38 protein-coding genes and 3 pseudogenes are annotated in these 45,815 nt (G+C 39.8%); 29 read left to right on the top strand and 12 right to left on the bottom strand.

Annotated features, from left to right (window positions below):
• The coding region (locus tag ACFO6W_RS05030) for a helix-turn-helix domain-containing protein (protein ID WP_379994276.1) at positions 1–674 on the bottom strand (674 nt) is incomplete at its 3' end.
• 371 nt (positions 675–1,045) lie between these two features.
• Here ACFO6W_RS05030 and ACFO6W_RS05025 point away from each other — a divergent pair.
• Positions 1,046–1,417: a 2-amino-4-hydroxy-6-hydroxymethyldihydropteridine diphosphokinase gene (locus ACFO6W_RS05025; RefSeq protein ID WP_379994275.1), complete on the top strand. Its 372-nt coding sequence runs from the start codon at positions 1,046–1,048 to the stop codon at positions 1,415–1,417.
• Here ACFO6W_RS05025 and ACFO6W_RS05020 read toward each other — a convergent pair whose 3' ends face one another.
• From ACFO6W_RS05020 to ACFO6W_RS05010, 3 genes are all read right to left on the bottom strand, one after another.
• On the bottom strand, positions 1,418–2,275 hold the full coding sequence (locus ACFO6W_RS05020; RefSeq protein WP_379994274.1) for a beta-1,6-N-acetylglucosaminyltransferase: 858 nt from the start codon (positions 2,273–2,275) through the stop codon (positions 1,418–1,420).
• 76 nt (positions 2,276–2,351) lie between these two features.
• A complete protein-coding gene (yidC, locus tag ACFO6W_RS05015) occupies positions 2,352–4,292 on the bottom strand; it encodes a membrane protein insertase YidC (protein WP_379994273.1) in 1,941 nt (646 codons plus the stop codon).
• Between the two features lie 122 nt (positions 4,293–4,414).
• The gene (locus tag ACFO6W_RS05010) at positions 4,415–6,025 is read right to left on the bottom strand and encodes a CTP synthase (protein WP_006801149.1); all 1,611 of its coding nucleotides are present in this window, start codon (positions 6,023–6,025) and stop codon (positions 4,415–4,417) included.
• A gap of 168 nt (positions 6,026–6,193) precedes the next feature.
• On the opposite strand from ACFO6W_RS05010, the gene dnaG reads away from it, so the two are divergent.
• A complete protein-coding gene (gene dnaG / locus ACFO6W_RS05005) occupies positions 6,194–8,191 on the top strand; it encodes a DNA primase (RefSeq protein ID WP_379994272.1) in 1,998 nt (665 codons plus the stop codon).
• Between the two features lie 64 nt (positions 8,192–8,255).
• Positions 8,256–8,930, top strand: a complete 675-nt coding sequence (locus ACFO6W_RS05000; protein WP_379994271.1) for a porin family protein — start codon at positions 8,256–8,258, stop codon at positions 8,928–8,930.
• Between the two features lie 62 nt (positions 8,931–8,992).
• Here ACFO6W_RS05000 and ACFO6W_RS04995 read toward each other — a convergent pair whose 3' ends face one another.
• Entirely contained in the window at positions 8,993–10,321 is a 1,329-nt protein-coding gene (locus ACFO6W_RS04995) for an ABC transporter permease (RefSeq protein WP_379994270.1), read from the bottom strand.
• Positions 10,322–10,412: 91 nt separating this feature from the next.
• The gene (locus ACFO6W_RS04990) at positions 10,413–11,318 is read right to left on the bottom strand and encodes an ABC transporter ATP-binding protein (RefSeq protein WP_379994269.1); all 906 of its coding nucleotides are present in this window, start codon (positions 11,316–11,318) and stop codon (positions 10,413–10,415) included.
• A gap of 1,002 nt (positions 11,319–12,320) precedes the next feature.
• Between ACFO6W_RS04990 and recF the strand changes: the two genes are divergently transcribed.
• The 8 genes and pseudogenes from recF to ACFO6W_RS04950 all read left to right on the top strand — a co-directional run bounded on the left by recF (position 12,321) and on the right by ACFO6W_RS04950 (position 18,588).
• The gene (recF, locus tag ACFO6W_RS04985; protein WP_379994268.1) at positions 12,321–13,427 is read left to right on the top strand and encodes a DNA replication/repair protein RecF; all 1,107 of its coding nucleotides are present in this window, start codon (positions 12,321–12,323) and stop codon (positions 13,425–13,427) included.
• Complete coding sequence (locus tag ACFO6W_RS04980) at positions 13,424–13,717, top strand: DciA family protein (protein WP_379994266.1); 294 nt, start codon at positions 13,424–13,426, stop codon at positions 13,715–13,717. The genes recF and ACFO6W_RS04980 overlap by 4 nt, the downstream gene beginning before the upstream one ends.
• Positions 13,718–13,916: 199 nt before the next feature.
• Positions 13,917–14,372: an acyl-CoA thioesterase gene (locus tag ACFO6W_RS04975; RefSeq protein WP_379994265.1), complete on the top strand. Its 456-nt coding sequence runs from the start codon at positions 13,917–13,919 to the stop codon at positions 14,370–14,372.
• 260 nt (positions 14,373–14,632) lie between these two features.
• Positions 14,633–16,024: a tRNA uridine-5-carboxymethylaminomethyl(34) synthesis GTPase MnmE gene (gene mnmE, locus ACFO6W_RS04970; RefSeq protein WP_379994264.1), complete on the top strand. Its 1,392-nt coding sequence runs from the start codon at positions 14,633–14,635 to the stop codon at positions 16,022–16,024.
• 182 nt (positions 16,025–16,206) lie between these two features.
• Positions 16,207–16,317: pseudogene (locus ACFO6W_RS04965) on the top strand (site-specific integrase); the annotation flags it as partial.
• 8 nt (positions 16,318–16,325) lie between these two features.
• Positions 16,326–16,970 (top strand): hypothetical protein, encoded by a 645-nt coding sequence (locus tag ACFO6W_RS04960; RefSeq protein ID WP_379994263.1) that lies wholly within the window; start codon positions 16,326–16,328, stop codon positions 16,968–16,970.
• 20 nt (positions 16,971–16,990) lie between these two features.
• Complete coding sequence (locus tag ACFO6W_RS04955; protein ID WP_379994262.1) at positions 16,991–18,046, top strand: winged helix DNA-binding domain-containing protein; 1,056 nt, start codon at positions 16,991–16,993, stop codon at positions 18,044–18,046.
• 8 nt (positions 18,047–18,054) lie between these two features.
• Entirely contained in the window at positions 18,055–18,588 is a 534-nt protein-coding gene (locus tag ACFO6W_RS04950; protein WP_379994261.1) for a hypothetical protein, read from the top strand.
• Between the two features lie 89 nt (positions 18,589–18,677).
• On the opposite strand, the gene ACFO6W_RS04945 is transcribed toward ACFO6W_RS04950, so the two are convergent.
• Together ACFO6W_RS04945 and ACFO6W_RS04940 are read right to left on the bottom strand one after the other, a co-directional pair.
• A complete protein-coding gene (locus ACFO6W_RS04945; RefSeq protein ID WP_379994260.1) occupies positions 18,678–19,016 on the bottom strand; it encodes a hypothetical protein in 339 nt (112 codons plus the stop codon).
• A gap of 6 nt (positions 19,017–19,022) precedes the next feature.
• Positions 19,023–20,330, bottom strand: coding sequence for an RtcB family protein (locus ACFO6W_RS04940; RefSeq protein WP_379994259.1), 1,308 nt, complete (start codon positions 20,328–20,330; stop codon positions 19,023–19,025).
• Between the two features lie 118 nt (positions 20,331–20,448).
• Between ACFO6W_RS04940 and ACFO6W_RS04935 the strand changes: the two genes are divergently transcribed.
• The 3 genes from ACFO6W_RS04935 to ACFO6W_RS04925 all read left to right on the top strand — a co-directional run bounded on the left by ACFO6W_RS04935 (position 20,449) and on the right by ACFO6W_RS04925 (position 23,257).
• Entirely contained in the window at positions 20,449–21,345 is an 897-nt protein-coding gene (locus tag ACFO6W_RS04935) for a hypothetical protein (protein ID WP_379994258.1), read from the top strand.
• A 10-nt stretch (positions 21,346–21,355) separates the two neighbouring features.
• Positions 21,356–22,372 carry a helix-turn-helix transcriptional regulator gene (locus ACFO6W_RS04930; RefSeq protein ID WP_379994257.1) on the top strand — a complete coding sequence of 339 codons (1,017 nt, stop codon included), beginning with the start codon at positions 21,356–21,358 and terminating at the stop codon, positions 22,370–22,372.
• Between the two features lie 513 nt (positions 22,373–22,885).
• Positions 22,886–23,257, top strand: a complete 372-nt coding sequence (locus ACFO6W_RS04925) for an NINE protein (RefSeq protein WP_379994256.1) — start codon at positions 22,886–22,888, stop codon at positions 23,255–23,257.
• Here ACFO6W_RS04925 and ACFO6W_RS04920 read toward each other — a convergent pair.
• The 3 genes and pseudogenes from ACFO6W_RS04920 to ACFO6W_RS04910 all read right to left on the bottom strand — a co-directional run.
• Positions 23,244–23,548: pseudogene (locus ACFO6W_RS04920) on the bottom strand (transposase); the annotation flags it as partial. The gene ACFO6W_RS04925 and the pseudogene ACFO6W_RS04920 overlap by 14 nt on opposite strands.
• 132 nt (positions 23,549–23,680) lie before the next feature.
• Positions 23,681–25,084 carry a RagB/SusD family nutrient uptake outer membrane protein gene (locus ACFO6W_RS04915; RefSeq protein ID WP_379994255.1) on the bottom strand — a complete coding sequence of 468 codons (1,404 nt, stop codon included), beginning with the start codon at positions 25,082–25,084 and terminating at the stop codon, positions 23,681–23,683.
• Between the two features lie 96 nt (positions 25,085–25,180).
• Positions 25,181–28,339 carry a SusC/RagA family TonB-linked outer membrane protein gene (locus tag ACFO6W_RS04910; RefSeq protein WP_379994254.1) on the bottom strand — a complete coding sequence of 1,053 codons (3,159 nt, stop codon included), beginning with the start codon at positions 28,337–28,339 and terminating at the stop codon, positions 25,181–25,183.
• Positions 28,340–28,918: 579 nt separating this feature from the next.
• Between ACFO6W_RS04910 and ACFO6W_RS04905 the strand changes: the two are divergent.
• The 14 genes and pseudogenes from ACFO6W_RS04905 to ACFO6W_RS04840 form a co-directional block, all read left to right on the top strand.
• A pseudogene (locus ACFO6W_RS04905) lies at positions 28,919–29,042 on the top strand (VOC family protein); the annotation flags it as partial.
• A gap of 39 nt (positions 29,043–29,081) precedes the next feature.
• On the top strand, positions 29,082–29,483 hold the full coding sequence (locus ACFO6W_RS04900) for a WG repeat-containing protein (RefSeq protein WP_379994253.1): 402 nt from the start codon (positions 29,082–29,084) through the stop codon (positions 29,481–29,483).
• Positions 29,484–29,490: 7 nt separating this feature from the next.
• Entirely contained in the window at positions 29,491–29,937 is a 447-nt protein-coding gene (locus ACFO6W_RS04895) for a GNAT family N-acetyltransferase (RefSeq protein ID WP_379994252.1), read from the top strand.
• A 14-nt stretch (positions 29,938–29,951) separates the two neighbouring features.
• Positions 29,952–30,401 (top strand): hypothetical protein, encoded by a 450-nt coding sequence (locus tag ACFO6W_RS04890; protein ID WP_379994251.1) that lies wholly within the window; start codon positions 29,952–29,954, stop codon positions 30,399–30,401.
• A gap of 383 nt (positions 30,402–30,784) precedes the next feature.
• Positions 30,785–31,372 (top strand): RNA polymerase sigma factor, encoded by a 588-nt coding sequence (locus ACFO6W_RS04885; RefSeq protein ID WP_379994250.1) that lies wholly within the window; start codon positions 30,785–30,787, stop codon positions 31,370–31,372.
• A gap of 216 nt (positions 31,373–31,588) precedes the next feature.
• On the top strand, positions 31,589–32,608 hold the full coding sequence (locus tag ACFO6W_RS04880; RefSeq protein WP_379994249.1) for a FecR family protein: 1,020 nt from the start codon (positions 31,589–31,591) through the stop codon (positions 32,606–32,608).
• A 220-nt stretch (positions 32,609–32,828) separates the two neighbouring features.
• On the top strand, positions 32,829–36,425 hold the full coding sequence (locus ACFO6W_RS04875) for a SusC/RagA family TonB-linked outer membrane protein (RefSeq protein WP_379994248.1): 3,597 nt from the start codon (positions 32,829–32,831) through the stop codon (positions 36,423–36,425).
• A 25-nt stretch (positions 36,426–36,450) separates the two neighbouring features.
• Complete coding sequence (locus ACFO6W_RS04870) at positions 36,451–37,983, top strand: RagB/SusD family nutrient uptake outer membrane protein (RefSeq protein WP_379994247.1); 1,533 nt, start codon at positions 36,451–36,453, stop codon at positions 37,981–37,983.
• Positions 37,984–38,011: 28 nt separating this feature from the next.
• Entirely contained in the window at positions 38,012–39,247 is a 1,236-nt protein-coding gene (locus ACFO6W_RS04865) for a YdcF family protein (protein WP_379994246.1), read from the top strand.
• A 19-nt stretch (positions 39,248–39,266) separates the two neighbouring features.
• Entirely contained in the window at positions 39,267–40,130 is an 864-nt protein-coding gene (locus ACFO6W_RS04860) for a hypothetical protein (RefSeq protein ID WP_379994245.1), read from the top strand.
• A 27-nt stretch (positions 40,131–40,157) separates the two neighbouring features.
• Entirely contained in the window at positions 40,158–41,012 is an 855-nt protein-coding gene (locus ACFO6W_RS04855; RefSeq protein WP_379994244.1) for a glycerophosphodiester phosphodiesterase family protein, read from the top strand.
• Positions 41,013–41,417: 405 nt separating this feature from the next.
• Positions 41,418–42,254 carry an energy transducer TonB gene (locus ACFO6W_RS04850; RefSeq protein ID WP_379994243.1) on the top strand — a complete coding sequence of 279 codons (837 nt, stop codon included), beginning with the start codon at positions 41,418–41,420 and terminating at the stop codon, positions 42,252–42,254.
• Complete coding sequence (locus tag ACFO6W_RS04845; RefSeq protein WP_379994242.1) at positions 42,251–43,150, top strand: carboxypeptidase-like regulatory domain-containing protein; 900 nt, start codon at positions 42,251–42,253, stop codon at positions 43,148–43,150. The genes ACFO6W_RS04850 and ACFO6W_RS04845 overlap by 4 nt, the downstream gene beginning before the upstream one ends.
• A complete protein-coding gene (locus ACFO6W_RS04840; protein WP_379994241.1) occupies positions 43,143–44,171 on the top strand; it encodes a radical SAM protein in 1,029 nt (342 codons plus the stop codon). The genes ACFO6W_RS04845 and ACFO6W_RS04840 overlap by 8 nt, the downstream gene beginning before the upstream one ends.
• Before the next feature lie 55 nt (positions 44,172–44,226).
• Here ACFO6W_RS04840 and ACFO6W_RS04835 read toward each other — a convergent pair whose 3' ends face one another.
• Positions 44,227–45,147 (bottom strand): EamA family transporter, encoded by a 921-nt coding sequence (locus ACFO6W_RS04835; RefSeq protein WP_379994240.1) that lies wholly within the window; start codon positions 45,145–45,147, stop codon positions 44,227–44,229.
• Positions 45,148–45,490: 343 nt separating this feature from the next.
• Between ACFO6W_RS04835 and ACFO6W_RS04830 the strand changes: the two genes are divergently transcribed.
• A complete protein-coding gene (locus ACFO6W_RS04830) occupies positions 45,491–45,688 on the top strand; it encodes a hypothetical protein (RefSeq protein WP_379994239.1) in 198 nt (65 codons plus the stop codon).
• Positions 45,689–45,815 lie beyond the last annotated feature (127 nt).

The raw sequence follows: 45,815 nt of genomic DNA, 5'->3' as shown, positions 1-45,815 counted from the left end.
GGCAGGAACGGATAGAGATTCTTTGGTTTGGGCTTCTCTACCGGAGCGGCAGATGGTTGAGCGACAGGCGGCTGTTCCATAGCTTGCCCCTGCTCATTTTTCACTTTTCGTTCTTCACTTTTTGTTTTTCGCCCTTCCTCTTCCAGTTCCTTGTCCACGGCCGCCACTACCTCCGGATTGAGCGAGCCGCCCGGACGGAAGCCGTTTCCTTTCAATATCATCAACTGACGCCTGGTTTCTTCGTCCTGTACTTCAATGACCAGCGGATGGCGTTCCGATGCAAGCAAGCGGTCTCTGTCCTTCCTCCTTTCCTCCCGATCGAGTACGTACTTTATCGCGCGGATGCTCGGCGGGCAGAATTTTTTTTCCACTACACGGCATTTCTCCACCTCGTTCAGCGGATCGTTCTTATCGGGGATGTAGGTGACCTTCTCTTTTTTCTGCATGTATCCCTCGAGCAGTTGTTTCAGTCCGATACGTGCCGAAGCTACCATCACCTCTTCACGGTGGTCGATGGCTTCTTCCACCGCTTCACCGAAATCAGGTTTTGCCTTTTTCCATTCATAAAATGTCTTGCGGCTGATCTTGAATGTTTTGCATATTTCGGAGATACTGCACAAGTCCTGTTCTATCATCCGGATAATCTCCGATGCCGTTTTTTCTTTATACTTCATAAGATACTTAAATATTAATGTTAATAATCAGTTTCTTATATAGATAAAGATATTTGGTTTTGATAAATTTAGTTACGAGTTTGCCTCGCCTTCGCTTCGGCGAATGTTATTTCTGCGCCCTTCGGGCAGTTACGAGTTACAAGTAACAAACAGACGATATACAAGTTGATAACTGATGACCGTTTATATTATCCTCGTAAACGGTGTCTTGCTTGAAAAGCAATCCTTCTTTTTGCTTTGCAACACACAGACTGCAAATCTGCGCAAGCGGGGCCAAGAATGAGGACAAATCGGGGAGGGTGCGTGAAATATGAAAGTTTTATAAAGAACGCTTATATGATTAAAAAAACGGACGTATATTTGTAACGGTTATGAACAAAGCATTACTCAGTATAGGTACAAACGAGGACAGGGAATCGAACTTAAGCCTTTGCCATCAGTTTCTGGATAATATATTTACAGATATATCTTATTCCGACACCTCTGTTACCATGCCTTATGGCACTACCTACAGAAACGATTTCCTGAACCAGCTTGCCGTTATCTACACAGACAGGGACATGGACGAAGTTATCCGCTTATTGAAATCCATAGAAAAGGATATGGGGCGAAACGGAACCGATAAAAAAAACGGCATCGTAAAAATAGATATCGACCTTGTAATATGGAATAATAATGTATTGAAACCGGAAGATTTTACCAGAAGTTATATTGCGGACCTGCTGGCCAGTATGGATAAGTGATTATCTCCACAACCGGGACTTTATTTTCTCCAGTAACTTTTCACTGCCATCATTGAACTTACGCGCAAAATAAGGGTATCGTTGTCCGTATTCATCGTTGAACTCGATATGGCTCTCCAGAAAATCAATATGACGTTCTTCTATTGTGGCCGGAGGAACAGCAACTTCCCAATCCGTATAGGTAAGACTTGCGGCTGTATTTTGCAAGAATGGCGAGTTCCCGATAATTGTCTGGAAAAAGGCCTCGTCAGGCACTAATGTATGGCGGAAGAAGTCCGCATATCGCTTATCTTCTTTTGCTGTAGTCAAAATATAACGTACACATTCACGGGTGAGGGCAAACCATTGCGTACCGGCATACACCCTGAACGGCGCTTTCCTTTTTATCTTTAGCTTCTTAAGTAATACTTCGGCCAGAAACTTAGGGTGGTAATACTTCAGGTTACGGCGGTCGTAATCGAAGTAATAATATTCATACCGTTCCAACGGCTTAAATGGAACCGGCACAGGAGCAATATCCATATATTCTTTCCCCTTTTCCAGCTGTTTGTAAAGGAATCCCTTAGACCTTACAGGATAATCTACCCCGCTAACCAATATATAATAATCAGCATCGGACGAAGACGCCACACCATGTTCCATCAAAGCCAAAGTGGCTTGTATCATACTGAATCCGCCCCAGTTGATATCGATACGTTCCGGAATGATTTCCACGTTCTTATACTGCGGAGCGTATTCCTGCACAACCTTTCTGTCCAGATGGATATAAAAAGTGCAATCCGCGCCATTCAGGGCATTTATCAAACGATCTAAATGCCTGAAATTGTTATGAGCTAATATAAGATAGCAGATTTTCACTGAAAATAGTTACGAGTTACTACACCCTAGGGCAGTTACGAGTTACAAGTAAACAAGATACTAGTTGTTTACTGTCTTATCTTTTCCTCTTGGTGCTGTTAGACTTATTCCTTTCATTCAATTGCTGTTGCTGAATTTTCTGAGCCTCTGCCAGACGAGCCATGAAGCCCGATTTCTTTTTCGGTTTTGCTTTATTAGCTTCCAGCTTGGCCAATACTTTATCCTCGTCTATTATATACCGGAATCCGATTGTCAACAGGATAGTTACCAAAAGCGAAAGAAAATAGTAATATGTAAGTCCCGACGGGTAATCATTCAACATGAAAAGGAAAATCAACGGCATCAGATACATCATCCATTTCATTCCCGGCATTTGTTGCTGTCCGGTATTGGTCATTTCCATATTGAACTTTGTATAAATGATATTGGTCACCGTCATCAGGATACAGAACAAACTGATATGCGTACCTATCAATGGAATATGGTTTTTCCATTCTATAATGGCATCATATGTGGAAAGATCAGTAGCCCAAAGGAAACTTTGTCCGCGAAGCTCTATTGCATTCGGGAAGAATGAGAACAGCGCAATCAATATCGGCATCTGCAACAACAACGGAATACATCCGCTCATCGGGTTTACCCCCGCCTTATTATAGAGTGCCATTGTCGCCTGCTGTTTCTCCATCGCCTGCTCCTGCTTAGGATATTTGGCCCCGATTTCCTCTACCTGAGGACGTAATACGCGCATTTTGGCCGACGACATAAACGACTTGAATGTGAGTGGAGATATTACCAGTTTTACAATTATAGTCAGCAACAGGATAACAATACCCATCGACATCCCCGTACCTCTCAATAAATTAAAGATCGGAATCACGAAATACTGGTTCACCCAGCGGAACAGCGTCCAGCCTAGCGGAACAAGTTTGTCCAGATCAAGCTGCTTGTTCACATCGCTTATATGGCTGTCATATCCTTTCAGCAAAGTGAACGACATAGGCCCCAGATAATAGGTGAATCCGGCGCTTATGGTTCCGGCATTCATGTCTACTGTTGCCGGAGCATATATTGTAGCCTCGCATGTCTTCAGATATTCACTGTTTTCATCCGTTACCAAAACTTTGGAATCAAGAAGTGCGGTTTCTATTTTCTCATCAGCGATCAGGATAGGTGCAAAAAACTGATTCTTGAAAGCAATCCATTTGGCTGGTTCTTTCACTTCCAGTTGTTCGTTTTTATCACTGCTTAGTTCCTTCACATCACCTCCTACATACTTGTAGTAAATGTGCGAATAACGTTGTTCGTTTTTCACGCTTTTCTCCTGCCGGCGCATCTTCTGCGCCCAGTACAGCTCTATCACATCCGATTTATTCCTGTCCAGCATCGGTTGCAATCCAACCAGATTGACATCATATTTCAGCATATAATCATCATCTGCCAGTTTATAGAGAAAATCGACATGTTGGTTTGCGGCATATGAAAAACGCATGATAAGAGAGTTATCTCCTTCGGTTTTAATCGGCGTGAATACCAGGTTATTCGTATGCAGCACCTTATTTTGCTTATTGGTCAACTGAAGCGAAAATTCGGTATCGTTATTGAACAGATACAAAGAATCTCCATCATACCGGGAATATTCTTTCAACTGTGCGCTTACCATCTTTCCTCCTTTGGTAGAGAAAACAACTTTCAGCTTGCTGTTTTCCAGCGTTATCAACTGCTCTGCCTGCTGTGAACCCGGCTGTACCGAATCCATTGCCGTAAGAGCAGAATCTGCCTCCTGAACGGGAGCCGTAAAGAAATCATCCACCGGATTCTCTTTCTTCACTTCTGTTGCTGTATCTTTCAGGTTGGCCAGTTCTTTTTCCTGTTCCCTGGTCTGCGCATATTCTATCGAGTCTCTCCGATATTGTTCTTTCTGCTTAGCAAGTTCTTCCGCCGAAGGTCTGCTCAGTAACGTAAATCCAATGATTACGGCAGCGATGAGTACAAACCCGATAATCGTATTCTTATCCATTTATAGTTTTTATAAATTTAATATTTGCGATTTTTCCTTTCAATTTCTATTGGGCGTTTTGCATGACCCGGCATAATCAAAATAAATTTTGCTTCTGCTCCCGCCATTTAAAACGTTCAATCTTATTTTTTCTTATTGTCAATTACTGCTTTTATAAAGCTGATGAACAAAGGATTAGGTGACACTACCGTACTGTTGTATTCAGGATGGAACTGTACACCCAGATACCATTTCTTTCCGGGGATTTCCACGACCTCTACCAATCCCATGTCCGGATTTGTTCCGGTACACTTCATTCCGTTCTTTTCGAAATCTTCCTTGTAATCACCGTTGAATTCGAAACGATGGCGGTGGCGTTCTTCTACCAGCTTCTTGCCGTATGCTTTATACACCTGCGAACCTTTTTCCAATTCACATTTATAGGCTCCCAGACGCATTGTCCCTCCCATATTGGTGATATTCTTTTGTTCTTCCATCAGGTCGATAACCTTGAATGGTGTATGAGGATTCATCTCCGTTGAGTTAGCATCCTCCAGTCCCAGTACGTTGCGGGCAAATTCGATAACCATGCATTGCATACCCAGACAGATACCGAATGTAGGCACATCATGCTCGCGGGCATATTTCAGTGCCTGTATTTTCCCGTCCACACCGCGCTGTCCAAATCCCGGAGCAACAACTATGCCATCCATGGAACCGAGCATCTTTTCCACATTGTCTGCGGTCAATTTGTCAGAGAGTATAAAATGTAAATCGAGCTTGCGATCATTGTATATCGCTGCCTGCAACAACGATTCGTTGATAGATTTGTACGCATCCGGCAATTCGACATATTTACCGACCAGTGCGATGCGAACCGTCTCTTTGGCATGTTTTTTCTTATCAAGGAAATCGCGCCAAGGCTGCATTACCGGTTTATCCCCGATAGGCATACCCAGTTTACGCAACACGATTTCGTCCATATTCTGCGCCTGCATATTCAATGGCACTTCATATATCGTAGGCACATCCACCGATTGCACAACGGCATCTACCTCCACGTTACAGAACAATGCCACCTTTTTCAGAATGTCTTTATTCAACGGGTGTTCGGTACGGAGAACCAGCATATCGGGCTGTACTCCTTCCGACTGCAATTGCTTCACGGAATGCTGTGTAGGCTTCGTTTTCACCTCTTTCGCCGCGGCGATATACGGCACATAAGTAAGATGCACACACAGGCAGTTTTTACCTAACTCCCAACGTAACTGACGCACACTTTCGATGAAAGGCAATGACTCTATGTCACCCACTGTGCCTCCGATTTCAGTAATTACAAAATCGTAATCATATCTTGTGCCCAGCATTTTGATGTTGCGCTTTATTTCATCTGTGATGTGGGGCACGATCTGCACGGTTTTCCCCAGGTAATCACCTTTACGTTCTTTATTTATCACATTCTGATAAATACGTCCTGTGGTGATATTGTTGTCCTTATGTGTGGGCTGATTAAGAAAACGCTCGTAGTGACCGAGGTCCAGGTCCGCTTCGTGACCATCGACAGTCACATAGCACTCGCCATGTTCATATGGATTTAGAGTTCCGGGGTCGATGTTGATGTATGGGTCCAGTTTCTGGATTGTCACTTTATAGCCCCTTGCCTGTAGTAGTTTACCTAACGAGGAGGCTATAATACCTTTACCTAAGGAAGATATAACTCCTCCTGTTACAAATATATACTTCGTATTAGCCACGACTTTTCGTTTTATATTTTTTAGACTCTAAAAAGAAAGCACAAAAGTACAAAAAATATTTAGATACATTGTTTAATTTTTGTTTAACAGTAACCATTAAGATTCCTATTCACAAAAATTAAACATCTTGATCGGGATATTTTTATTACTTTCGTATCTGTAAAAATCATGATAGACCAAGGTACAATAGACCGTATAATGGACGCTGCTCAAATCGTTGATGTAGTGTCGCAGTTTGTCACCCTCAAACGAAGGGGGATAAACTATGTGGGCTTATGCCCTTTCCATACAGATAAAACGCCATCGTTTTATGTTTCTCCAGCCAAGAATATTTGCAAATGCTTTGCCTGTGGCGAAGGGGGTACGGCTGTTCACTTCATTATGAAGCATGAACAACTTTCATACTACGAAGCATTAAAGTATCTGGCCAGGAAATATAATATAGAGATACAGGAGCGTGAATTCACCGATGAACAGAAACAGGCATACAATGAGCGGGAAAGCCTCTTTATCCTCAATGATTATGCCCGCGACTATTTCGTCAACACTCTCCACAACCATCTCGAAGGTAAATCCATCGGATTAAGCTACTTCAAAGAGCGTGGTTTCAGGGAAGACATTATCGAGAAATTCCAACTTGGATACAGTCTCGAACAAAGGGATGCCTTTGCGCAGGAGGCATTAAGAAACGGCTATAAAGAAGACTATCTTGTAAAAACGGGACTAGCCATAAAAAGCGAGCATAACAATCAGCTGATAGACCGTTTCCGTGGCCGTGTCATGTTCCCTGTGCACACATTATCGGGAAAAGTAATCGCTTTTGGCGGACGCATCCTCAAGAAAGCGGAGAATACAGGTAAATATGTCAATTCGCCCGAAAGTGAGATATACCATAAAGGAAATGAGCTATACGGCATTTTCTTCGCTAAGCAGGCCATAACTAAGGCCGACTGCTGTTATCTGGTGGAAGGCTATACCGATGTTATTTCCATGCATCAGGCAGGAATTGAAAATGTTGTCGCATCTTCAGGGACAGCATTGACAAACGGGCAAATACGGCTGATTCACCGTTTTACGGACAATGTCACTGTTATTTATGACGGTGACGCCGCGGGAATAAAAGCGGCATTACGGGGAATAGACCTGCTTCTCGAAGACGGCATGAATATCAAAGTAATACTGCTGCCCGACGGGGAAGACCCGGATTCCTTTGCCAAGAAACAAAATGCGGAATCGCTGACTAACTATATCAAAGCCAACGAGGTCGATTTCATGCGTTTCAAGACAAAGCTATTACTCGAAGAAGCCGGAAATGACCCTATCAAGCGGGCCGCCCTTATTTCCGATATAGTAAACAGTATTTCCATTATACCCGACAATATTATACGCACAGTCTATATCAAAGATTGCAGTATCCTGCTGGATGTAGACGAGCGCATCCTGGTACAGGAGGTGACAAAGAAGCGTTTGGCTTATCTCGAAAAAACAGCTCCGCAAAAAATGGAAGACGAAATGCGGGCTGTCAACAATGACTTGTCACAACCGATAATCCACAACAAAACAGGAGTAAAGAAAATACCGATAGACAAATTCGAACTGGCCATACTTTATTACGTAGTCCGCTTCGGAATGGAAATAATACTGGAAGGAGGGGAAACAAACCCTGTTACCGGCGATATGCGGACTACTGTAATAGACTGGGTAAAATTCGACCTTCAGCGCGACGGATTCTGGTTTACCAATCCTCTCTATACGCTGATGCTGGAAGAAGCGATAGGCCGATCGGTAGATGAGACGTTTATTCCTTCCCGCTATTTTCTGGCGCATACCGACGCGCAGATTAGCAAAATAGCTGCGGAACTGGTTAGCGACAGGTATCAGTTAAGCAAACTGCATCTCAAACAATTCGGAGAAAATGTAAAAAAGGAAGATACCCCGCTTGCCGAAGAAAAGCATTTGGGGAAAGATGTCCCGCGCATAGTCACAGAGTTGAAGAATGCATACATAACCGAGAGGATAAAGGAGATAAAGGATGAAATGGCGGTCAAACAAAAAGAAGGGAACTGGGACACGGCCATAGAACTTATGCAGCAGATCAAAGAACTGGAAGAAGTAAAAAAAGCACTGGCAAAGGCTCTGGGAGAACGGATCATCCTGAGATGGTAATTGCCCGGATAATAACACAAGCACTATATCGTTCTATAATAAACAAAAAACGTAAAGAATCCCTATGAAAACATCCTTGAGACTACTGGTTATTTCAATTATAGTGCTGACAAGCGGCAATGCAAACGCGCAGTTCTTTGTGCAAAAACAAAAGTATGTCACCTTTCAGATAAGGGGAGGAATGAATCTCTCCAATGTTTCGGCATGGAAGAACGAATACGGGTTCAAGAGTGGAAAAGTCAGGTTCGGATATAACTTCGGAGGTATTGCCGATATCACTTTAGGCAACGATGTTTATTTACAGACAGGACTTAGCTTCACCACCAAAGGAGCTAAAGTGAACAGGCTGTCTACCGCCATGGGAAATATGGAAGCAAAAATGGAGGCAATGTATATCCAGCTGCCTATCTATTTCACATATAAGTTCAACTTCCCAAACAATACCCATTTCGGCTTTGCCATGGGGCCGTATGTAGCTTACGGAGTAGCAGGGAAGACAACGCTGACCTCGCTCGACGGCACTCCCGAAAGTAACAAAGGTAATACTTTTGCCGGTGACGGGCTATGGAACAGACCCGATGTAGGACTGGGGATAGAATTACAGTCCGAATTATCGAGATTCGTTTTCATTATCGGCTCCGATACGGGCTTTACCCGAATATGGAAAAGAGATATGCTAAATGACAATCTCAAAGTGAGAAACAATAGTGTCTATCTCTCGTTGGGTATAAAGATATAGTAAGTGAAGTTATAAGTAAACGATATACGAGTAGAAAAATACAACTTTCAACTAACTGTTAATTATTTATACTTCAGCCATTTCAGCATTTCCATAAAAGAAACCTTCTTTCCATACATCAGTATTCCGACACGGTATATTTTCGCTGCCAGTTTTACCATCAGGACAGATGTCGCAAACAATAGTACAACAGATAATGCCAGTTCCCACAAAGGTATCTCGAACGGAGCGCGGACCATCATCACCACAGGAGAGGTGAACGGGATCAATGAACACCAGAATGCCATAGCCCCTTCCGGATTGCGGGCGGCCGCGAAGCCTGTATAAAACGCTACCATCAGTATAATCATAACAGGCATGATAAGTTGCTGGGCTTCCTGCGAATCATTCGCTCCCGAACCGAACATGGCAAACAAGGATGCAAACAGAAGATAACCCCCGGTAAAATAAAGGACAAGACATATTGCGACCTGCGTCCAGTTGATGCTGAAAAAGCCATTGAGGAAGGAGGTCATTTCAATATTGCTGCTTTTCATTAAAGCCATTGCCTGCTGTGCGTCCGCGGAGGCGCTCATGTTCATATTGACGCCGAAAACCATCTGGACGGCAATCATCACTCCGCCTCCGATAACAAGCCATACGATCAACTGGAGAAGCCCTACGAGCCCTACCCCTATTATCTTGCCCATCATCAGGTCGAAAGGCCTGACGGAAGAAATAATAACTTCTATAATACGGTTGCTCTTTTCCTCTACCACACTCTGCATCACCATAGAGCCGTACATCATGATAAAGAAAAACATACAGAAGGTGAGCGCCGTTCCGGCAATGGTCGCTATTTCCCCCAGTGTTTCCGTCTCCTTCCCTGTCTCATCCCACCGGATGGTAGATATGCGGATTTTATCTTTAGACTTCAGTATTTGCTGCAAATCGGTCACTACCTTCGGCTCAAGATTACTCTCTGAGGTAAAATCGTCAATTTTTTTATTCCTTACCGCTTCGGTCAGTACATCATTGATATATGCCGTCAATTCGCGGGGAGGCTGTTGTTTTTCCGAGAAGAATGTAACCGCATTGGGATTCTGATTCAAATCCCCGTTTATCTGCAACAGGGCTGTCCCCTTTTCTTTACCGGTCGCAGTAGTGTCAGTAGCAGACACCTGTACAAACTCATAGTTTTTAGACGATTCGAACAAGTTGGAATACAATCCTGTGTTGTCTATTACATAGACCTTCTTTATGTCATCATTATCGCTTACCATCATCAGTATAGTAGGCAATGCAACTACAGCGGCAAAAAGGAAGGGAGTCAATAATGTGGTCAGGATAAAAGCCTTTGTCTTTACCCTGGAAGAGAATTCTCTTGCTATAATCAATTTAAGTGCTTTCATTCGGCTGGTTTTGACAAGGTCGCAGACCTGTTTATTACTTTTGTTGTAAAACGACAATCGCAGGTTAGATTGGATAATATATTGCTAAACTTCATCTATTGCTTACTGCTTGAATAAAAATATCATTCATGGAAGGTAATTCTTCCTCAAAAGAAATAATCTCATATTTCCGGGCAACTTCCTGTAACAGATCGGAGTTGGACGCTTCGTCATTTCGCTGGATGCGTACTTCGACCGAATCCTTATCCGCAGACTGTGACAATACGGTAAAATGAGCGGATTCCATCCCGAAGCTATCGCCTGATACATTCAGCCTGAAAATGTGCTTCCTATACTGCGCACGTATCTCTTTCACATTCCCCTGCAAAACAACCTTCGATTTATTGATCAGGGAAATCTCGTCACAAAGCGCTTCTACCGATTCCATATTATGAGTAGACAGGATAATTGTTTTGCCTTTTGCTTTCAGTTCGAGAAGTTCATTTTTAAGCAACTCCGCGTTTACCGGGTCGAATCCGCTGAAAGGCTCGTCAAGGATATATAAATCAGGCTCGTGTATTACCGTGGCTATGAACTGTATTTTTTGCTGCATCCCTTTCGATAATTCCTCCACTTTTTTGTTTTCCCATGACAGAATATCGAATTTGCGGAGCCAATACTGCGTTTTCTCGTGTGCATCGTCAACAGACAGACCCCTCAGGCGTGCAAGGAAAACAATATGCTCACCCACTTTCATCTTTTTGTACAGGCCTCTTTCTTCGGGGAGGTAACCTATGTTGAAAATATCATCGGCGACAGATTCCCTGCCATTGATAAAAACCTTTCCCTCATCGGGGGCCGTTATTCTGTTTATTATACGGATAAGTGACGATTTGCCGGCGCCATTCGGTCCCAGCAACCCATAGATACAGCCTTTGGGAACCTGCACACTTACCCCGTTAAGAGCGGTGTAGTTTCCGTACTGTTTTACGATATCCTGCGTTTCAAGATACATCATTCTGATCGATATTAATTTTGCATAACTATTTATATAGTTAGTCGGTGAATATTCTATAAAATCACAAAAGAATAAAAAAATAAGGAGATATGCGAATGTATGAACGTCAATTTAGAGCAAATGAAAATTGGCAACGTTTCAGTCAACAGTCAACAGTATTTCACGCAGAGACGCTAAGACGCAAAAGGTAACACCGAAAGCAATTAAGAATTAAGAATGAAAAATTAAGAACCAACAGTCAGCGGAGCTAATTCTTTTCCTTGCAGATTCTTATATTCTCTTTGTCATGTTGAACGAAGTGAAACATCTCCCAAATCGAAGGAGATCCTTCGTTTCACTCAGAAACAACGTTCGGCAGAGCGAAGCGGAGCCAATGACAGCAGAAAATAACGCCCGCTAACGCGGACTTCCAGTCCGTGTCTTGTTGTAAAAATGTTTGCTACGCAACGCACAGACGGGACGTCTGCGCGAGCGAGGGCTCTCGTATCTTTCTCCAAAAAGGTAACAAAGGTAACAGTATTTACAGTCATCAGTCAACAACTCGTAAGATGTAAAACTTTGCGCCTTTGCGTCTTTGCGTGAAACAAAACAAAACGTCAGCCAACTTGTAACTCGTAACTGCCCGCAGGGCGCAGTAACTTGTAACTATTAACAAAGGTAACAAAAGTAACAGATATATCAGTGAACAGTAAACAGTCATCAGTTAACAACTTGTATCCCGTATCCCGTATCCCGTATCTCGTTTACTTGTATCTTGTATCTCGTATCTCGTATCTTGTTTACTTGTAACTCGTAACTGCCCGCAGGGCGCAGTAACTCGTAACCGCTTTAATCAATACTTCAAAGAACTATCAGCTATCAGCCAACCGCTGACAGCTTACTATATAGATAAACTTTTTTAAAAAGAGTAATTTTCGTGCGTTTGCCCTAATTACTTATCTTTAAAAGCTGTCTCCTCCGGCAAAAAATTGTACTTTTGCAAAACCATCATTTTTCGCATGCATGATATTAGAGCGTTTGTCCATACTCAACTATAAGAATATAGAGCAAGCCGAGCTTACTCTGTCGCCCAAAATAAATTGTTTTCTGGGAAGTAACGGTATGGGAAAAACAAATCTGCTGGATGCGATCTATTACCTGTCGTTCTGTAAAAGCCACAACAACCCCATCGACTCGCAAAACATCCTGCATAAAGCCGAATTCGCTGTTATACAAGGCTGGTACGAGATCGGGGATAAACAGGAAGAATTCTTTTGCAGCCTGCGCAGGAAACAAAAAAAGCAATTCAAGCGGAACAAGAAAGAATACGAACGGCTGTCGGACCATATCGGCTTATTGCCGCTGGTAATGGTTTCGCCATCCGACACGGAACTGATAAACGGAGGAAGCGATGAGCGCCGTAAGTTTATGGATTTATTCCTTTCGCAATTCGATAAAGAATATCTGTACTCGCTTATCCGGTACAACAAGGCTCTGCAACAGAGGAATGCATTATTGAAGGTAGACGCTCCTGTCGACGATACCCTTTTCGACCTGTGGGACGAACAGCTTGCCGGCGAGGGAATGATTATCTACCGGAAAAGGAAGGATTTTATTGATAAATTTATTCCTACATTCCAGAAGTTTTATGATTTTATCTGTTCTTCGAATGAGAAGGTGGAGTTGAAATATGAATCACACTTCGAAAATCCCGATTTTCCGGAATTGCTTAAATCGAGAAGGCAGAGGGACAGGATCTTAGGCTATACCACTGCAGGCATACACAAAGACGATCTGGATATGCAGATGGACGGTTACACCATTAAGCGTGTAGGTTCGCAGGGACAGAATAAAACCTATGTGGTGGCATTGAAACTGGCGCAGTTCGACTTCCTGCACAAAGCCACCGAGACTACCCCTGTATTATTGCTGGATGATATTTTCGACAAGCTCGATTCGTCCCGGGTGGAACAGATCATCAAGCTGGTACTGGACAAGGATTTCGGGCAGATATTCGTAACCGACACCAACCGCGAGCACCTGGATGAGATACTCTCCCGCACAAACAGCAACTATCATCTGTATGAAGTAGAAAAAGGCGAAGTAATCCAAAAGAATATTACGCTATGAGAAAACGGAATACCGAAAGCATAGGGGAAGTCCTGAGGCAGTACTTTGAAGAAAATCCATTCATAAGACGCAAACTGGCTGAAAGCAGGGCTGTTACAGGTTGGCCGCAATTGCTCGGCAGGATGATTAATTCATATACGACAAACATTTACCTGCGAAACGGTGTTCTTTATGTGTCTTTGAGTTCATCCGTTCTCCGTTCCGAACTATTGATGGCAAAAGACAGGCTTATTGCTAAATTGAATGAACATGCGGGTATGCATGTAGTAAATGATATCATATTCAGGTAAATCAAGAGCCTGTTTAAATTTTAGCGAAAATTTCTCTAAAGGCTCTTAAAAAAATCTTAGCTGCTTTTTTATATTCTTTTGAGCGCCTTTTTACTTTTCCCTTTTGATTTAGCCCGCTAAATCCGCAAGGGAAAAATCAAAAATACATCTTAAAATAATTATAAAAAGGTTCAGCTATAAAATTTAAACAGACTCTAAAATGAAAGAAATAAAACCCGAAACGTTTAAAGAAACGCTTCCTATTCAAATCCGCTTTAGTGACATAGATGCTTTAGGGCATATCAACAATAATGTATATTTCAGTTATTTCGACCTCGGCAAGACTACATATTTCGAGACAGTGAAAGGTAAATCCGATATCAGCTGGACAGACGGGCTGATTGTAGTTGCCCATATCGAAGTCGACTTTCTTTCGCCTGTGTATTACAGGGAAGGTATTGTGGTGGACTCGAAAGTTACCAGACTGGGAGATAAAAGCGGGATATTCCTCCAGCAAATAAGAAATGTAAAGAACGGGGAAATCAAATGCCGGTGTAAATCTGTTTTTGTAACATATGATGCCCATACTCAGGCGTCAATTCCGATTCCCGATACATGGCGGAAAATCATATCGGAGCATGAGGGACTGGAAGAAGAGAAAGTGCTGGCAGAATAAAACAACGAGTGCATGTTAACTGGCTGTTGACATGCACTCGTTCTGTTTTCCGGTTTTTTCCCCGCTACCGCCCGCCCGCTTGTCGCATAACGGGCAGGCACAAGACCTGCCCCTACAGAAGCCATAAAGCCTGTTGTCTTTTAACAGTTACAGTTTACAGTACAGGAGGTTGTTTCCTATTCTGTTGAGTTTGATGATTAAAATTTTTTATATAACAGAAACAGTGTAACTTTGACGGGATAAACAGAGGAAATTAAGATATGCAAGGAAATAATATTATAGCGGCTATATCTACTCCGGCCGGTGTAGGAGGTATAGCCATTATCCGTTTATCCGGAGAAGGGTGTATCCGGCTGGCCGGGTCTGTATTCAAGCCGTATGGAAATAAAATGCTTGGAGAGCAAAAGGCAAATACGATTCATTTCGGGTCTATAATGAAAGATGATACAGTATTGGATGAGGTACTGATTAGTCTTTTCAAAGCTCCGCATTCATTTACCGGTGAAGATGTTGTGGAAATATCCTGCCATGGATCTGTTTATATACAGCAAAATATTTTGCAATTGTTGATATCCAAAGGTGCGCGTTTGGCACAGCCGGGAGAATTTACGCAACGGGCGTTCCTGAATGGTAAAATGGACTTATCGCAGGCTGAATCCGTGGCTGACCTGATTGCTTCATCATCGGCCGCTGCGCACAGGCTGGCGATGAACCAGATGCGCGGGGGATTTAGCAATAAATTGATCGAACTTCGTACTGAGCTTCTGAATTTTGCATCCCTGATCGAACTGGAACTCGATTTCTCGGAAGAGGATGTTGAATTTGCGAACAGGGAGCGGTTGAAGGAAGCAGCTTATGATATTGAACTTCATATAAGTAAACTGGCTGAATCTTTCGAGGTGGGAAATGCTGTGAAAAATGGTATTCCTGTTGCTATTATCGGCGAGACGAATGCTGGTAAGTCAACCTTGCTGAATTTGCTGTTGCATGAAGAAAAAGCTATTGTTTCCGATATACATGGAACAACCAGGGATGTGATAGAGGATACGATTAATATACAAGGACTGGCATTCCGTCTGATCGATACTGCCGGAATACGTGATACGACTGACGAGATAGAAAGCCTCGGTATAGAGCGTACATTTAAAAAGATCGAACAAGCTAATATTATCCTGTGGATAACGGATGTAGGAACGACAGATGAGCATATCCGGGATTTGGCTGAAAAAATACTGCCCGCAGTGAAGAATCAGAAGCTGATTCTGGTGTTTAATAAAGTTGATATGATTTCTGCTGAGAGAAAAGAGAATAAAGAGAGGCTGCTAAGGGAAGAAATCCCGGATCGTATCTTCATCTCGGCAAAATATGAACAGGGAACGAATGACCTTGAGAGTTTGCTTGTGAAGGCAGCTGATATACCGGAAATCGGGGAACAGGACGTTATCGTTACCAATATGCGTCATTATGCGGCCTTGGAGAATGCCTTGTCTGCAATAAGGAGAGTAGGGGAGGGCTTGGATTTACATTTGTCCGGAGATTTTCTTTCGCAGGATATCCGGGAATGTATGCATTATCTGGGTGAAATAACAGGACAGATATCTACTGATGATATATTGGGTAATATTTTTAGTAAGTTTTGTATCGGAAAATGATAAGTGATCAATATTAATCAAAAATAATTATCAATCATCACAAAGTCACCATTTTATGGTGGCTTTTCTTTTTCTCTATTCTATCTTTGCGAATCAATAATTATGGTTGTTTTGATGATATTTCTATTATTTCCTTATTCTATGAAGATAATAAGGCGTGAATATTTGGGGATTTACATTTTTATACTGTCAGTAAGATGCTTACACATAAAAATGTCTCTACAGCACAGATATATGCGGATTTGGTTAGTTCGAAGAAACGAGAATCGGCGAATAAGATAAGTTTGAAATAGTAAAACTTATGAATATAGAAGAATTGATAAAAGGTTATATGAAAAAGAAAGTACTATATCCATATACTCTTGAGCGAAAATCAGATGTACTCAGGCTCACGATTAGCCCTAAAAATAGTAATGGATTACTGCTTTTAGGCTGTACCATATTATTTTCAGGACTTTTTCTTTTTCACATAGGTATGCTAATCTTAATCTTTCCCATACTTGATATTACGCTGGAATTCATTCTAATTAATAGTATTGTATCACTTTTAGAGATATTTGTAATTCTTTATTTTTTCTCTTCCTATTGGTGGAAACGAAAAGGGTTAGAGATATTTATACTTCACTCTAATAAGCTAGAATATGTGTTGGTCAATAAGCCTTTTAAAACAAAAAAACATATCTTCGATTTTGAGAAATTGGAAATTGGATATCAATCAGGAGAGGATTTTTATAGTGAAGAAGACATACTACTAGATGTAGAGTTGGACTTAGAGAAAGTTGTAGGTAATTATCCTATTCAGTTCTACATGGACGAAGGGCTACAGATCGTTCACTCAGAGCTAAAAATCCCTATTGAAGTAATCAGAAAAATAAAGGAAGAATACCTTTTAAATCAGAAAAATTTATTGGATCAACAACAAACTGAAATTCAATTAACAAGATAAATTTAAACCAACACCCACATATGAACATTACTATAAAAAACATACGGCTAAAGAGTCAACAGCTATCAGAACAGACATTTGATACACCAAAAGAAGTGGTGTCATGGATGGGAGCTATGCAAGCTCAGGATTTCACTATGGCAAAATGGGCAATCGCCATCAGATCGAAACAATGTGCAGAACAAGATATCGAAGACGCTTTCAACCGGGGAGATTTTCTTCGAACCCATATCATGCGCCCAACCTGGCATTTTGTTTCTGCGGAAGATATCAGGTGGCTTCTGAAATTGACAGGAGAGCGAATTAAAGGTGCATGGAAATATGTAAAAGATTTGAAGGTTGATGAACACGAACTTACAAAATGTTATAACCTGTTAGAAAGGACACTTAGGGACAATAACCATCAGACCAAGGACGAAATTACAAAAATATTCGAGCAAGAAGGATTAGGGGCTACCGAGAGACATATATACCTCTTTACAATGTTGGCAGAAGCGGATGGCATTATATGCAGCGGTGTATTGAAAGAGAAAAAACAAACATATGCACTACTGGACGAAAGAGCTCCCCAAAGCAAAGATATACATAAGGATGAAGCACTGGCAAAGCTAGCTCAAAGATATATGCAGAGTCATTCTCCTGCAAGCTTACAAGATTTTGTCTGGTGGTCGGGGTTGACGATCAAAGATTGCAGACACGCTTTTAGCCTAATTGACAATGAATTGATAAAAGATCACTTCGGTTCGACTGAATTATATATTCACAAAGACTATAATGAATGCGCTTCTTCGAATACAAATGTACTTCACTTCCTTCCTGCATATGATGAGTATCTTATCAGCTACAAGGATAGGACAAATGTTTTAGACTTAGAGCATCATCCGAAAGCTTTTAATAACTATGGTATATTTCAATCAATTATACTCTATAATGGTCATGGTGTAGGTAATTGGAAAAAGGTTAAGAAAGCGAAAGGGATTGACTTTGATATTTCTTTTTGGGATAGTAAGTTAAAAATAAGCAAGGAGTTACTTACTTTAGAAGGGAAGAAATTTCAGGATTATATTAAGAAATGAGGATAGCAATGAATTTCAAAGCTAAATTATCGGAGCGGATTGGTATGGATGATATTCATGAAATACTTTGTTTAACCCAACAAAGTGACAAGCGAAAGCAGGAATTATATGATTTAGTTATTGGAGAAGATGAAAAAATAGGATATCATGTGGCTTGGATCTTTACACATTTTTCTCCGGAAGCTAATAAATGGCTGTATGAAAAACATGATGAGCTTATTAGCGAAGTGATGACGTGTGAGCATGGAGGTAAACGGAGGGTTATCCTCAATCTGCTTTATAAACAGCCCTTATCAGATCCTCCGAGGGTTGATTTCCTGGATTTCTGTCTGGAGCGAATGCTCTCTGTTAAGGAATTACCGGGTGTGCAGTCACTCTGTATGAAAATAGCTTACGAGCTCTGCCGTACTATTCCTGAATTAACGCAGGAATTGAAAACTACTCTTGAAATGATGGAAGGGGAGTTATGCCCGGCTATCAGGTCAGTGCGAAATAATATTCTTAAAGCAATTCCTAAAGGGAAAAGCTTACAAAAATATTAGTATATGAAATATAAGGATCTGGGAAATATATTTGTAATCATCGGTGTAACTTTCTGCGTAATGAGAATTATTTATTGTTTTTCTTTATTTTACTCATTTCTATTACCGTATCTATTCACAATCTCAAAGCATTTAGATAAAATCTGGTTCTTGTATAATGCAATAATACGGTCTAATTCTTTATCTTGCTTTTCCAAATATTCGAAATTATATCTGAGCCTTTCTGTACCTATAGCGTATTGGTTTATTAAAGAGTAAACCTCATTAAAAATATTCAAATCAATGTTTACCTCTATTCCCTTATACTTCAAGTCAGATATGATACCGGTCATAATTAGAACTCCTAAAGAAATAGCAACGTGATTGGATATAATGGCTCTTGCATTTGATACAAGTTTATTTAGCAGATTAATATCTCTTTGGTTCATATTCTTTCAATTTGCTTTAATATTCAATATCGGCTTCACTGTATCAAGAATAACTGCTGTATCCTGAATCGCGTTTATAATCACATCTTTGTCTTTATACGTCATTGGAGCTTCGTCAAGAGTTGATTTGCAGACAGATGTTGAGTAAACTCCCTCCATCTCTTTCTCAAACTCTTCCATATCCAAAGTCTTGAAAGCCTGATTACGAGCTAATATTCGTCCTGCACCATGAGGGGCTGAACAGTTCCAGTCAGCATTGCTTTTCCCTTCGCAGATTAATAATCCGTCACGCATGTTGAACGGAATAATCATTCGTTCGCCTTCATAAGCCCGGATCGCTCCTTTTCGGATGATCCAGTCTTGCGGATCAATAAAGTTATGCATCGAATGTATCATATCAACGGCTTCCACATTTCGTAACCCGACAAAAATAGAATGAGCCATAGCCCGATGATTAAACTCCGCATACGTTTGGGCAATAACCATATCTACCAAATACTCGTACATATCGTTACCTTTCAATAGCAACTCTTTTTTACCGACACCATACCGTTCATTCAATTCAGCCAATTTAATTGGAATATCTGATGTCGGAACTGTATTTTGGGCGATATCTTTAAATTCGTCGTGATACTCTTGTGGTCTGAATTTGGCAGCTACCATTTTCTTCGCATGATAGTTACATACTTTCAGTCCGAAGTTTCGAGAACCGGAATGAATAGTCAGATAATGTGATCCATCGTTTGCTGATTCTCCGATCTCAATAAAATGGTTTCCACCACCAAGTGAACCAACGGAGTTATAGAACATCTTTTCTCCTGTACCTATTTTCTTACATAGTTCGGCGATATATTCCCGATCAATAGTCATTGCAGGTTTATCTTCCGCAAAACGTACATTCCACTGATTAATAAATTGATTCACATTATCAGTAACAGTCTGCATATATCCATCTACCCACCAATAATTAAAGTCCTTACCTTTTCGGATTTCATGTCCCATCGGTACAGCCTTACGGATTTTTTTATCTATTTGTGGAAGTTCAGCAGCATTGAATCGTTTATTTAATTTATAGCTTGTTACAGAACAACCGATATCTACACCGATATAATTAGGGTTTACCATTGTAGTCATTGGCATGGTAAAACCGATAACAATGCCCTTACCCACATGAGTATCGGGCATGATACGTACTTGCACACCTTCGGATATTTCGTGATTCAAGATATTTTGTACTAATTCGATAGCTCCTTCTTCAACTTCATCTAAGAATATTTTGCAATCCTGGTTATACTTTCCTTTTAATTCTATCATAACTTTTTCCTTTTATTACTTTGATGATACAAAGCAAAATAGAAAGTGCGCAGTATTTTTGCGTAATGAAAAATATTTTTGTTATTTTTGAGAATAAATACCCATAAATCTAAATCTTATGAAAAAAACAACTTCTTTTTTTATCTTCTTCCTGATTACATTTGGTCTGCATGCTCAAAATAAACAATCGAAACTTATAGAGCTAGGTAAAGCATACAAAAATTTTATGTTTATGAATAACCCTACGGATGACTATGTGAAAAATCTAAAAGAGAGCAGCTCAGAGGATTTAATGGCTACTACAGATTTCATTATCCAAACCATAATTCCGAAAACAAAAATTATTGATAAAGCTTATTTAACTTTACCTGATGAGCAGACTCTGAAAAACATCTACATTGTTTGCTCTGTCAATTATAATCTCCATGCCAAAGAACCAGTAACGAATGAGCAGATAGTCGATAGTTTATTAAATATTACTATTTCCAGATATGAAATGATTGATAGATATTACAGCATGTTGTTTGCCTCATATGGAAATAAAGTAAAGCCATTTAATATGTCTAAAATTGATTTTCGTTTGAATGAATATAATTTACAAAATGATACAGAGAAGGGTATTCTGTTTTTACGTTGTATGGAGTTTTGTGGTAAACAGATTTGGGGGTTAATAAATATTGCAAAACCGGTGAATACTAAAGGAGCTTATGATAATATAAAGAAATATCCTAAATTCAATGGATTAAAGTACTATCAGCATAATGATTTCAATTTTCCTGATTTTGAAATGGTTATTTATACAAATAGAGGAAAAGAAAGTTATAAAAACTACTTTATAGGTAAATATTATGAGGTCCTCTTGAATCATTTGCTATGTATTAAAAAAGAAGATAAATCGGAAAAAGAATATCATGAACTGTTATTAGGCTCTATTTTGAGAGATAAAGATTATTATAAGTATTCTAAAAACAAAGATATCTTAGAAGGTCTTTTTAAAGAAATAAAAACAGATTGAGTATAATACCATGCCAGTAAACCGTAACGCCTTAATAAGATATAAAACCATAGATACCTGTCTGCGTAATAAATACAGGCAATGGACACTTGAAGACCTGATAGATGCTTGTTCGGATGCTTTGTATGAATATGAAGGAATAGATAAAGGTATCAGTAAACGAACTGTCCAAATGGACATCCAGATGATGCGAAGCGAAAAACTGGGGTATAATGCACCTATTATAGTATATGATAATAAGTACTACAAATATGAAGACGAGGATTACAGCATAACCAATACGCCGTTGTCTGAACAAGACCTAAAAACAATGTCGGAGGCTGTTGAGGTTTTGCGCCAATTCAAAGGGTTCTCTTACTTCTCAGGTATGGGCGATATCGTCAGCCGCTTGGAAGATCATGTAACTTCGGCAAAACAGAAAACTATACCCGTTATAGACTTTGAGAAAAACGAAAGCCTGAAAGGATTGGATTATCTTGATATTATTTATCATGCTATTGTCAACAAGCAAGTACTAAATTTGAAATATCGTTCATTCAAAGCCCGCTCGGCAAATACATTCTTATTCTATCCTTATTTACTAAAAGAATATCGCAACAGATGGTTTGTATTTGGTCGCCGAAAGGGAAATCTAATCAATCTGGCATTAGACAGGATACACAATATAGAAATAGTAGAAAAAGAAAAGTTTGTAGAAAATAATTTATTCGACCCTCAGACTTTTTTTGATGATTTGGTTGGTGTCACCAAAAATGTAGGAATGAAGGCTCAATCTGTCCGTTTCTGGATAAATAAAGAAAATGCACCTTATGTACAGACCAAACCTTTTCATAAAAGTCAGAAAATAGTTGAAGAGCACGAGGACGGTTCCAAAACATTCGAAATTAATGTGGTTATCAATCAGGAATTGCAACGGGAGTTTTTTGGATATGCCGATACTATAAAAATTCTATCTCCACAATCATTAGTTGATTTTATGGGATGGAAATTTAGGTTGGCTAAAGAAAGATACGAAAATGATATATAATCATTCCAAAATTACTAATAAACAGCCATCTCTTATAACCATAAGCTATATTTGCAAAGGTCTTAATGGATATTGAGGTGGAAATTTATCTACAGTATTTTAGTTAAATTACATAACGTTTATTTGGTTATATTTAATAAAATTATAGAATAAATGTAATCAGCAAAAATCGAGTATTAACTTATATTTACATTTGATATGGTCAGTTTATAACATACGAATTATATACTATTTGCACCAAAGGTACACTTTATTAAATTTGTTATTATATTTGTAATTAGAAAATATTGAATAGCATTAGCTATTGTTTTAAGGATTAAGAAAACGACCAAATTTTTGAATCCACCTTAGAAACAATAGATAGTGCCTACGTTTATGACGTGGGTATTACTCTTGTAGGTGGAAAAGGTGCTTGGTCGTACCTCTTAATCGGAAGTGTATTCCCACGTCATTCATTTTACGTGTTTAGAACGATAGTAAAATACTTAATCACCTAAATTTTGACACGTAATTATGAAAAGTAAAACAACCGCAGCTATTTTAGCAATTCTTCTTGGTGGTATTGGAGTTCACAGATTTTATCTGAATCAAACGGGGTTAGGTCTTCTGTATCTCTTGTTTTGTTGGACGTTTATCCCACTTATCGTTTCGTTAGTCGATTTTATATGGCTACTGACTATGGATGAAAACAGGTTTAACCTGAAATTCAACACACTTTACCAGCCAATGCAGCCAAGTAACACAACTATTACCGTTAATAACGGAGCTGTGAATAACCAAACGAATAATTCTGCAAGTGAGGAAATAAAAAGGCTTTACGAAATGAAAGAAAAGGGAATTATTACCCAAGAGGAGTTTGACCTTAAAAAGAAACTATTGTTGTAATATCAATAGAAGTAATTCCTTTCTTCGATAACGATATTAAATAGAAAGTAAGAAACCATTTCTGCAATGGTATGTTCGAGTTCTCATAAATTGTGCCTGTCGTAACTTGAAATTGTTTCTTACAGCAGGCACATTTAAAGTCTTACCATTTTTATATCGGTATATCTTCTGTGAATTTCCAGAATGAGGGCAAACAGTATTACCTTTCCAAAAACGTTGTTCAAGATATTTCCTACAAGCTAATTCATCGGGGAATTGCTTAAAGAAGTAAAAGAGGTTATATTTTTGTATATTTTCAACCGTTATTTATATTAAGTTACAAAAAATAATTGAGATATGCAAATTTATCTTTCATCCTATTGTTTGTCAGTTATTTATAAAACATGAGTTATTTAGATTGGAATTGTATATAATTGCGTAAAATTATTTATAAGCTTCGTTTTGCTCGCTCCGCAATGCCGGGTTGGCATTCATTTCGTCCTGAGATATAGGAAGCACGATCTTACCAAATGTACGATTGATTGTTTTTTCGCGTTTGCTTACAGGTATGCCTTGGAAATCATCATTGAATTCGATTGTTTTATTCTTGCGGATCATATCGAAGAAACGCTGTCCTTCACCAAAAAGTTCCTTACTGCGTTCATCTAAAATCATATCATCTGTAATTGTAGCAGATGTTGCAAGGGCTAATTGTGGAGAACGTTTGCGTATCTCATTCAGATAACCGGCAGCAAGAGTGGCATCGGGTGTTTTGGAATGCAACGCTGCTTCGGCTGCTATAAGGTAAACTTCGGAAAGACGAATAACCTTAATATTAACCGCAGTATAAGTCTCCTTTCCATCACCAGCAAGAGATGTTCCACCTAAATATTTATAACAGGCTCCTTTACGTGTATTTTTAGTATCATACCAATATTCATCATTATCCATGATACCCCAACGCACGTCAGAAGCATCCTGTCCCAATCGGGAAAGGAAGTAATCGCTTGCTAAGAACCAACCTTGAGCACCGCTCTTTTGTGCATAACACATGAGATAGAAGCCTAAAGAAGACGTTCCTAAATCAGATTCGGTGTCAATACCTATTTCGAAAATGGATTCAGAACCAAACTGCCCATTCCATGATGCGACCCAAGTAGAAGGTTGATAAAGTTTATAACTACTGTTTTTTATAATTTCTTCGGCAGCGGCAAGTGCTCCGTCATAGTCTTCCATATAGAGTTTAACTCGGGCTTGCAAGGCTACATTGGCATAATAACCTATGTATCCGTTCTGTGCAGCTTTATTACTGGCCAGCAATGCCATCCCCTCTTCGAGATCATTCACGATTTGTATATAATTTTCTTCTACGCTTGCACGAACTGGCTGAGCATCGGCCCCAAGTGTCGTTGTTACATTAGGCACTCCATAAGACGACTTATCATAATTATAAGGAAGTCCATAAAGGCGGACTAAATCGAAATAAATGAGTGCGCGTAAGGTTAATGCTTGTCCCTTGTAGAAAGAAAAACCTGTTTTACCCTCCGCTTCGAGTCGTTCTACATTTTCCAACAAATTATTAATTTGCATAATACAATAATATCCTGTTACCCAAAAGCCTGAGTAGTTATTGCTGGTAGGGGTATGATTGAACGAGTAAAGCGCATCAAGACCACGACCGGCTGAATAAATAGTCAAATCGCCACCTTTTGCATCACCATACATGATAAAGTTACGGCCGTAATAGTTAGATGAGCTCATAGATCTCATGATGCCATTGATTACAACTTTGGCATCAGCCGGAGTTGCTATTGCGGTTTCTGCATTCCCGGAATTACTAGGCTCCATATTCAGAAAACTATCACACGATGAAAGTCCGAAAACACAAAGCGCAGCAAAGAAAATTAAATATCTAAATTGTTTCATTGTCAAAGTCCTCCTTCATTAAAATTTCAAATCAATACCAAATACAAACGTTTTCCCAACAGGAGTTTCCCAACCACGGGTACCATATTGGTTTACTTCAGGGTCAGCTTCTTTATATTTGGAGAATGTCAACAAATTGGAAGCATTGAAAAAAACACGGGCATTACTAATCATCACTTTTGTAGTCCATATTTTAGGTAAATTATAGCCTAACGAAAAGGTTTTCAATCGCAAAAAACTCGCATCGTGCATTTGACGAGAGCTATATTGCATAGCATCAGTCAAATCCAAACCCGAAAGCGCAGGCTGTGTACCATCTGTATTAGTCGGGGTCCACATATTTTCATAATAACTCTTTGAGCGAATACGCTCCCAATAATAACCATCATCTGCAACATCTTTGTAAGCTCCGTCGTAAAGCTTACCACCAATTTTGTAGACAAAGTTCAAGCCTAGATCAATGCCTTTATAGGCAAGATTCGTACTAAATCCACCGCTTACTTTCGGTATGGCACTACCAATTACTTTATAATTGGCTTTGGTATAGTCGTAGGTAGCACCTTTTCCATTATATTCAAAATCACCGGTTTTCATATTTTCCGGGTCATTGACATAATAAACACTCTTACCATTAGTCTTGTCTACGCCTGCCCATTCATAACCATAGAACGCCAGCGTAGATTCTCCTTCGCTATAGATAAATTGAGCGCGCGAATCTCCTCCGGTCGGATCATCCCATATAATTTCGGCTCCGTTATAAAGCTTCGTTACTTTAGATTTGATGAATGATGCATTAACTGAAGCACTCCACTTCCAATCTCCACTGCTAATAATATCGCCTGCAAGTTCAATTTCCACTCCTTTGTTATTAATTTCACCAATGTTCTGCAAAGTTGAAGAGAAACCTGTAACTGTAGAAATAGGCACATCTTGCAAAAGATCTTTCGAATCACGGTTGAAATATTCTAATGTGCCACGCAGACGTTGCTTAAACAAACCAAATTCAACGCCGATATTGGAGGTATAGCTCGTCTCCCAAGATAAATTCTTATTCGCTAATGTTGTGATAGAACCTCCGGGATTTCCCAAATATTTATCTGTATAAGTCATCAAGTTAATATAACCGTAATTACTACTTGGCAAAGTACCGTTTACTCCATAAGAAGCCCGAACGCGCAAGTCGCTAATTACCGGATTGTTTTTCAAAAAACTCTCTTCGGATAACTTCCATGCTCCCGCAACTGACCAAAAATTACCCCAACGGGTATCTGGACTTAAGCGCGAAGAGCCATCTCTACGAAACGATGCCGAGGCAAAGTAACGTTGATCGTAATTATAATCGAGCTTCGACAAAACTGATACCATCGCATTACCCCAGTCATAGCCGGCAGAAGAGAGGGTTCCTGCAGTAGATACAGTATGTAGAGTACTTGTAGGAAGCCCCTCGCCTGTAGCGCGAGCAAAATCCGTTTTATTTTTTTCTGCTTCGAAACCAACTAAAGCACCTACCGAATGAACACCGAACACTGTATTATATGCAGCTGTAGTGGATGAGACCATCTTTTCGTAAGTAGTGCGCATTTCGGTAACAGTACCATTGGTGGCTGAACCATTAAAGTGATTAGCACTATAATAAATATGATCTTTTACCGCCGTATTATCATAAGAAAAGATAGAACGGACATCTAAGCCCGGAAACAAATGTAAAGTTACTGTCTCTGATGCAGAAAGCCGGGTATTTATAGATTCATTTTCCCACTCTTTATCGTAGTAAGTTCCGTTTTGAGCATAACTTCCATATCTGGTAGTCCATACATCCCCTGTTTTATAATCGGTAGGCCAATAAAGTCCCCACAACAAGTTACGGGTCTGCATAAAATAGTTTAACCCTGTGCTGCGCGTATCATTATAACCACTTTGCGAAGTTCTCGCAACATTCACATTCGTGCCGAGTTCAAAGAATTTTCCAACCTTTTGAGATAAATTTACACGTCCTGACAAACGATCGAAACTATTTACTTTCAATCGTCCCTCATCTTTGGTATAAGAAAATGAAGTATAGTAATTTGTTGCAGGTGTAGCTCCACTCACGGCTAAATCGTAAGTCTGATAAACAGCTGTGCGGAAATAGGCATCTTCCCAGTCGTAATACTTACCTGCCCTACCGGAATTGTCATAATCGGAAATGGTTACATCTTGATATGCGCCTGTCCCTGTAGTAGTGAATGAGTAACCATGTTTGTTAAACTTTTTATTAAGTTGAGATAATGCATAAGTATTAGCTTCGGCATCGGTCTGAGATTTACCCGCAGTACTATAATCATGAAATACGGTATATAACATATTCACCTGTTCCTGCGTGCTTGCTATTTCATAGTTGTCTGTTGCCCACGAAGGAGTATAACCCATAGACGCTTTTAGGCTGACAACAGGCTTTCCCTCTTTTCCTTTCTTTGTAGTGATGAGAATAACCCCGTTGGCAGCTCGCGAACCGTAAAGCGAAGATGCGGCCGCATCTTTCAATACAGATATTGATTCTATATCTTCGGGATTAAGCGAATTCATGATATTGTTTGTTGAGTATGTATAGCTACTCATTTGCCCAATATTTCCAGACACTACAGGTACTCCGTCTATCACATAAAGAGGTTCGTTACTTGCGTTCATAGAACCGTTACCACGGATGCGGATGCTCGGAGCTGATCCTGCCTGACCAGACGAATTTGTAATTTGAAGACCGGCAACCTTACCGTTCAATGCATTTTCAAAACTGGTATTGGGCAGGTCTTGAATCGCATCGGACTTTACTAGCGAGGCTGAACCTGCATAGCTACTTTTCTTTGCTGTTCCGTATGCTACAACCATTACTTCGTCAAGCATTTCAGAATTAGCGTTCAATACGATTACCAAATTAGATTTTATCGCCACTTCCGCTGTCTTCATTCCAACAAATGAGACTTTAAGAAATTTTGCGGTAGCAGGCACGTCTGAAATGGTGAATTTACCATCAATGTCAGTCAGAACACCTATTGTCGTACCTTGTATCAATACCGATGCTCCTACGATTGGCTCTTTATTATCATCGGTTACCACTCCGGAAACCCTTGATGTTTGAGCAATTAATAACCCTATGCCTACCCAAAGATAGAGCATACTCAAAAACAATCTTTTCTTCATAATAGTTGCTTAAAATTAACTTATACATACATTCTTTAATACTCGGCCGTGTAAAGATATGTATATTGTATCAAAATGAAGTTTATTTTATTATATAAAAGTCTTTTTGTTTGAATAATTTATTTTTAACATCAAACTGATGTTATTTTTTATATAATTAAATAATAAAGATATTTTTATTTTGTAAATCAAGTATATTATTATAAATATGATTCACAGTTAATATCTCTTTCATTTCAAGATAAATAATGATAACGCAGCAGATTTGAAAGAAGGTAAACTACTATATTACAGGCAACTCTTAACCTCACAGGGGATGCAGAATATGTACAAATAGAAATTCCTGTTCCGGCAGGTTGTTCATACGAACCAAAATCTAAAGGGTAGTACGATCCAATAAAATTAGAAAATAATATTATCAAAACTTTCCGACAAATATTTCGTTTTTTCACCAATGTCACGTATATTAGCGTAAGTGATTGGTACAAAAAAGAATGCATACAGAACCTATTTATGAGTTTGTACCGAAAAAATCGATATTTTCTTGATTAATAAATATCTATGCATTCTGTATCGGCTGATTGGGGGATGCGTACAGTTACATCTGCGTGATCCTGAAGATAATTTAATCGAACTTTTTTCGCCATTGGCTCCGGAACAATGTTGTGAAGAGCTGATAGAAGAAAGTAAGAAATACGAGTAATTAAGAATAGCTAAGCAAGAAACTAAAAAGAAATCCGTAATGGCGTCCGAAGTGCAAAAATTAGTCCCATCAGAACATAATGGTAAATGGGGATTTGTAGATAAAATAACTCACGAAGTGGTTGTGCCGTATAGATATGACTATGCTCACTTATTTTCCGTAGGATTAGCATTAGTTCAGTTAAATGGTTGGTGGGGCTACATTGACAAAACAGGGAAAGAAGTTATTCCATGTATATATAATCCGGCATACTCGTTTACCAAAACGGGATTGGCAGCAGTATCTATAGAGGGTAAATGTGGTTTTATAAACCAGACAGGAGAAGTTGTTATACCTCTCATATACGACGATGCCCGCTATTTTACTAAAGAGGGTAAAGCAAAGGTAAAGCTAAATGGCGAAACATTCTTTATAGATATAGACGGAAATAGAATTAAATAAACGAGCAATGATAATTAAACAGATAACAGATAATAAGAAGCAGTTTCTTGATCTATTGCTGTTAGGCGATGAGCAGGAAAGTATGATTGATCGATATCTCGAATCTGGTGATTTATTTGCCTTGTACGATGATGACTTGAAAGCTGTTTGTGTCGTTACTGAGGAGAATAGCACAACCTGCGAACTGAAAAATATTGCAGTATATGAGCAGTTTCAGAGGCGAGGTTATGGAAACACATTGATTAAATATATTTCAAGTTTTTACAAAAGTCAATACAGAACAATGCTTGTAGGTACGGGTGAAGTTCCGTCAATATTATCATTCTATAAACGTTGTGGTTTTGAGTTGTCCCACCGGATAAAAAACTTCTTTACAGATAATTATGATCATATAATGATTGAAGAAGGTGTTCAACTGATTGACATGGTTTATTTGAAAAAGAGTTTAAATTAAATTTACGTCACAAAATGAATGATCTGAAAGAAAAAATAGAAGCCTTACATGATAAGGATACGAAAGAAAACTATGCTAATTTGAAAGAGTTGGAACAACTTTCCGAGGCATCGAATTCTTTATACCGCTATTTTGATGAGTTTATGAATATGATATACAGCGAAAAGTATAGCGTTAGGTTACGCGGCTATATACTTCTATGTAAACAAGCAAAATGGGATGTGGACAGTAAGATTGAAAAAACAATAGATGAACTTTTGGAAAAAGTCGAAGATAAGAAACCCACGGCAGTACGGATGAAATTGAAAGCATTGGAAGATATTGTGCCCTATAAAAAGGAGCTTAACACAAAAATTAAGACGAAAGTCTTAACTATTGAATGTTCAAAATACAAGGACAGCATGGAGGGCTTAATAGCAAAGGACATTGAACATTTGGTAGATATAATTGATAAGACCACATAATACACTATCCTCTATCTGTGGAACAACTGCAAACTATTGTAGAAAGCCGCTTCTGTAATGGGGACCCGGGATTCTCGGTATTTACTGTATCAAATTTGGATATTTCGGGGAAGTACAGATCGTTACTGAATGGAGCTGATGTCAGTAATTAGTCTCTTTTATTATGGCTTACACGACAATAGATATAGGCTAAGAATGCGCACTTACTACCGAAAATAAGAAAAGGGAGCAGGCTCAAACAGATTCGGCCGGCCAAGAGAAAAAATAAGTTAAAATGACAGCTTTTTATCGTCTTGTAATATGTAACGGTAACTTAATTCTGCTGTAATATCTCATTAAGATTATCCTCTTATTTTCGCAACAGAAATGAGAAACCCTTAGAGATGAAATATAAAAGTACAAGCGATAAGGAATTATGGGAACGTTGCCGACAATATGATGACCAAAAGGCTTTCAGTGAGATTTTCCGTCGTCATACCCCGCAAATGTTACGCATAGCTTCACGCTATGTGAAAGACAAAATGGTCGCGGAAGAACTTGTTATGGACTGTTTTTTCAATCTTTGGGATAAACGTGAGCGGACAGTAATAAATGGCAAATTCCTTAATTATTTGTCCCGTTGCGTATATCACTCGGTTATATATTATCTTCGTAAAGAGATTCCTGCTACTGTTAGTCTGGAAGTTGTGGGAAAAATACAACAAACAGACCATGCTACTACCGACAGCTATCTTCTGATAGCTGACATTCGGTATATTTATAACAAGGCCCTTGAAAAATTGTCTCCCCGCCGTCGTGAAGCATTTGTATTAAGTCGGTATGAAAGCCTTACTTACCCTGAAATTGCGAAGAAAATGAATCTCTCGATAGGTGCAGTAGAACACTATATGGTCGCTGCATTGGAAGGTCTGCGGACAAATATGAAAGAATACATTTCAGTCTTAATACTTCTTATCGCATCTATTCATTAAATCCATAACTACTTTTCATTTTTCTCCCGCTATGGATAGTAGCGGACGGCCTTTATGTGTCTTCACAAACTCTTCTTTATTTAAATGCTACTAATAATCAATGTATTACTATTAATCAATTAAGAAAAATGTTTTTTTTAAATTTCCAATGACAAGGGTACGGGTGTTTTTAGCATCTATATAAATGAAGTGCTACTTAAAGCTCGCAAATATGCTATGGAAGAGAATCAGGATTTGTTCGTGAAATTTTTGGATGGTCGTTGTACTGGAGAGGAGTTTTTGCAGGTAAACCAACTGTTAGAAAATGAGGTGGAGTATATAAAACTTTTCAATTTGATAAAGCAACGCGAAAATTACGAGTTGGATAATCCGCCAGTTCCTAGTATCTCCATGCAGGAATGGGTACGCTCATTAGAGCCTGTGATGCAACAGCGCATCGCAATCCATGAAAGGAGAAACCGTCTTTTTTTTAGCAGAACAATCTTGCGTTGGAGTAGCATTGCCGCCATATTTGTGAGTGTGATAGTACTAACAAATGTAATGCTGTGGAATAATTCTGACTATACGGGTTTATCGGACGGCAAGACACAGGTTGTGCAATACGCTGAACTGGCCAACCCCGGCGGAATACCTAAACTTTATTTTCTGCCGGATGGTACGAAAATCTGGCTGGCGGCAGGAAGCACATTAAAGTATCCCGAACAGTTTGCTAAAAAGCATCGGGGTGTAGAACTTTCCGGCGAAGCATTCTTCGATGTCACACGGGACGAACAGCGGCCTTTCATCATACGTACTGGCGGTATAGAAACCCGTGTACTGGGTACTTCATTTAAGATAACGGCATTCAGCGGACAAGAGCAGGAGATTTCCGTGGCAACGGGTAAAGTGAGTGTGAGCAGTAATGGACAGGAAGTGGCCCTGCTTACACGTGGACTACAGGTGCGGCATAATTCTGAAACAGGGGAAAACACCCGGACAGAGATAGATCCTGCCACCCTCGAACAATGGAAAACAGGCGTGCTTATTTTTGATAAACAGCCGTTGAACCTTGTTGCAGAACAACTGGAAAGGCGTTACGGAATAGATATCGAGTTTGCCAACCGGCAAATAGGTATCCGTCGTATACGTGGAGTATTTGCATCTGAAGAACAGGTGGAAACAATCATGGAATTACTCAGTATTGCCGGGAATTTCAGATACAGAAAATCAGGAGAGAAACATTATAAAATTTACTAATCAATAAACTAAAAAAGAGATGAAAACATAGCCAAACAATAGACATTACATCCAGGATTTGATATATACAATAATTATCAATTAGTTATAGAAAAACCATAACGTATTAAGAATAAAAAGAGCGCCTTGCTACGAACAGGACGCTCCTTACTGCCAAGGCGGCAGGTGAATTTATGAATAATATAATATTCATCCATAAAAACAAAAACTCAACAAAGGTATGAATTTTTTCAAAACATTTTTTAGACGCAGTAAAAAAGAAGTTTTACTTGCGGGCATGAACCTGTTTTTTCTGCTGCTGCCTGTAATGGCTCAAAGTCAGGATTTGGCTGCAAAGAAAATCAGCATGAATGTTAACAATGTCTCACTGGAAACTGCATTTGCAGAAATAGAGAAACAGAGCGGCGTAAAGTTCACTTATGGCGAGGACATCAACAAGTATGTCGCAAATAAAGTCACTATCGTGGCAAACAACATTTCTGTAAACGATGCCATCTCACGTACGTTGAATAACAGTAATCTACAGTACACACAGCGAGGAAACAATGTGGCAATCAGCGAAAAGCCTGCACAGTCACACTCGCAATCCCATGTTCAAACTCAACAAAACCCACGCCGTACCGGGACTGTAACAGATAACACAGGCGGACCCTTAATCGGCGTTAGTATAACCATAAAAGGAACTTCGACAGGAACCGTTACCGATGTGGATGGTAAGTTTAGTATTCAAGCTAAACCGGGCGATACGATGCAATTCTCATATGTCGGCTTTTCAACAAAAACAATTATAATCGGCAACGAGCAGGTATTGAACATTGTTTTGGAAGAGGACAGGCAGGTGCTCGATGAAATCGTTGTAGTGGGATATCAATCTATCCGTAAGTCACATCTTACCGGAGCCGTCTCAAGCGTGAAAAATCAAGAACTGAACCTGACTACTCCGTCAATGGGGCAAGCCTTGGTTGGCAAGGTGGCCGGCGTGCAGATTTCCCAGGTGAGTGGGGCCCCCTATAACAGTACAAAAATCCGTGTAAGGGGCACCGTTTCTGTTAACGCCTCATCCGATCCCTTGTATGTGATAGACGGCTATCCGTCAAATGCAGATATATCTCTCAATCCGGAAGATATAGAATCAATAGAGATACTTAAAGATGCAGCATCGGCAGCTATTTATGGCTCACGTGCATCTGGTGGCGTGGTTATGATAACCACTAAGCGGGGAAAGGAGAGTAAAGTAAAAGTAGATGTTAATTACCAGCATACTATCGGACAGCTGAGCAAAAAAGTAGACCTGCTCAATGCACAGGAGTTTGCCGAGCTGTTTGTCGATGCCCATAACAATACCTATCGCGATTTGCTTGTCAATGCCGGAAAACTATGGGATGATTCCTATAGAAGCGATAACAACTCGCAACGTACACAAAGGATCGGAAGTAACAACAGTACGGCTAATATTCCCGAATGGATGTATGACTATGCAACACAAAGCGTAAAAAAAATGCAATACGATACCGATTGGCAGGATGAGCTTTACAGAACTGCGCAAGGTAACCGCATCCACCTGAATATCACAGGCGGAAACAGCGGCATACGTTACAACCTCAGTGGTTCCTACCAGAACATGGAAGGTATCATTGTCTCTACCAGACAGAACCGGATTAACCTCCGCAGCAACATTGATATGAATGTAAGCCAGCGCTTCAAGGCAGGTGCAAATTTTGCATTGACAAGCACCAGTAACAGAGAAGTGCAGGAAGGAAGGTTTCATCAGGGGCCTATACTCGCCGCGTTGGTATATCTTCCTATTTTCAAATCACACAATGAAGACGGATCATTATCTAAATACGAAATGGCCTCGTATTCCAGCGAGTTTTCATTCCAGAATGATATAGACAATCCCGTGGCTATGGCCACCGAGACGATCATTCGCCGCACAGGGCAGCGCAGCACATACAATATGTTTGGAACCTATGAACTGTTCGATGGCCTTGTAGCCAAAGCCAACCTGGGTATGTATACCTACAACGAAAAATACGATTTTTATCGTCCGACAAGCCTGACAAGCGGTGTAAATCCTCCGTATTCTGTTCAGGCGCAGGCCGCAGCTAATGCCGTAGGCAGGAGTTATGATATGATCGATTACCTGGGCGAATTTACACTAAGCTATAATAAGCAACTGGGCGAACATCTGATACAGGGCGTTGCCGGTGCTTCCCTCCAAGAGAATAAATCGGACATACTGGAAGTCAAGGGGACGGGTTATCAGGATGATTATATCCCTGAACTCACCGGACACGGTGCCAACGCTAGTGATATATCGCTTACCGGCAACACACGCAAGTCTGTTTGGACAATGGCATCTTATTTCACCCAAATGCTTTATAGTTTCCGGAGCCGTTATTTTCTGTCGGCTTCATTCCGCGGAGACGGATCTTCACTTTTCGGCCCGCTGAACCGTTGGGGTTATTTCCCGTCTGTATCGGGTGCATGGACTGTTTCGCAAGAAGATTTCTATCAAAAAGCTTTCGGCGCGTCATCTTCGCTTAAATTACGGGCCAGTTGGGGATTGAGCGGTAACAATAACATAGGTAACTATAATCATACGCAGGTTATGAGCTCACCTGTGGGAGTACCAAATGGAAGTAATAGCGTATTAACGGCGATGTATCCTGAGGCCTTTAAAGACCGGGGTTTGGGATGGGAATCGACTTCTCAGCTTAATACCGGGTTTGACCTTAGTCTCTTCAACGGACGCCTTTCATTGATAGCCAACTATTATAACAGCCATACTTACAACCTGTTGTTTAACCAATCCATATCGGCTATTTCCGGTAGTACCAGTTATCTGACCAACTTGCCCGATTCGAAGATCCGCAACCGGGGTATAGATGTCCAGGTCGATGGTTGGGTTGTGAATACAAAAGACTTTTCCCTCAAATTAGGAGGTAATATCAGCGTGAATCGCAATAAGGTTCTTGACTTAGGCCAGGCAGGTACGATTCTGACTAACGGAGCAGAACGTTCATACATGACACATATCACCGAGGAAGGCCAACCTATCGGAATGTTCTACGGATTCAAAGTAGCCGGTATGGTACGCGAATCGGATATGGCCAATCTGGCCGAAGACGACAGCCATTATAATCCATCCACCAGAAAATTCACAGATGGATACAAAATCAAAGGACCTCCCCGTTCGGTAGCCCAGACAGCCAAACTTATGCCCGGCGACTTGTACTTTAATGATACAAATGGTGACGGGATTGTTACTGACGAAGATAAGGAGATAATAGGCTCTCCTCATCCGGATTTTATCTATGGATTCAATCTGACAAGTAATTACAAGGCATTTGATTTTTCGGCTTCCTTCAACGGTTCGCAGGGGAATAAAGTGCTCGACGGACAGGATTATTATATATACAATATGGAGGGTTCGGGTAACAACTACAAAGATGTGGCGCAACGCTACCGTAACGAGCAAAACCCGGGTAATGGAAAGGTGTACCGTGCTTCGCGCGGTGGTACACAGAGTAACAGTACGCGCCTGTCTTCCTTCTATTTGCAGGATGGTTCCTTCCTCAGATGTACGAACATAACATTGGGGTATTCTCTGCCTGATATAGCGAAGATGACTCATAATAATATTTCTTCACTAAGATTGTATTTAGCTGTTGATAATGCTTTCACCGTTACCAAATATAAAGGTTATAATCCGGAAGTGGACTATAACAACGGAAGCAACCTGACTCCCGGCGTCGATTACGGTAAATACCCTTTAATGCGGGCATTTCAGGCAGGGGTTCAGTTATCATTTTAATTCACTACTTTAAAATCCTATTTTTATGAAAATTAAAAATATCAGTATAATCATAGCTATTTTCGTTACAGGCTTTTTCTTCAATTCCTGTAATGATTTTCTGGATCAAAAAGATCCGAATAAAATTACTGCTTCCGAATATTTTCAAAACGAAAATGATGTATTGCGGGCTGTAAACGGAGTATATCGTTCCATACGCGATAATTATTGTCTGGGCGAGGGCAGTACAGCCTATACGGAAGAACGCTCTGATAATATCAGTACACAGGATAACCAGTCGAGTGCGGGAGAACCTTTCCAGTTTGGAGATTATTCCCTGCTACCTACCAATACATATCTGAAAACACATTGGACAAGGATGTTCACAGCCATTGCCAACGCTAATTTCGTACTTACCTATATTGACGATGTGAAATTTTCAGACGAAAACCTGCGTAAACAATATAAGGCGGAGGCTAAATTTCTGCGGGCCCTGGTTTATTTTCATGTTGTCAGGAAATGGGGGGATGTCCCTTTGAGCGTTACCCATTTAACCTCTTCCGACGAAGTAGCGCAGTACACTTTTCGCGAAAAAAAAGAGAAAGTATATGAGCAGATAATAAAAGACCTTACTGAATCTCTGGATGCAGGAAGCCTTCCGGATCTTCAGCCAGTATCGGGAAAAGGGCGTACATGCAAAGCTGCGATTAATGCCTTGTTAGGACAAGTGTATCTTACAATGGCTACAACCCTGGATGATGGCCAGCGGCAAAACTATCTTGGATCGGCAAAAAAACACCTGACCGACGCTTATAATATGCGTACTTTCGGCAAGCTAAACGAAATTCCTTACAGAGATGTGTTCGATGTGGAGAAAAAGGATACTTGTCCGGAATTGATATTCCAGATTGTGTATATACGTGGCGACAAGGACTATAGCTCAAGTAAAGCCAGAGGGAACCAACCCCGCGATTCAAGGCTTCTTTCCCAGTATAACTCAACCGGAACGGTATTCCTGCCGTCCGATTTGGTAAAAGAATATGAAGAAGATGATATCCGCAAAGAATGGTCGGTGCAATATTCCGTATATTCCAATAGTTATTATATAGCCAAATTCAGGGATACAAGTGCAGGTGCAGGAACGCTTGGGTATGGTGGTAACGACTGGGTACTGATGCGTTATGCTGATGTTATGCTGCTGCTGGCAGAAACCTATATGCACCTTGGTGATGAAGCGGGTGCTGTCGGGCTGCTTAATCAGGTTCGCGAACGCGCCGGGCTTCCACATTATGAGGATATGCAAAACGATGCTGATTATAAATCAAAATACCCGACACTGAAATTAGCCATATTACATGAAAGAAGGGTAGAACTGGCTTTTGAAAACCATCGCTGGTATGATCTGTTGCGTAACTTTAATATTTCGGAGTTGGAAACATTTTTCCACAGCAAAACACGGACGGATTTCGGCCTTTCCAATCCGATGAACTTCGGAAAGAAAGACCTTTACTATCCTATTCCTTTCGATGAATGGAAACTGAATCCGGAAGGCATGTACCAGAATGAGGGATATGAATAAGCTTTTTCTTTTTTAATTGCTAAGAACAATGAAAATAATACAAATATTATGCACCCTGTTGCTGTTTTCAGCAGCAGGGTATGCCCAGGCCGATGCCAGTTACAGAATCGTCAATCCTCAGAAAATTGAATCCAAAAATTTTTACTTTGTCTCGTTGATTGAGCATTCTGATGAAATGAAAGTAATATTTAGAAATGATAAAGACCTTTCAGCTTTAGCACACAGGAAATACGATGATTTACAAATAGCCGGGAATATGCTGAATATAGTAAATTCATTACGTTTCACCGATATTGAAATAAATGTAGTCAGCAACAGATTAAAAGAATTATACCGTCCTGATAATGTATTGGGCAGACTTGTATCAAATCATCTGAAACCTTCAGGATGCTATTATGAATATGAAACTCCGGGCGGAGCTGATTTGTTGGTAAAAGCCTGGGAACAGGATGCACGGGGAATTAACCGCGTAATTGATGTTTACGGAGAGGGACAAAAACCTTATTATCCGCGTATCGATTCGATCAGTTTTGTCCGTAACAGTCCCAGACATCAAAACATGTTGACTGAGAGTAAAAGATATCTATTGGAATTTCTGAAAGATAATAATTTATTCTATGCTAATTCCCTGCAAGCAGCATTGTTGTTCCTGAGTATCAATGAGAGAAATGAAGCTGTTGACTTTGAGCCGCTGTCCGAAACTGTGAATAAAAAAGCTTATGAGCATATCCACGGGACAGACTGGGATAAGTATCCTTATTCGATAATCTTGTTGCTCGGTTCCGGCCCCAATGAATATGTTTCCACTTTAAACAGGGATATCAGGCCACGGTTAAAGATGGTCGCACTGAAATACCGGCAAGGAGTGGCACCGTTCATTGTCGTTTCCGGAGGAAGGGTTCATCCGTATAAAACGCCTAATAGCGAGGCTTTTTATATGAAGAAATACCTGATGGAAGAATGCGGCGTTCCGGAACATGCAATCCTTATGGAACCGCATGCACGCCATACGACTACCAATGTGAGGAATACTGTACGCATTATGTTCAGGCAAGGTATTCCGATGAATAAGTGTGCTCTGATCTCATCTTCGGAAAGTCATATATCTTCGGTGGCCAGTCCCGATTTTGCAAAACGCTGTCTGAATGAAATGGGAGTAAAACCTTATGAGCTGGGAAAAAGGATAAGTGAGCAGTTTCTCGAATTTTTTCCACAAATAACAGCCCTGCAAATAAATCCGGAACGAGACCCGCTTGATCCGTAACTGTCTTATATTTAAAGATATGAAATCTATTGTTTTGTTTGTTTTTATATACGTTTTTACGATACCGGCTTACTGCCAGCATGCTTCTGCCAGCTCTTTATTTTCAGTGGATTCCCTTGGTGCATGCCAAGGGGTAGGCAGGATAAATAACCGCGTCTATTTGTATGGCGACAGGGAAACCGGTATCATCAGGGAATATGAATATAAAGATGGCGTATTGGTTTACATGAATAGAGAGTGCCGGTTTACGATTGGCAAAAAGAATATTATTAATCATCCTACCGGCATTGCTTATTACGATGGGAAAGCTTTTATCGGGAATTCTGTGCGTGATGCCAGGAATCCTCAAGAGTGGCTTGCTACGATTTACCTCGTAGACTGGGATAAATTGCTTGAAACACAAACGCTTGATAAAAGTCTTATAAACACAGTCGCAGATGATATGGCTATACAGGGAACCCGCCCTGAGTACATCGAATATAAAGGCGAGCGTTTTGTTGTAACGTCCGATTACGGAAATAATGGCAACGAGGTACGGCTGTACCGCTATGATCTTTTGCAAAAAGCTTCAAAAACAAGTGAAAGCGGTATATTATATGACAAGTTTCCATGTACGCCCTGGGTACAGAACCTGCATTGGATAGCAGACAAAAATATCCTTGTACTGGTACAAAATCAGGAAGAAGGCCGGAAATGGCGCCTGACATTACTTGATTTGGAAAAGTCACTGGAAACCCATAAGGAATCAATCATTCAGGTAATTGATTTTGAAAACAGGGACGAACTGGAAGGCTTTTGCATGTTGTCGGACAGTAAGGGAATAGCAGTGTCTTCATCCCGCAGTAATAATGTGTTTATTTTTGATTTTGATCCGGCCCGCTAATAATAAAGGAATTTTAAATATATGATAATGAAAAGAATATGTAGTGTCCTATTATTTTTCTTGTGCTACAGCTTCATCATAGCACAAAACCCGAAAGTGTTGGTTGCTGCCCACCGGGGCGACTGGCGTAACTATACCGAAAACTGTCTTGAAGGCATTGAGAGTTGTATCAAAATGGGAGTGGATATTGTCGAAATCGATGTTGCCAGAACCAAAGACGGCCATTTGGTTTTGATGCACGACAAGACGATTGACCGTACTACCAACGGCAAAGGAAAAGTCAGCGATTTTATGTTGGAAGAAATCCGCGGTATGCGCCTCAAAAACGGTCTGGGCCGGGTAACGGATTTCCAAATTCCAACTTTGGAAGAAGCGATGCTGACCGCGAAAGATCGTATCATGGTTAATATAGACAAGGGCGATGTTTATTTCGATGATGTTTATAAAGTTCTGGAAAAAACAGGTACAATTAAACAGGCTATTATCAAATCAGATAAACCGTATGAAGAACTGAAAGCACTATATGGTGACATTCTGGACAAGATGATATTCATGCAGATCATCACACTGAAAAAGGAGACAACGCTTGATCCCATCGCTTCTCTACTGGATAAAAAATATCCCTATTACGAAATCTGCTTTCAGGAAGAAAACCCTGAATTATTGCTGCAAATAAAGGAAAAGCTACAAACAGCAAATTCTGTAATCTGGATGAATTCTCTTTGGGACTCCCTTAGCAGTAGACACAGCGACGACAGGGCATTGGAAGATCCTGATGGTACCTGGGGGTATTTAATTAATGAGTTAGGCGCAGGAGTATTGCAAACCGACCGCCCTCTATTGATGCTGGACTATTTGAAGGGAAAAAATAGGCATGATTAAGAATATTTCACTAGAAATTAACCGTTACAGTTACACTTTCTATCAGTAAACGTTGTTTCTGCCCTCCGCTAAGACCTTTGCCCATCATCATTGTTTGATATGCTTGCGGCATAGCTTCGATTTCTTTTATATAGCTATATCCACTGCCCTTTGTAGGGCTTTGTAATCTATTTTTTCTTCATTCAATACGATATTATTTTAATAAGTGAGGATAGAATAGGGTTGTATTTAATAACGGTGGAAAAGTGTTCTGTCAATATCCCGATGCGGGTAAACTGAAGATATCATTGTAAACCGGGAATATTTAAGGTATATTTACCTGACGATTATATAATGAGCATAAGCAAAAAACACTACATTTATGGAATAGAATATCCTAATAGTTCTAATTGATAAAAACATATCATGAAACTCAAATTATACAAATCCCTATTTCATGTGTTTTCCTTTTTATCCGATAAGACGAATGGGGCTAATCTTTTTGTCAGATATAAGCTCCTGTTAGGAACACTTATTATTGGATTGGCAGGAATATCAGCAAAAGCTCAAAAAAAAGAAACCGTGAATGATACGATTCCTCTTCGAAAACCTCTTCATTCAGAGATGGCATCCTGCTATAAGGTCGCTGTTGATTCAACTAAAATACCACAGATCTCAGATACTCTGGATATTAAAGAGGTAGTTGTTGTAGGGCGTAGATCGATAGTAAAAGATCGTTCCGCTATTACTTGTTATGCAGTTCAGGTCATTGAAGAGCCTGTAATAAAAACCAAAGCTCCATTAAACATAGATTCTATAATAAACAAGCCACTAAATACAAATATTTCGAATGAGTTTGCAGGCATCATGTGTTATGGTATTGTCAATATGCCGTATAGCAACGATGATATATATGCTTCCGGCCCTGAAGAAAGGGAATTCTATTATGACCAGGTAACAACAAAGCCGATATCTCCTGCTGGTAATCTTGAAGATTTTGAAAAATGGATTCAAAGTAACCTTCAATACAGCGAACAAATGAGAAAAAGCAAAATTGAAGGAGACGTTATCCTAAGTTTTGTTATAAATAAAAAAGGAAAAGTAATAAATAAAAAGATTGTAAAAAGCCCATCAGGAGAAGCTGATAAAGAAGTTCTTAAAGTAGTCTCTAAATCTAAAAGATGGAAACCGGGACAGCTCTACGGAGTTCCGGTAAAAACAAGAATAACAATAACAATAAAGCTTAATGGTGACATAGGATGAAACTCAAATCATATAACATATTATTTAGCCTGTTTTCTTTTCTTGCGGATAAAACAAACGGATCGCCGATCTTTGTCAAGTATAAATTGTTGCTGGGTACATTGATTATTAGCATAGCAGGGACAACTGCTCATGCACAGAGAAAAGCTGAGATGCCTTGTTATGATACGATACCTCCTCGTACATCTAAAAACAAAGAAATAATAACTAAGGCTATAACATCTTCGGAAAACCAGAGTAATAAATACGATAGTCTGATAGAAATAAAGGGAAGAGTAAACGATCAACAAGGAGAATTTATTGCCGGGGTATCAATCCTTGTAAAAGGGACTACAGTTGGAACCGTATCTGATATAAACGGGACTTTTAGTATTAAGGCTAAACCTACAGATAAGCTTGTATTTTCTTTTGTTGGTATGGAAAGTCGAGAAATATCTGTTTCATCAATGAGTGGTGGAGAAGCGATAATAACAATGAAAGATTCGGAAATGATTCTTTGCTACGAAGTCATTGTAGTTAGTAGTTCAAGATTCCGGGATGATATATATTCACCCCGAGGGAATACAATAACTAGAGTTTCTTATAATGAAATATCTAAAAAACCGCTTTCTCCTGCCGGTGATATTGAAAGCTTCCAAAAATGGGTGCAGAGTAATATCCGGTATAGTGAACAGATGAAGAAAGATAAAATCAAAGGAGAAGTCATCCTTAGTTTTACCATTGACAAAAAAGGGAGATTGGCAGATAAGAAAGTGATAGGGAAATTGTCAAAGGAAGCGGATAAAGAAGCTTTGAGAGCTTTATCGTTGTCTGGAGCATGGGAACCGGGAATCCATTATGATGGTAAGCCAATTAAAACAACGATGACTATTAGCCTGAATTTTGGTTATGAATAATAAGGAAAGATTACAATTATATAACATTGCTTTAGAACTGACTGATAAGTGTAATCTTGCTTGCCGTTACTGTTACAATATCTGGAAGATACCCGGTGCTGAACATCAAACATTCAATTCATACAATAAGGCAATCAAAGCCCTCAAACAAGTTTTTGCGCAAGCGGATGTTCGTAACATTACCCTTACGGGAGGAGAACCTTTTATTGCTCAACGTATCAAAGAGATTGCTCTTTTTTGCCGGATGGATGGTAAAACCGTTACGGTTATCAGTAATGGTTTCAAAGGTACAGCAGATGATTATAAAGATATGATAGCTATGGGGATTACCCTGTTTGAGTTCCCTATACATTCTGCCGACGAAGTTGTACATGATTACATTACGCAGGTAAACGGAAGTTGGAAGAAATCTATCAATTCTGTTCGGGCAGCACAAAGTACAGGCGGTTATCCGGTTCCTGTGATTGTATTGACGAAATACAATGTAGAAGTCCTTGCTGATACCCTGGGTTTTATTGCCGATTTAGGTTTAAGACGAATCATGATGAACCGATACAATATCGGAGGATGCGGTACTGCTGATCCGGCTTCTGTTTCGGCTAACCACAGTCAATTAAAAAAAGCATTTACGATCGCTAATACTAAAGCTGAGGAGCTGGGCTTGGTAATATCATCCAATGTATGTTCTCCCGATTGCTTACTTGATCCGGAGAAGTATACAAACATCATGTTCGGCCATTGTTCGGATAATGTCTTACAAAAGCCTATAACGATGGATATTAACGGAAATATTCGTCTTTGTAATCATTCACCCGTAGTGGCAGGAAATATCTACAAACAAGATTTAAGAGAAATCCTGTATTCCCCATATGCCAATTCGTGGAATGAAACTGTCCCTGAGTATTGCAGTAAATGTAACAAATGGGATACTTGCCGCGGAGGCTGCCGTGCTGCTTCCGAGCAATGCGGATTAGGATTGGAGCATGTCGATCCTATATTGACATGTGCGGAACTAATCTGATTTTTCAATAATTACTTTATAAAAAACAAAATATCCGATAGTTGAACCGTTTCTTCTATTTATTATTTATTCGAATCTCTTTTGTCCTGAGATTAGTGGCTATAATAGCTGTCAATATAAGGATTACCCCGATCCATCGCATGGTATCTACGAATTCGTGCAGTATAAATGCCGAAGACAGGACTGCGACAGGCAGTTCTACAGCGCTAAGTATAGCTCCGATGGAAACGCCGACTCGCGGTATACCCATCGAGAAAAGAAGAGGAGGAATAACAGTACCTAACAGAGCCAAAATTAATCCCCAAAGGGCCAATCCTCCCCAAAATACACCATTGAAGAAAAACACGGGAGGGAAGATAATCCATGTGACAGTACATGATCCGGTGATCATCAACGCGCTCTTTTTCAATACGGGGAGATCATTACCTATACGTCCGCTGGTCATCAGGAATATAGCATAACAAGTGGCTGCAAACAGACCGAAAATAATGCCTTTCGGATTGAGAATTATCTCCTGACTGAATATTCCGCCTGCCAGAAGCGTACCAGCCAGGACAACACCAAGTAGCAACAGTTGCTTTTTGCTTGGCTTTTTCTTGAATACAACAGCCTCTATCAGTATACTTATCCACAAATATTGCATCAATAAAATAATAGCGACAGAAGCGGGCAGCAGTTTAACGCACTGATAATAGAATATCCCTACCAGACCGGTAAAAGTTCCGGCTAAAGCAATTTTCCACCAACTGGTTGTAGGTTGTGATACATCTGTCTCTTCCGATTTTTTCTGTTTCTTAAACGATCTGGTAGCCAGGTATAACAACCACAAGATAATCATGCCCGAAAAAGATTGTGTACCTGTAATTTCTCTTAAGGTATATCCATTGGTATAAGCAAATTTTACGATAGTGGATAAGAGCCCAAAGCTGGCTGCTCCCATGAATACTAATAATCCGCCTTTTATTCTCTCATTCATAATTTTAGTAATTTACAGCTATGTCCGACATATTCATCTCCGGAAGAAAGCACACAAAAAAGGAGTACCCTTTTGCGGATACCCCCTCCATTTGTTTTATCGTTCGTATATGATATCGGATAGGGATATCATATACGGGTTGGTACTGCAAAATTACAAAATTTATTTTTCAGGACAAAATATGCAAAAAGTAACCTTGTTGAAAGGCTATGAGCTATGGCGGGTTCATTTTAATCCGAACATATATTCAGGCTTTAACACTATATGTTCATAACTCTCTTATTGAATTTTTGAACCTAAAATATGATTGGCCTACTTTTGCATGCATTATATAAATCAGATCATGGACAGTGTAGACTTTATAAAGAATAATTGGTATTCCGCAGTATATGAAAGCGGTTTCAGTATAATATTCAAAGCCGTGGAAGAGAGTGATAAATCTTTGTCATTTTGTCGTAAAGATGGGATCATTGTAGATAATCTGCCCGAAGGGTACCAGAAGATCGTTTCCTATGGTATCCTTGAGCCGGATTATAAATGATTTTATGCTGGCATTTTTATTATCAGATAAGACATTATAGATCATATCAAAAAAAGAGACCGGGCCCGGCAGGAGTGGTCGGAAGAAATTCCGATCACTTTTTGTTTTCTACGTTTTGAAGAAAATA

It is taken from the genome of Dysgonomonas termitidis, from assembly GCF_042654545.1.
GTDB lineage: Bacteria > Bacteroidota > Bacteroidia > Bacteroidales > Dysgonomonadaceae > Dysgonomonas > Dysgonomonas termitidis.
The sequence above is the reverse complement of the archived record's forward strand: the minus strand, read 5'-3'. Positions and strand labels throughout refer to the sequence as shown.

Excerpts from the sequence above, each read along its gene's own strand:
- ACFO6W_RS05025 (WP_379994275.1), top strand. The coding sequence starts at position 1,046 with ATGAACAAAGCATTACTCAGTATAGGTACAAACGAGGACAGGGAATCG.
- yidC (WP_379994273.1), bottom strand. The coding sequence starts at position 4,292 with ATGGATAAGAATACGATTATCGGGTTTGTACTCATCGCTGCCGTAATC.
- dnaG (WP_379994272.1), top strand. The coding sequence starts at position 6,194 with ATGATAGACCAAGGTACAATAGACCGTATAATGGACGCTGCTCAAATC.
- ACFO6W_RS05000 (WP_379994271.1), top strand. The coding sequence starts at position 8,256 with ATGAAAACATCCTTGAGACTACTGGTTATTTCAATTATAGTGCTGACA.
- ACFO6W_RS04995 (WP_379994270.1), bottom strand. The coding sequence starts at position 10,321 with ATGAAAGCACTTAAATTGATTATAGCAAGAGAATTCTCTTCCAGGGTA.
- ACFO6W_RS04990 (WP_379994269.1), bottom strand. The coding sequence starts at position 11,318 with ATGATGTATCTTGAAACGCAGGATATCGTAAAACAGTACGGAAACTAC.
- recF (WP_379994268.1), top strand. The coding sequence starts at position 12,321 with ATGATATTAGAGCGTTTGTCCATACTCAACTATAAGAATATAGAGCAA.
- ACFO6W_RS04980 (WP_379994266.1), top strand. The coding sequence starts at position 13,424 with ATGAGAAAACGGAATACCGAAAGCATAGGGGAAGTCCTGAGGCAGTAC.
- ACFO6W_RS04975 (WP_379994265.1), top strand. The coding sequence starts at position 13,917 with ATGAAAGAAATAAAACCCGAAACGTTTAAAGAAACGCTTCCTATTCAA.
- mnmE (WP_379994264.1), top strand. The coding sequence starts at position 14,633 with ATGCAAGGAAATAATATTATAGCGGCTATATCTACTCCGGCCGGTGTA.
- ACFO6W_RS04960 (WP_379994263.1), top strand. The coding sequence starts at position 16,326 with ATGAATATAGAAGAATTGATAAAAGGTTATATGAAAAAGAAAGTACTA.
- ACFO6W_RS04955 (WP_379994262.1), top strand. The coding sequence starts at position 16,991 with ATGAACATTACTATAAAAAACATACGGCTAAAGAGTCAACAGCTATCA.
- ACFO6W_RS04950 (WP_379994261.1), top strand. The coding sequence starts at position 18,055 with ATGAATTTCAAAGCTAAATTATCGGAGCGGATTGGTATGGATGATATT.
- ACFO6W_RS04945 (WP_379994260.1), bottom strand. The coding sequence starts at position 19,016 with ATGAACCAAAGAGATATTAATCTGCTAAATAAACTTGTATCAAATGCA.
- ACFO6W_RS04940 (WP_379994259.1), bottom strand. The coding sequence starts at position 20,330 with ATGATAGAATTAAAAGGAAAGTATAACCAGGATTGCAAAATATTCTTA.
- ACFO6W_RS04935 (WP_379994258.1), top strand. The coding sequence starts at position 20,449 with ATGAAAAAAACAACTTCTTTTTTTATCTTCTTCCTGATTACATTTGGT.
- ACFO6W_RS04930 (WP_379994257.1), top strand. The coding sequence starts at position 21,356 with ATGCCAGTAAACCGTAACGCCTTAATAAGATATAAAACCATAGATACC.
- ACFO6W_RS04925 (WP_379994256.1), top strand. The coding sequence starts at position 22,886 with ATGAAAAGTAAAACAACCGCAGCTATTTTAGCAATTCTTCTTGGTGGT.
- ACFO6W_RS04915 (WP_379994255.1), bottom strand. The coding sequence starts at position 25,084 with ATGGAGCCTAGTAATTCCGGGAATGCAGAAACCGCAATAGCAACTCCG.
- ACFO6W_RS04910 (WP_379994254.1), bottom strand. The coding sequence starts at position 28,339 with ATGAAGAAAAGATTGTTTTTGAGTATGCTCTATCTTTGGGTAGGCATA.
- ACFO6W_RS04900 (WP_379994253.1), top strand. The coding sequence starts at position 29,082 with ATGGCGTCCGAAGTGCAAAAATTAGTCCCATCAGAACATAATGGTAAA.
- ACFO6W_RS04895 (WP_379994252.1), top strand. The coding sequence starts at position 29,491 with ATGATAATTAAACAGATAACAGATAATAAGAAGCAGTTTCTTGATCTA.
- ACFO6W_RS04890 (WP_379994251.1), top strand. The coding sequence starts at position 29,952 with ATGAATGATCTGAAAGAAAAAATAGAAGCCTTACATGATAAGGATACG.
- ACFO6W_RS04885 (WP_379994250.1), top strand. The coding sequence starts at position 30,785 with ATGAAATATAAAAGTACAAGCGATAAGGAATTATGGGAACGTTGCCGA.
- ACFO6W_RS04880 (WP_379994249.1), top strand. The coding sequence starts at position 31,589 with ATGGAAGAGAATCAGGATTTGTTCGTGAAATTTTTGGATGGTCGTTGT.
- ACFO6W_RS04875 (WP_379994248.1), top strand. The coding sequence starts at position 32,829 with ATGAATTTTTTCAAAACATTTTTTAGACGCAGTAAAAAAGAAGTTTTA.
- ACFO6W_RS04870 (WP_379994247.1), top strand. The coding sequence starts at position 36,451 with ATGAAAATTAAAAATATCAGTATAATCATAGCTATTTTCGTTACAGGC.
- ACFO6W_RS04865 (WP_379994246.1), top strand. The coding sequence starts at position 38,012 with ATGAAAATAATACAAATATTATGCACCCTGTTGCTGTTTTCAGCAGCA.
- ACFO6W_RS04860 (WP_379994245.1), top strand. The coding sequence starts at position 39,267 with ATGAAATCTATTGTTTTGTTTGTTTTTATATACGTTTTTACGATACCG.
- ACFO6W_RS04855 (WP_379994244.1), top strand. The coding sequence starts at position 40,158 with ATGAAAAGAATATGTAGTGTCCTATTATTTTTCTTGTGCTACAGCTTC.
- ACFO6W_RS04850 (WP_379994243.1), top strand. The coding sequence starts at position 41,418 with ATGAAACTCAAATTATACAAATCCCTATTTCATGTGTTTTCCTTTTTA.
- ACFO6W_RS04845 (WP_379994242.1), top strand. The coding sequence starts at position 42,251 with ATGAAACTCAAATCATATAACATATTATTTAGCCTGTTTTCTTTTCTT.
- ACFO6W_RS04840 (WP_379994241.1), top strand. The coding sequence starts at position 43,143 with ATGAATAATAAGGAAAGATTACAATTATATAACATTGCTTTAGAACTG.
- ACFO6W_RS04835 (WP_379994240.1), bottom strand. The coding sequence starts at position 45,147 with ATGAATGAGAGAATAAAAGGCGGATTATTAGTATTCATGGGAGCAGCC.
- ACFO6W_RS04830 (WP_379994239.1), top strand. The coding sequence starts at position 45,491 with ATGGACAGTGTAGACTTTATAAAGAATAATTGGTATTCCGCAGTATAT.